Origin of the sequence: Mesorhizobium sp. M0184 (genome assembly GCF_040322215.1) — a bacterium.
Lineage (GTDB): Bacteria > Pseudomonadota > Alphaproteobacteria > Rhizobiales > Rhizobiaceae > Mesorhizobium.
Genome location: NZ_JAMYSZ010000031.1, coordinates 1 through 55,647 on the forward strand (window position 1 = coordinate 1; position 55,647 = coordinate 55,647).

Annotated in this window: 55 protein-coding genes (1 of these 55 only partly in view); 24 read left to right on the forward strand and 31 right to left on the reverse strand. The window is 62.4% G+C overall.

Annotation, left to right across the window (positions count from 1 at the left end; genetic code table 11):
- Positions 1–1,823: OmpA family protein (locus NKJ23_RS27705; protein WP_502897746.1), on the forward strand; the 1,823-nt coding region annotated here is incomplete at its 5' end.
- Between the two features lie 239 nt (positions 1,824–2,062).
- Complete coding sequence (locus NKJ23_RS27710; protein WP_352683754.1) at positions 2,063–2,578, forward strand: TIGR00645 family protein; 516 nt, start codon at positions 2,063–2,065, stop codon at positions 2,576–2,578.
- A gap of 54 nt (positions 2,579–2,632) precedes the next feature.
- Here NKJ23_RS27710 and NKJ23_RS27715 read toward each other — a convergent pair whose 3' ends face one another.
- The 3 genes from NKJ23_RS27715 to NKJ23_RS27725 all read right to left on the reverse strand — a co-directional run bounded on the left by NKJ23_RS27715 (position 2,633) and on the right by NKJ23_RS27725 (position 5,126).
- Entirely contained in the window at positions 2,633–3,499 is an 867-nt protein-coding gene (locus tag NKJ23_RS27715) for an SDR family oxidoreductase (protein ID WP_352683848.1), read from the reverse strand.
- A gap of 114 nt (positions 3,500–3,613) precedes the next feature.
- Positions 3,614–4,249, reverse strand: coding sequence for a helix-turn-helix transcriptional regulator (locus tag NKJ23_RS27720; protein WP_352623574.1), 636 nt, complete (start codon positions 4,247–4,249; stop codon positions 3,614–3,616).
- 7 nt (positions 4,250–4,256) lie between these two features.
- Positions 4,257–5,126, reverse strand: a complete 870-nt coding sequence (locus tag NKJ23_RS27725) for a S1C family serine protease (RefSeq protein WP_352683757.1) — start codon at positions 5,124–5,126, stop codon at positions 4,257–4,259.
- A gap of 169 nt (positions 5,127–5,295) precedes the next feature.
- Here NKJ23_RS27725 and NKJ23_RS27730 point away from each other — a divergent pair, with 169 nt between their 5' ends.
- Entirely contained in the window at positions 5,296–6,255 is a 960-nt protein-coding gene (locus NKJ23_RS27730) for a S1C family serine protease (protein WP_352683759.1), read from the forward strand.
- Here NKJ23_RS27730 and NKJ23_RS27735 read toward each other — a convergent pair.
- Positions 6,252–6,677, reverse strand: a complete 426-nt coding sequence (locus NKJ23_RS27735; RefSeq protein ID WP_352683760.1) for a VOC family protein — start codon at positions 6,675–6,677, stop codon at positions 6,252–6,254. The genes NKJ23_RS27730 and NKJ23_RS27735 overlap by 4 nt on opposite strands.
- A gap of 66 nt (positions 6,678–6,743) precedes the next feature.
- On the opposite strand from NKJ23_RS27735, the gene NKJ23_RS27740 reads away from it, so the two are divergent.
- Complete coding sequence (locus NKJ23_RS27740) at positions 6,744–7,370, forward strand: TetR/AcrR family transcriptional regulator (protein ID WP_352683762.1); 627 nt, start codon at positions 6,744–6,746, stop codon at positions 7,368–7,370.
- Here the strand turns inward: NKJ23_RS27740 and NKJ23_RS27745 are convergent.
- Positions 7,303–8,259 carry a LysR family transcriptional regulator gene (locus NKJ23_RS27745; RefSeq protein WP_352683764.1) on the reverse strand — a complete coding sequence of 319 codons (957 nt, stop codon included), beginning with the start codon at positions 8,257–8,259 and terminating at the stop codon, positions 7,303–7,305. The two genes, NKJ23_RS27740 and NKJ23_RS27745, sit on opposite strands and share 68 nt — an antisense overlap.
- A gap of 110 nt (positions 8,260–8,369) precedes the next feature.
- On the opposite strand from NKJ23_RS27745, the gene NKJ23_RS27750 reads away from it, so the two are divergent.
- The 3 genes from NKJ23_RS27750 to NKJ23_RS27760 all read left to right on the forward strand — a co-directional run bounded on the left by NKJ23_RS27750 (position 8,370) and on the right by NKJ23_RS27760 (position 13,101).
- The gene (locus NKJ23_RS27750) at positions 8,370–9,014 is read left to right on the forward strand and encodes an FMN-dependent NADH-azoreductase (protein ID WP_352623566.1); all 645 of its coding nucleotides are present in this window, start codon (positions 8,370–8,372) and stop codon (positions 9,012–9,014) included.
- 131 nt (positions 9,015–9,145) lie between these two features.
- On the forward strand, positions 9,146–10,528 hold the full coding sequence (locus NKJ23_RS27755; protein WP_352683766.1) for a 3' terminal RNA ribose 2'-O-methyltransferase Hen1: 1,383 nt from the start codon (positions 9,146–9,148) through the stop codon (positions 10,526–10,528).
- A complete protein-coding gene (locus NKJ23_RS27760; RefSeq protein ID WP_352683768.1) occupies positions 10,525–13,101 on the forward strand; it encodes a polynucleotide kinase-phosphatase in 2,577 nt (858 codons plus the stop codon). The genes NKJ23_RS27755 and NKJ23_RS27760 overlap by 4 nt, the downstream gene beginning before the upstream one ends.
- 8 nt (positions 13,102–13,109) lie before the next feature.
- On the opposite strand, the gene NKJ23_RS27765 is transcribed toward NKJ23_RS27760, so the two are convergent.
- Together NKJ23_RS27765 and NKJ23_RS27770 are read right to left on the reverse strand one after the other, a co-directional pair.
- Complete coding sequence (locus NKJ23_RS27765; RefSeq protein ID WP_023678291.1) at positions 13,110–13,400, reverse strand: HlyU family transcriptional regulator; 291 nt, start codon at positions 13,398–13,400, stop codon at positions 13,110–13,112.
- A gap of 113 nt (positions 13,401–13,513) precedes the next feature.
- On the reverse strand, positions 13,514–14,194 hold the full coding sequence (locus NKJ23_RS27770; protein ID WP_352683770.1) for a PadR family transcriptional regulator: 681 nt from the start codon (positions 14,192–14,194) through the stop codon (positions 13,514–13,516).
- 270 nt (positions 14,195–14,464) lie between these two features.
- On the opposite strand from NKJ23_RS27770, the gene NKJ23_RS27775 reads away from it, so the two are divergent.
- Positions 14,465–14,722 carry a DUF2798 domain-containing protein gene (locus tag NKJ23_RS27775; protein ID WP_352683771.1) on the forward strand — a complete coding sequence of 86 codons (258 nt, stop codon included), beginning with the start codon at positions 14,465–14,467 and terminating at the stop codon, positions 14,720–14,722.
- Positions 14,723–14,785: 63 nt separating this feature from the next.
- On the opposite strand, the gene NKJ23_RS27780 is transcribed toward NKJ23_RS27775, so the two are convergent.
- The 5 genes from NKJ23_RS27780 to NKJ23_RS27800 all read right to left on the reverse strand — a co-directional run bounded on the left by NKJ23_RS27780 (position 14,786) and on the right by NKJ23_RS27800 (position 20,763).
- On the reverse strand, positions 14,786–15,166 hold the full coding sequence (locus NKJ23_RS27780) for a thiol-disulfide oxidoreductase DCC family protein (RefSeq protein WP_352450721.1): 381 nt from the start codon (positions 15,164–15,166) through the stop codon (positions 14,786–14,788).
- A gap of 210 nt (positions 15,167–15,376) precedes the next feature.
- On the reverse strand, positions 15,377–15,670 hold the full coding sequence (locus NKJ23_RS27785) for a GYD domain-containing protein (RefSeq protein ID WP_352450720.1): 294 nt from the start codon (positions 15,668–15,670) through the stop codon (positions 15,377–15,379).
- 207 nt (positions 15,671–15,877) lie between these two features.
- Positions 15,878–17,899, reverse strand: coding sequence for an RNA polymerase sigma factor RpoD (gene rpoD / locus NKJ23_RS27790; protein WP_352683773.1), 2,022 nt, complete (start codon positions 17,897–17,899; stop codon positions 15,878–15,880).
- A 374-nt stretch (positions 17,900–18,273) separates the two neighbouring features.
- Complete coding sequence (dnaG, locus tag NKJ23_RS27795) at positions 18,274–20,235, reverse strand: DNA primase (RefSeq protein ID WP_352683776.1); 1,962 nt, start codon at positions 20,233–20,235, stop codon at positions 18,274–18,276.
- Positions 20,236–20,391: 156 nt separating this feature from the next.
- On the reverse strand, positions 20,392–20,763 hold the full coding sequence (locus NKJ23_RS27800; RefSeq protein WP_352450718.1) for an RcnB family protein: 372 nt from the start codon (positions 20,761–20,763) through the stop codon (positions 20,392–20,394).
- Between the two features lie 378 nt (positions 20,764–21,141).
- On the opposite strand from NKJ23_RS27800, the gene NKJ23_RS27805 reads away from it, so the two are divergent.
- From NKJ23_RS27805 to NKJ23_RS27815, 3 genes are all read left to right on the forward strand, one after another.
- Positions 21,142–22,806, forward strand: coding sequence for a Na/Pi cotransporter family protein (locus NKJ23_RS27805; protein ID WP_352683778.1), 1,665 nt, complete (start codon positions 21,142–21,144; stop codon positions 22,804–22,806).
- Positions 22,807–22,938: 132 nt separating this feature from the next.
- Positions 22,939–23,148, forward strand: a complete 210-nt coding sequence (locus NKJ23_RS27810) for a DUF2061 domain-containing protein (protein WP_023678301.1) — start codon at positions 22,939–22,941, stop codon at positions 23,146–23,148.
- A 128-nt stretch (positions 23,149–23,276) separates the two neighbouring features.
- On the forward strand, positions 23,277–24,458 hold the full coding sequence (locus tag NKJ23_RS27815) for an MFS transporter (RefSeq protein ID WP_352683780.1): 1,182 nt from the start codon (positions 23,277–23,279) through the stop codon (positions 24,456–24,458).
- 2 nt (positions 24,459–24,460) lie between these two features.
- Here the strand turns inward: NKJ23_RS27815 and NKJ23_RS27820 are convergent, their stop codons facing one another.
- Both NKJ23_RS27820 and NKJ23_RS27825 read right to left on the reverse strand, forming a co-directional pair.
- Entirely contained in the window at positions 24,461–25,018 is a 558-nt protein-coding gene (locus NKJ23_RS27820) for a GNAT family N-acetyltransferase (protein ID WP_352683782.1), read from the reverse strand.
- 56 nt (positions 25,019–25,074) lie between these two features.
- Complete coding sequence (locus NKJ23_RS27825) at positions 25,075–25,524, reverse strand: GatB/YqeY domain-containing protein (protein ID WP_352683784.1); 450 nt, start codon at positions 25,522–25,524, stop codon at positions 25,075–25,077.
- A gap of 319 nt (positions 25,525–25,843) precedes the next feature.
- On the opposite strand from NKJ23_RS27825, the gene carA reads away from it, so the two are divergent.
- Positions 25,844–27,061, forward strand: coding sequence for a glutamine-hydrolyzing carbamoyl-phosphate synthase small subunit (gene carA / locus NKJ23_RS27830; RefSeq protein ID WP_352683786.1), 1,218 nt, complete (start codon positions 25,844–25,846; stop codon positions 27,059–27,061).
- Positions 27,062–27,115: 54 nt separating this feature from the next.
- Here the strand turns inward: carA and NKJ23_RS27835 are convergent, their stop codons facing one another.
- The 3 genes from NKJ23_RS27835 to mntR all read right to left on the reverse strand — a co-directional run bounded on the left by NKJ23_RS27835 (position 27,116) and on the right by mntR (position 30,134).
- Positions 27,116–28,384 carry a TCR/Tet family MFS transporter gene (locus tag NKJ23_RS27835; protein WP_352683789.1) on the reverse strand — a complete coding sequence of 423 codons (1,269 nt, stop codon included), beginning with the start codon at positions 28,382–28,384 and terminating at the stop codon, positions 27,116–27,118.
- 153 nt (positions 28,385–28,537) lie between these two features.
- Positions 28,538–29,455, reverse strand: a complete 918-nt coding sequence (gene ypfJ / locus NKJ23_RS27840; RefSeq protein ID WP_352683791.1) for a KPN_02809 family neutral zinc metallopeptidase — start codon at positions 29,453–29,455, stop codon at positions 28,538–28,540.
- A 223-nt stretch (positions 29,456–29,678) separates the two neighbouring features.
- The gene (gene mntR / locus NKJ23_RS27845; protein WP_023678308.1) at positions 29,679–30,134 is read right to left on the reverse strand and encodes a manganese-binding transcriptional regulator MntR; all 456 of its coding nucleotides are present in this window, start codon (positions 30,132–30,134) and stop codon (positions 29,679–29,681) included.
- Positions 30,135–30,369: 235 nt separating this feature from the next.
- Here mntR and NKJ23_RS27850 point away from each other — a divergent pair, with 235 nt between their 5' ends.
- Both NKJ23_RS27850 and NKJ23_RS27855 read left to right on the forward strand, forming a co-directional pair.
- Entirely contained in the window at positions 30,370–31,737 is a 1,368-nt protein-coding gene (locus tag NKJ23_RS27850; RefSeq protein WP_352683793.1) for an Nramp family divalent metal transporter, read from the forward strand.
- A 154-nt stretch (positions 31,738–31,891) separates the two neighbouring features.
- Complete coding sequence (locus tag NKJ23_RS27855; RefSeq protein WP_352683795.1) at positions 31,892–32,545, forward strand: dihydrofolate reductase family protein; 654 nt, start codon at positions 31,892–31,894, stop codon at positions 32,543–32,545.
- A gap of 53 nt (positions 32,546–32,598) precedes the next feature.
- On the opposite strand, the gene NKJ23_RS27860 is transcribed toward NKJ23_RS27855, so the two are convergent.
- Positions 32,599–33,468, reverse strand: coding sequence for a LysR family transcriptional regulator (locus tag NKJ23_RS27860; protein ID WP_352457530.1), 870 nt, complete (start codon positions 33,466–33,468; stop codon positions 32,599–32,601).
- 92 nt (positions 33,469–33,560) lie between these two features.
- Between NKJ23_RS27860 and NKJ23_RS27865 the strand changes: the two genes are divergently transcribed.
- On the forward strand, positions 33,561–34,160 hold the full coding sequence (locus NKJ23_RS27865; protein WP_352683797.1) for a LysE family translocator: 600 nt from the start codon (positions 33,561–33,563) through the stop codon (positions 34,158–34,160).
- A gap of 18 nt (positions 34,161–34,178) precedes the next feature.
- Here the strand turns inward: NKJ23_RS27865 and NKJ23_RS27870 are convergent, their stop codons facing one another.
- A complete protein-coding gene (locus NKJ23_RS27870; RefSeq protein WP_352683799.1) occupies positions 34,179–34,349 on the reverse strand; it encodes a hypothetical protein in 171 nt (56 codons plus the stop codon).
- Between the two features lie 147 nt (positions 34,350–34,496).
- Positions 34,497–35,675 (reverse strand): MFS transporter, encoded by a 1,179-nt coding sequence (locus NKJ23_RS27875; protein ID WP_254820339.1) that lies wholly within the window; start codon positions 35,673–35,675, stop codon positions 34,497–34,499.
- Positions 35,676–35,868: 193 nt separating this feature from the next.
- Here NKJ23_RS27875 and NKJ23_RS27880 point away from each other — a divergent pair, with 193 nt between their 5' ends.
- On the forward strand, positions 35,869–36,222 hold the full coding sequence (locus NKJ23_RS27880) for an ArsR/SmtB family transcription factor (RefSeq protein WP_352457526.1): 354 nt from the start codon (positions 35,869–35,871) through the stop codon (positions 36,220–36,222).
- A 94-nt stretch (positions 36,223–36,316) separates the two neighbouring features.
- Positions 36,317–37,063, forward strand: coding sequence for a metallophosphoesterase family protein (locus NKJ23_RS27885; RefSeq protein ID WP_352683801.1), 747 nt, complete (start codon positions 36,317–36,319; stop codon positions 37,061–37,063).
- A 106-nt stretch (positions 37,064–37,169) separates the two neighbouring features.
- On the opposite strand, the gene NKJ23_RS27890 is transcribed toward NKJ23_RS27885, so the two are convergent.
- Positions 37,170–39,575, reverse strand: a complete 2,406-nt coding sequence (locus NKJ23_RS27890; RefSeq protein WP_352683803.1) for a DNA/RNA non-specific endonuclease — start codon at positions 39,573–39,575, stop codon at positions 37,170–37,172.
- Between the two features lie 281 nt (positions 39,576–39,856).
- Between NKJ23_RS27890 and NKJ23_RS27895 the strand changes: the two genes are divergently transcribed.
- On the forward strand, positions 39,857–40,729 hold the full coding sequence (locus tag NKJ23_RS27895; protein ID WP_352683805.1) for an SH3 domain-containing protein: 873 nt from the start codon (positions 39,857–39,859) through the stop codon (positions 40,727–40,729).
- A gap of 231 nt (positions 40,730–40,960) precedes the next feature.
- Positions 40,961–44,464: a carbamoyl-phosphate synthase large subunit gene (gene carB / locus NKJ23_RS27900; RefSeq protein WP_352683807.1), complete on the forward strand. Its 3,504-nt coding sequence runs from the start codon at positions 40,961–40,963 to the stop codon at positions 44,462–44,464.
- A gap of 98 nt (positions 44,465–44,562) precedes the next feature.
- Here carB and NKJ23_RS27905 read toward each other — a convergent pair whose 3' ends face one another.
- The 6 genes from NKJ23_RS27905 to NKJ23_RS27930 all read right to left on the reverse strand — a co-directional run bounded on the left by NKJ23_RS27905 (position 44,563) and on the right by NKJ23_RS27930 (position 49,635).
- Positions 44,563–46,179 (reverse strand): RNA-directed DNA polymerase, encoded by a 1,617-nt coding sequence (locus NKJ23_RS27905; RefSeq protein ID WP_352683809.1) that lies wholly within the window; start codon positions 46,177–46,179, stop codon positions 44,563–44,565.
- A 31-nt stretch (positions 46,180–46,210) separates the two neighbouring features.
- Positions 46,211–47,002, reverse strand: a complete 792-nt coding sequence (locus NKJ23_RS27910) for a hypothetical protein (protein ID WP_352683811.1) — start codon at positions 47,000–47,002, stop codon at positions 46,211–46,213.
- A 137-nt stretch (positions 47,003–47,139) separates the two neighbouring features.
- Positions 47,140–47,601 carry a DUF6644 family protein gene (locus NKJ23_RS27915; protein WP_352683812.1) on the reverse strand — a complete coding sequence of 154 codons (462 nt, stop codon included), beginning with the start codon at positions 47,599–47,601 and terminating at the stop codon, positions 47,140–47,142.
- The gene (locus tag NKJ23_RS27920) at positions 47,602–47,985 is read right to left on the reverse strand and encodes a DUF6152 family protein (protein WP_352683814.1); all 384 of its coding nucleotides are present in this window, start codon (positions 47,983–47,985) and stop codon (positions 47,602–47,604) included. It lies immediately after the preceding gene.
- Positions 47,986–48,332: 347 nt separating this feature from the next.
- A complete protein-coding gene (locus NKJ23_RS27925; RefSeq protein ID WP_352683815.1) occupies positions 48,333–48,821 on the reverse strand; it encodes a GNAT family N-acetyltransferase in 489 nt (162 codons plus the stop codon).
- A complete protein-coding gene (locus NKJ23_RS27930; protein WP_352683817.1) occupies positions 48,814–49,635 on the reverse strand; it encodes a transglycosylase SLT domain-containing protein in 822 nt (273 codons plus the stop codon). The genes NKJ23_RS27925 and NKJ23_RS27930 overlap by 8 nt, the downstream gene beginning before the upstream one ends.
- Before the next feature lie 162 nt (positions 49,636–49,797).
- On the opposite strand from NKJ23_RS27930, the gene NKJ23_RS27935 reads away from it, so the two are divergent.
- Positions 49,798–50,367, forward strand: a complete 570-nt coding sequence (locus NKJ23_RS27935) for a methylated-DNA--[protein]-cysteine S-methyltransferase (protein ID WP_352592434.1) — start codon at positions 49,798–49,800, stop codon at positions 50,365–50,367.
- Between the two features lie 53 nt (positions 50,368–50,420).
- Here the strand turns inward: NKJ23_RS27935 and NKJ23_RS27940 are convergent, their stop codons facing one another.
- Positions 50,421–50,747 (reverse strand): hypothetical protein, encoded by a 327-nt coding sequence (locus NKJ23_RS27940; protein ID WP_023678330.1) that lies wholly within the window; start codon positions 50,745–50,747, stop codon positions 50,421–50,423.
- 299 nt (positions 50,748–51,046) lie between these two features.
- Here NKJ23_RS27940 and NKJ23_RS27945 point away from each other — a divergent pair, with 299 nt between their 5' ends.
- The 3 genes from NKJ23_RS27945 to NKJ23_RS27955 all read left to right on the forward strand — a co-directional run bounded on the left by NKJ23_RS27945 (position 51,047) and on the right by NKJ23_RS27955 (position 51,987).
- The gene (locus NKJ23_RS27945; protein WP_023678332.1) at positions 51,047–51,259 is read left to right on the forward strand and encodes a cold-shock protein; all 213 of its coding nucleotides are present in this window, start codon (positions 51,047–51,049) and stop codon (positions 51,257–51,259) included.
- A 276-nt stretch (positions 51,260–51,535) separates the two neighbouring features.
- Complete coding sequence (locus tag NKJ23_RS27950; RefSeq protein ID WP_023678333.1) at positions 51,536–51,736, forward strand: hypothetical protein; 201 nt, start codon at positions 51,536–51,538, stop codon at positions 51,734–51,736.
- Positions 51,733–51,987 carry a type II toxin-antitoxin system RelE family toxin gene (locus NKJ23_RS27955; RefSeq protein WP_352683820.1) on the forward strand — a complete coding sequence of 85 codons (255 nt, stop codon included), beginning with the start codon at positions 51,733–51,735 and terminating at the stop codon, positions 51,985–51,987. Before NKJ23_RS27950 ends, NKJ23_RS27955 begins: the two co-directional genes overlap by 4 nt.
- An 86-nt stretch (positions 51,988–52,073) precedes the next feature.
- On the opposite strand, the gene NKJ23_RS27960 is transcribed toward NKJ23_RS27955, so the two are convergent.
- The 3 genes from NKJ23_RS27960 to NKJ23_RS27970 form a co-directional block, all read right to left on the reverse strand.
- The gene (locus tag NKJ23_RS27960; protein ID WP_352683822.1) at positions 52,074–52,682 is read right to left on the reverse strand and encodes a glutathione S-transferase family protein; all 609 of its coding nucleotides are present in this window, start codon (positions 52,680–52,682) and stop codon (positions 52,074–52,076) included.
- Positions 52,683–52,944: 262 nt separating this feature from the next.
- On the reverse strand, positions 52,945–53,799 hold the full coding sequence (locus NKJ23_RS27965) for an EAL domain-containing protein (protein WP_352622192.1): 855 nt from the start codon (positions 53,797–53,799) through the stop codon (positions 52,945–52,947).
- Positions 53,796–54,689 (reverse strand): EAL domain-containing protein, encoded by an 894-nt coding sequence (locus tag NKJ23_RS27970; protein WP_352458412.1) that lies wholly within the window; start codon positions 54,687–54,689, stop codon positions 53,796–53,798. The genes NKJ23_RS27965 and NKJ23_RS27970 overlap by 4 nt, the downstream gene beginning before the upstream one ends.
- A gap of 203 nt (positions 54,690–54,892) precedes the next feature.
- Here NKJ23_RS27970 and NKJ23_RS27975 point away from each other — a divergent pair, with 203 nt between their 5' ends.
- Positions 54,893–55,647, forward strand: the 5' portion of a protein-coding gene (locus NKJ23_RS27975; RefSeq protein WP_352683823.1) for a pyridoxal phosphate-dependent aminotransferase. 448 nt of this gene lie beyond the right edge of the window; only the first 755 of its 1,203 coding nucleotides appear in the window; it begins with the start codon at positions 54,893–54,895; its stop codon lies beyond the right edge, outside the window.

Here is a 55,647-nt window from a genome sequence, read left to right on the forward strand (position 1 = left end):
CTCCAGCCGAGTCCGAGCAACCCCGCAAGAAGCGGCGCAATCAGCAGCAGCAAACAGAATCCGCTCCGGCCGAGCAGATCGCTCCAGCCGAGTCCGAGCAACCCCGCAAGAAGCGGCGCAATCAGCAGCAGCAAACAGAATCCGCTCCGGCCGAGCAGATCGCTCCGGCCGAGTCCGAGCAACCCCGCAAGAAGCGGCGCAATCGGCAGCAGATCGAAGCGGCCCCATCGGAACAACCGGCCGAGCAGGCAGCGCCGGCAAACGACAACCAGCCCAACGTCAATCCGCGCAAGAAGAAGCAAAAACAGAACCAGCAGATCGAGGCTGCCCCGGCAGAACAGGCTCCGACTGTCGAGCCCGGACAAAAGCCGGGCAAGCGCAAGAAGCCTGCTGAATTGACCGGACCCGCCACGGAGGCGGAAGGCCAGCCGGCGCCGACCAATAAGGAAGCGACCCCACAGGCCCAACCGGCTCCGACCGAGCAGCAGGCCGCTCCCGTCCAGGGCGAACAGCCCCAGGACAAGATCAAGAAACGTGGCAAGAGGCCTGTCGGCGAACAGCCGGTGACAGGAGAGCAACAGCCCTCGACCGGCGAACAGCCTTCGACTGGCCAGGCCGCGCCTGTCCAGGGTGAAAATCCGGTCCAGGGTGAAGCCCAGGCCAATCCGAACGAGGCACCTGTTCTGGACAGCCAGAAGGATGTCTTGCGCAAGCGCAAGGGTGGCAAGGAGCGCGGCCAAAATGCCGGTAAGCAGCAGGGCAACCAGCCCGCCCAGCAGGGCGAGAACCAGGTGGAAGCCCCGAAGCCGGCTCCGGTCGATCAGGGGCCGCCGCCCACCGACGACCGGGCAGCCCAGCGGGAGATCAAGCCTGAAAAGATCGTTCCGGTGACCGAGGAAAAAGGCAAGCGCGTCGAGCGTGCGCCGGACATCGAGGATGTTCGTCGTCGTCCGCGCCCCCAGGGTGCCAACGTCGTCAGGGAATTCGGCGACCGCGTCATCCTCCAGTTCAACAACCAGACGTTCGTCGAAAGCAGCGATGCACCGCGCATGCACCGCGGCGCCAGGAATGTCTATTATGAGGACCTGTCGGGCGATCGCACCCGGGAAATCGTCGAGCGTGACAATGGTGTCCGGATCGTCACCATCCGCAACCGCTACGGCGACGTCATCCAGCGTTCACGCATCGCGCCCGACGGCCGCGAATATGTGCTGAGCTATGTCGACGAGCGGAACTATGACGATGATGCAGACTGGCGCGACCCGGGCGACGACCTGCCGCCGATGCGCCTTACCATCCCGCAAGAGGAATACATTCTGGATTCCGAAGAGGTCGAGGATCCGGACGACTACTACACCTTCCTCGAACGGCCGCCGGTCGAGAGGGTCCAGCGCCTCTATTCGATCGACGAGGTCAAGCGCTCGGCCCGCGTGCGCGACATCGCCCGCCGCATCGACCTCGACACGCTCAACTTCGAATTCGGTTCGGCCTCGATTTCCGACACCGAGGTCCAGAAGCTGGAGGGTGTTGCCAACGCCATGGACAAGCTGCTGAAGAAAAACCCGGCCGAGAGCTTCCTGATCGAGGGCCATACCGACGCTGTCGGCACACCGGAAGCGAACCTTGCTCTGTCCGACCGCCGCGCCGAGGCGGTCGCCGAAGCCTTGACCAACGCCTTTGGCATCCCGCCGGAGAACCTGACGACGCAGGGCTATGGCGAGGAGTATCTCAAGGTCAACACGTCGGGACCCAACCGCGAGAACCGCCGCGTCGCCATCCGCCGGATTACCCCCCTGGTAGCGCCGGTGGCCAGCGCCCAATAAACCGCAATGTGAACCGCGCGATTTGATCAACCATTGAATCGCGCGGTCATCAATCTTGAAACGCGCGGTTACCCATCCCAGATTCTGGAAAGGGCGTTCCCTGCCCTGTCCCGACTCCAGCGGGACACACGAGCCCCGCCGGTTCCCCTCCCCGGCGGGGTTTCGTTTTTTTGAAACCTTGCAAACCGCCGCAGCCTGCCCGAAATACGGCGCTCCGACAACGGAGCCCGAATCGCCGCATGAAGCGCCTCGAACTCGCCATCGAATCGATCATTCTCGCCTCGCGCTGGCTGCTGGTCGCCTTCTATCTCGGACTGGGTGCGGCACTTGCCATCTATGCCGTGTCCTTCGGCAAGAAGCTGTTCGAGTTCGTCTCCGTCGCCTTCACGCTCGATGACACCGACACCATCCTGAAAATACTCGGCCTCATCGATGCCGCGCTGGTCGCCTCACTGGTGGTGATGGTGATCATCTCGGGTTACGAAAACTTCGTCAGCCGCTTCGATGAAAATGACGGCAAGGTGCATTGGCTGGGCACGATCGATGTCGGCTCTCTGAAGGTCAAGGTCGCCTCGACAATCGTAGCGATCTCCTCGATCCACCTCTTGCAGGTGTTCCTGAACTCGGTCTCCTACACGACCGACCAGCTGATGTGGCTGACCATCATTCATCTGGCCTTCGTTCTGTCGGCACTGATGCTTGCCTATATCGACCGGCTGATGGGTCTTGGCAAAGCCAAGAAAGCCGGGGAGTGAGCACGCGTCTGTGCCGGTCTTTTGAGAGATACTTCTGTAGCGAGATACTTTCCGTCAGTAGATACCTTTGATTTTGGTATCCGACCGGCCGAACACCTCGTCCGGCACAAAAAAGTCGGCGGCGAGCGGGCCTGTCGCACCCGGCGCATAGGCCGAGAAATCGCTGACGCCCTCAGCGCGCAGCACTTCTTCGTCAATGTAGAAATTGCCGGTCGCTTCACGCGACGGCCTGACCAGGATGGCGTATGCCGCATCGGCCATGATGTCGGGCGAACGGCTCATCGCCGCCACCGTCGCCCCGCCCAGGAGGTTACGCACCGCCGCGGTGTCGATGGTCGAGATCGGCCATAGCGAATTGACCGCAATGCCATCCCTGGCGAACTCGGCGCTCATGCCCAGCGTGCACATCGACATGCCGAACTTCGCCATCGTGTAGGCGACATGGTTCTTGAACCACTTGGCCTTCATGTCGAGCGGCGGCGCCAGATTCAAGATGTGAGGATTTTCCGCCAACCTCAAGTGCGGAATGCACATTTTGGAGACGAGAAAAGTGCCGCGCGCGTTTATCTGGTGCATCAGATCGTAGCGCTTCATATCAGTCTCCAGCGTGCCGGTGAGTTGGATGGCACTGGCGTTGTTGACGCAGATATCGATGCCGCCGAACCTCTCCACGGTCTTGGCGACCGCTTCGGCGACCTGTTCTTCATCCCGAATGTCGCACAGCACCGGCAGCGCCTTGCCGCCGGCCTGCTCGATCTCGTGCGCCGCTGTGTAGATCGTCCCGGGCAGCTTCGGATGCGGCTCGGCGGTCTTGGCCGCGATCGTCACATTGGCGCCATCGCGCGCGGCGCGCAGCGCAATCGCCAGCCCGATGCCGCGCGACCCGCCGGAGATGAAAAGCGTCTTTCCCTTGAGCGACATCCTTGCGCCTTCCTGCAACATGAAAGACACGATCCTTGCGCGGCTGAGAACCGCCGCGCAAGGCCCAACACACCGCATGCGGGTTACGCTGCGTCGGCCTTGAGACAATCTGAGCTAGACCAGCACCAGGCCCTGCCGCATGGCGATGGCAATCGCATCGGTGCGGTTGGCGGCACCGAGCTTCGTCAGAATCGCTGCGACATGGAACTTCGCCGTATGCACGGAGATGTTCAGCCGCCGCGCGATGACCTTGTTGGGGGCGCCCTCGGCCAGCAGCGCCAGCACCTCGCCTTCCCGCGGCGAAAGCGTCGGCCGGACGATATGCTCGTCAGTCGGTTCCTCTTCGAACCGGTCGCTGTCATGGAAGATCAAATCGTGATGCCGATCGGATAGAGCATGGCTGTCGCGCGAAATCCGGTAGCCCGCAGCCGCGAGCCGCGCGGCGGCGGCGATCAGCAACTCGTCCGCTTGCACCGGCAGCACGGCAAACACTGTATCGGCCGGCCGTTCGCGGGCCGCTCGCGACGATAGCAGCACGCGAGGCATAGCCGCGTCGACGAGCCCGCCTTGTAGCCCATGATCACCGACGATGGCGACATCCGCCGCCTCACGCCCGTCGACTTCGCCGGCCAGAACCGGCCGCAGATCATCGGTCGCGGCGAGAGCCGCAGACAGACTTCGTGCGCGCTCGGCGTCACCGAGCGCGATCAGCACCGTCAGCCGTCTGCCAGCGACCTCACCGCTTACCATCAATCCCTCAGCTCAGTGGTTTTTCACCGATGGTCAGGGAAACCTCACGATTCTCGCCGCCGCGCACCACGCCGAGTGTCACCAAGGCACCGGCGCTGTCCGGCCCGAGCTTGCGGATCAGCTCGCGCGGCCCATGCACCGTCTCTGCGTTCCACGACACGATGATGTCGCCGAGACTGAGACCGGCTGCTTTCGCCGGCCCATTATCGTCGAGGCTCATCACCATGGCGCCCTGTGTATCACCATTGCGGACCGGATGCAGGCCGGCGCCAAGATAGCCGCGCGCCACATGACCCTTCTCGCGCAGCGTCGTGACTGCCCGCTCGATCGTTTCGTAAGGCATGACCAGCGCCCGCCGGCGTGGCCCGAACAGCAGCATGCCGATCAGTCCACCCTTGGCGTCGAGCACAGGGCCACCCTCGAAACGGCCGCCGGCATTGACGGCAAGATTGATGCGCCGGTCGATCGTGCCGCCGCGCATTGAACGCCAGGCCGGGCCGACCTCGCCGACCGTACCGAAGGTAGCGAGCGAGGTGCCGTCGCTATTGCCCGCCACGACCGCCAGGTTGCCCGGCCGCACCGCATCCGCCTTTACCAGTGACGGGGCGCCCGGCGCGCCGGCCGGTTTCAAAACGGCCGTGCCGGTGGACGGGTCGCGGCCGACCAGTTCCGCCTTGATGGCTTCGCCCGAAGAAAACGTCAGCTCGATCTCCTCGCCGGCCTCGACCGCCTCCTCGGCAGTGACGAAATAGCCGTCCCGCCAGTGGAAAGCAGTTGACGTCCGGTGGTGCGTCGCGAAGCTGGCCGTCGCTGGTGCCGCGGCTGCCGCGATGTCGGCAATGGCGTCGGAAAACGTGCTCAGATTGAAATCGCTCATGATTTATCTCCTGGGTTCTTCGTGACCCAGATATCGCCCGGCAGGGCGATGGCGGATACTCGCCTGACGGCTAGTTGGGCATTTGACTGGCCATCTGGTCAGGTCGCGGCCGGTCCGGCCGCTCCGCACATATAGGCATTGTTCATCTTGTTCCAAACGGAGCCCTCGGATGGCCCTGCCCGCCCAGCAATTGCAATATGACGATGCCCTTCTCGATGCCTATTCGGCGACGGTCGCCGATGCCGTCGACCGCATCGGGCCCGCCGTCTGCCGCATCGAGCGCATCGAGCGCATCGGTGGCCCGGGTGGCCATGGCTCCGGCTTCGTCATCGCGCAGGACGGGCTGGTCGTCACCAACTTCCACGTCGTCGGCGATGCGCGCAGCGTGCGCGTGTCAATGCCGGACGGCGCCTCCAGGGAAGGCCGCGTGCTCGGCCGCGATCCCGACACCGACATTGCGCTGGTGCGCGCCGACGGCAACTTTGCCGACGTTGCGCCGCTTGGCGATTCCAAGCGTCTGAGGCGCGGCCAGATCGCCATTGCCATCGGCAACCCGCTCGGCTTCGAATGGACCGTCACCACCGGCGTCGTCTCGGCACTCGGCCGCTCGATGCGTGCTTCCACCGGCCGGCTGATCGACGACGTCATCCAGACCGACGCCGCGCTCAACCCCGGCAATTCCGGCGGACCGCTGGTGTCCTCGGCTGGCGAGGTGATCGGCGTTAACACCGCGATGATCCACGGTGCGCAAGGCATCGCCTTCGCGGTCGCCTCCAACACCGCCAATTTCGTCATCTCGGAAATCATCCGCTTCGGCCGTGTGCGCCGTGCCTTCATCGGCGTTTCCGCCGACACCACCAACCTGCCGCGCCGCGCAGCCCTTTTGTCGCAAGTGTCGAGCAGCACGGCGGTGCGCCTGCGCACCGTCGAAAAGAACAGCCCGGCGGCCAAAGCCGGCCTCAGGGAAGGCGACATTATTGCCGCCATCGACGGCCGCCCGGTCACCGGCGTCGACAATCTGGTGCGCATGCTCGACGCCGAGCGCATCGGCAGCGAGACACTGTGCACGGTGGTGCGCCGCTCCGGCATTACTCAGGTCACCGTGATGCCGTTGGCGCGGGCGAGTTAGCGCGCCGCAGCACCCTGCGCATATTGCGCCATAAATTCTGGGCTCGGCGGGATCGGCCTGATCACGTCGATCAGCACGCCGTTGGGATCCCTGGTGATGAAATGGCGCTGGCCGAAGGGTTCGTCGCGCAGCGTTCGCAGGATCGGCAGGCCAGCGGCGGTGATCCGCTCATAGATGGCATCCGGATCCCTGACCTCGAAATTGATCAGCAGGCCAGATGTGCGGCCCCGCCCTTCCTCCGGGATCGTCTCATGATCGCCCTGGACGATGCCGAGGTTGACGCGACGGTCTTCGGCCGAGCGCAGATGCACGTACCAGTCGGCCTCAAACAGCGGCTTGAAGCCGAAATGCGCAACATAAAAGGCTGCCGTGCCGGCAACGTCGCTCGTCATCAGCACCGGATAATAGCTCGTCGTCCTCATCTTTCCTTCTCCCGGCAAATAACATACAGTCTGCATGTAAATGGCAATAACATACAGGCTGCATGTATGCAACAAGGATCCGCTCGTCGCTCCAACCGTGATCGCACCGCGGCGACACGCGCCGAGCTCATCGCCGCGGCTCGCAAACTGTTCACCGAAAAGTCCTATGCCGAGACCGGCACACCCGAGATCGTCGCCGCTGCCAGCGTCACGCGCGGCGCGCTCTATCATCACTTTGCCGACAAGCAGGCGTTGTTTGCCGCTGTGGTCGAACAGGAGGCGCAAGCCGTCTCGGAAGAGATCGAACGCGCGTCGCCGCCTTCGCTATTTGCCCGCGATGCGCTGATTGCCGGCTCGGATGCCTATCTGGCTGCCATGCGTGCCCCCGGCCGTACGCGGCTCTTGCTGCTTGATGGCCCGGCCCTGCTCGGCCGCGCCGCCATGGATGCGATCGACAATCGCCATGGCAACCGTTCGCTGCGCGAAGGCCTTGTTGCCGCGATGCGCTCGCACTCCACGACGAGACTGCCTGTGGAAGCACTGACCGCTTTGCTCGCTGCCGCCTTCGACCGCGCAGCGCTCGCCATCGAAACTGGAGCATCGATCGAGGACTATCGCGCCGTTCTCATAGCGCTGATCGACGGCCTGTCTCCGGCTCCTCCTCAGGCACCTCACCCGGTTCGAACTCGTTGAAACAGCCTAGCTGGCGCTTGAACTGGTCGATCAGCCAGGCGGCCGCCGGTTTTGGGCTGCGATCGGCGCGGTGCATGGCATAGAGCGGCGAGCGGACTTCGCTGTAAGGCTCGAGATCGAGTTCGACGAGCCGGCCGGTCGCCAGATCATCGGCAATCAGCCATCGCGGCAGCCCGCCCCAGCCCAGCCCCTCGCGCATCAGCACGTGCTTGGTGCGCACATCCGTCAGCCGCCAGGTGCGGTAGGCGAAGACGCCATAGTCACGCCCGCGCGTACGCTCGGACTGGTCCGAGACGACCAGTTGGATGTGTTCGCGGACATCCTCTAGCGCCACTGGCCTCGGCAGCAGCGCCAGAGGGTGATCAGGCGCTGCGGCTGGCACCAGGGAGAAGAAGCCGATGCGAAGCAGATTCACGTCCGTCTCACCCAGAAGCCCCCCGATGCCGAGATCGGCCTGTCCGCCGACAACATGATCGAGGATAAGGCCAAGCGAGCCGATATGGAGACGCAGCGTCACGGCCGGGAACTGCGCCTCGAATGCCTTTAGCACCCGAACCAGCACCGGCGACGGTAGCGTCACGTCGACCGACAGCGTAACTTCCGCCTCCAATCCCTGCCGGTATCCGTCGACACGCGAGCGGATGCGTTGCAGCACGCCGACCATGCGCCGCGCATCTTCCAGCGTCGCCTTGCCGACATCGGTCAGTTGCGGTTCACGCGTGCCCTCGCGCTCGAACAGCTTCAGCCCGAGCTGCGCTTCGAGGTTGGCGATGGCGTAGCTGATCACCGATTGCGCGCGATTCAATTTGCGCCCGGCGGCCGAGAAGCTGCCGGTCTCGGCCACAGCAACCAGGATCTGCAGTTGGTCAAGCGTCGGGTTCGGTTGCATCGTTCAATCCACATTTTAGATGGATAATATGCAAAATATACCAGTTTTTCAAATGGGTCTGCGCACACATATTTGCCAAGAGATTTTAATCCAACACTGGAGACCCCATTATGTCCATCCTTCTTGTCACATCGAGCCCGCGCGGCGCTGCCTCGCACTCGACCCGAATTGCTACTGAATTCGCTGAAAAGCTTGTTGCCGCCGATCCGTCGAACACGCTTGTCGTGCGCGACCTCGTCGCCAATCCGTTGCCGCACATCGATGCCGATTATGCGACCGGCATCTACACGCTGGCCGAAGCGCGGACCTCACGCCAGGCTGAAGTCGTTGGCGTCTCCGATGTCGTGCTGGATGAACTGTTCGCGGCCGATACGGTGATTCTCGCCACCGGCTTCATCAACTTCAACATCTCCTCGACGCTGAAGTCCTGGGTCGATCACATTGCCCGTTCCGGCAAGAGCTTTGCCTATGGCGAGAACGGCCCCAAGGGGCTCGTCACCGGCAAGAAGGTCTACATCGTACTGGCTTCGGGCGGCATCTATTCCGAAGGTGCGGCCGTGCAGTTCGATCACGCCATTCCCTACCTGCGCAGCGTGCTTGGCTTCCTCGGCATGACCGATGTCGAGGTCATCCGCATCGAAGGGGTCGGCATGGGCGCCGATGCGGTGGCAGCAGCGCTGGCCAAGGCCTCGACCAGGGTCGACGCCATTGTGGCCGCGACCGGAAATGCCGAGCGCGTGGCCACCGCGGCATAAAGCGTCAGCATCGTCTGAATTGTACAAGGGCAGGCGCCGGCGCCTGCCCTTGTTGTCGTTGGCGACAACCTATTGTGGTGGGCCACACAACCGCCATTGGTTATTCCGCTTGTCTGCGCTATCGGTCGCGGATGTTCCTTTCCGTTGCCACAACGCACCGTCCGGCCACCGATCTCGGTTTCTTGCTGCACAAGCATCCGGATCGCCTGCACGAGACCGACCTGTCTTTCGGCAAGGCGTGGCTGTTCTATCCCGAGGCAACCGAAGACCGTTGCGAGGCTGCACTCCTGCTCGATGTCGATCCTGTGGGACTGGTGCGGGGCAAGGGCCAGGCAGAAGGCCTGCTCGACCAATATGTGAACGACCGGCCTTACGCAGCATCATCCTTCCTGTCGGTGGCGCTGAACAAAATGCTGCGGACGGCGATGACCGGTATATTGAAGGAGCGCCAGGAACTGGCCGACAGCGAACTGCCGCTGGAAGCCGTGGTTACTCCACTGCCAATGCGCGGCGGTGAGGTTCTGGTTCGAAGTTTGTTCGAACCCATGGGCTGGACAGTCGATCTGACGCCAATCGAAGGAAACGGGGGTGCTGCAGGCGAGCCCCGATATGGCCATCTGAAGCTGACTGGCACGGGCCGACTCAGCGCCTTGTTGAACCACCTCTATGTGCTGATCCCGGTGATGGACGATGCCAAGCATTACTGGGTCGGCGAAGCAGAGATCGACAAGCTGCTGTCCAAAGGCGAAGGCTGGCTGGAAAACCATCCGGCCAAAGACCTGATCGTGCGCCGCTATCTTGGCTATCGCAGGGCCTTGACCCGCATCGCCCTGGAGCGGCTGGCTCCCGAGACGGCTGGCGAGGCACAACCTGCCGAGTTGCGCGTCACGCCCGAGGAAGCGCTTGAGACGCCTATCCGGCTCAACGATCTGCGCATGGACGCAGTTGTCCACGCCATTCGGGCGACGGGAGGAACCACGGTTGCGGACCTGGGATGCGGTGAAGGCAAGCTGCTCGACAGGCTGGTGCGCGAGCGATGGATCCATAAGCTGTTCGGTCTGGATCCGGCGGCGCGCGAACTGGAATGGGCCGCAAAGCGTCTCAAGCTGAACGAATTAGGCGGGCCGCCCGAGGGCCGGGTCACGCTGCTGCATGGATCGCTGACCTACCGGGACAGCCGTTGGGCCGCAGCCGACGTCGCCGTTCTGGTCGAGGTCATCGAGCATCTCGACGAGGACAGGCTGCCCCTGGTCGAACGCATCGTTTTCGGTGAGACGGCGCCCAAATCCGTCATCGTGACCACTCCGAATGCGGACTACAACGCTCTGTTTCCAAGACTGGTCCCTGGCGCATTTCGCCATCCCGATCACCGTTTCGAATGGAGCCGGGCTCAGTTCCAAGCCTGGGCGGCCAAAATCGGCGAGATCTATGGCTATGCAGCCACCTTCAGCGGTATCGGAGCCGAGGACCCGACCCTCGGCGCCCCCACACAGATGGCGGTGTTCACCCGATGAGAGAACCCGATAAGACCAACCTCACCATTCCTGACTTCGCCCTCGTCGTGCTGATCGGCTCGACCGGATCGGGCAAGTCGACTTTCGCCACCAAGCATTTCCTGACGACCGAGATTATCTCCTCGGACCAGTGCCGGGCGCTGATCTCCGACGACGAAACCGACCAGGACGTCTCTGCGGATGCCTTCGATCTGGTTCGCGAAATAGCCGGCAAGCGGCTCAAACACCGCAGGCTGGCCGTCATCGACGCCACCAATGTGCGAGCCGCCGACCGCAAGCCCTGGATTGAGCTGGCGCGCAAGTGGCACGCTTTGCCCGTCGCCGTGGTCCTCGATCCAGGCGTCGAGGTGTGCGTCGCACGCAATGCGGTGCGAGCCGACCGGCAGTTCGGCGCCGGGGTCGCCCAGCGCATGACAACCGAGATCCGCAAGGGTCTTGGCGGCCTCCAACGCGAGGGCTTCCGCCAAGTCTGGAAGCTTACCAGCGAGGCCAGCATCGACGCGGCCGAGGTGTCGCGACAGCCGCTGTGGACCGATAAGCGCGACGACCATGGCCCGTTCGATATCATTGGCGACATCCACGGCTGTTCGGATGAGCTTCATATCCTGCTCGCTCGATTGGGCTACTGCGTCGTCTGGTCTGAGCATCAGGGCGACCGAACGGTCACCGTGGTCCCACCAGAGGGCCGCAAGATCGTCTTTGTCGGCGACCTCGTCGATCGCGGCCCCAACTCGCCCGACGTGCTCCGCATTGCCATGAGCATGGTCGCGGCTGGAACCGCATACTGTGTCCAGGGCAACCATGAACGCAAACTCAGCCGCTGGCTAGAAGGCCGCAAGGTCACGGTCGCTCACGGCCTCCAGCAGACTGTCGATCAGCTAAGTGCACAGGACCGAGGCCTGCGCGAGGCGCTGCCGGCCTTTCTCGACGCCCTGCGCAGCCATGTCTGGCTCGATGGCGGAGGCCTCGCCGTCGCCCATGCCGGCCTCAAGGAAGAGATGATCGGACGCGGTTCCGGCGCTGTGCGCGAGTTCGCTCTGTACGGCGAGACCACAGGCGAGACCGACGAGTTCGGGCTGCCCGTCCGTGCCGACTGGGCTGCGGCCTATCGTGGCAAGACGGCCATTATCTATGGACATACGCCCACGCTATCGGCCGAATGGGTCAACAACACCCTGTGCATCGACACCGGATGCGTATTCGGCGGCAAGCTGACGGCCTTGCGCTGGCCGGAACGCGAACTGGTCGAGGTGCCGGCAATCCAGACCTGGTCGGAGCCGATACGTCCGCTGGGCGGGTCCGGTCCCGGTAAATCGGCACAGGCCGACGCCGACGGCGTGCTCGATTATCAGGATGTCTCCGGTCGCCGTTGGATCGAGACCGGACTGAGGGGCCGGATTGTCGTGGCCGAGGAGAACGCGTCGGCAGCACTGGAGGTGATGAGCCGCTTCGCGCTCTCGCCGCAATGGCTGATCTATCTGCCGCCGACCATGTCGCCGTCCGAGACCAGCAGCCAGGACGGCTGGCTGGAACGTCCGGAGGATGCCTTCGCTTACTTCCGCGAGCGCGGCGTTGCGCAGATCGTGTGCGAGGAGAAGCACATGGGTTCGCGGGCAGTGATCGCGCTCTGCCGGAACGCGCAGGCGGCACGCAGCCGCTTCGGGGTCCCTGGCGACGAAACCGGCGCAATCTGGACCCGCACCGGACGCTCCTTTTTCAACGACAGTGCCATGACGGAGGGCCTGCTCGCCCGTCTCCGCGCCGAGGTCGACACGGCGGATCTGTGGAAAGAATTGAACAGCGACTGGCTGCTGCTGGACGCCGAGATAATGCCTTGGTCGGCCAAAGCCGGCAGTCTGATCGAAAGCCAGTATGCGCCTGTGGCCACATCCTCTGCCGCCGGTCTCAAGGCCAGCAGCGAGGCGCTGGCCCGTGCGATGGCGCGAGGCGTCGATGCAGCCGGCCTGAACGCACGCCTTGAAGACCGGGCCGTCCGCGCAGCCAAATACGCCACCGCCTGGGCGCCCTACGTATGGCCGGTTTCGGGCGTCGAGGACCTTAAGGCCGCGCCTTTCCACCTGCTGGCCAGCGAGGGACGTGTTTGGTTTGACCAGGACCATGTCTGGCACATGTCGCTCGCGGACCGTCTGGCCGCCCGTGGCGGCGTGGTCACGCCGACTCGATGCCGTATGGTTGATCTGGCCGACGGCAGCGCGTGTGCCGAGGCCGTCGCCTGGTGGGAAGCGCTGACTGGCGTAGGCGGCGAAGGCATGGTGGTCAAACCACGCGACTTCGTCAGCCGTGGCAAGAAGGGGCTCATCCAGCCGGCGCTGAAGGTCCGCGGCCCGGAATATTTGCGCATCATCTATGGTCCCGAATATGACGCGCCCGACAATCTCGTCCGCCTCCGAGAACGCGGCCTGGCCGGCAAGCGCAGCCTGGCGCTCAGAGAGTTCGCGCTTGGCCACGAAGCGCTAACGCGATTTGTCGCCAAGCAGCCGCTACGCCGGGTTCACGAGTGTGTCTTCGCCGTGCTGGCGTTGGAAAGCGAGCCAATCGACCCAAGGCTGTAGTAGCCGATCTATCCGAAGATCTTCTCGCCTTGCTCGTCGACCAGCTGGATGCCCTTTTTGATCGAGATGTCGACAGCGTCATCAAGCCCGGCAAAGCGGTCGGCGCGGATGAATTTGTGCTCCTTCATCACGCCGTCGATCTCCTTCGAAACCACGCCGCAGGTCTGGTACTGGCCCTCCGCCTTGTAGGGCGTGGCGCTGATCAAAAATCCCTTGTGCTCGATCTGCTTTGCCGGCGCCGCTGTCTTTGGCTCGGCGGCTTCGTTGCCTCCGCCGAAAAGACGCTTCAGAAAAGACATGGGGTATCCTCCAACGGCAATCATCCTGCACTACATAGCGCGGTGCAGGATGATTTTCAGTACCGGTCCTTGGCCGAGCGGGCAAGGGCCGCAGCTGGCTTGGCAGCCAGAGATCAGTCGCGCGACAACGCTTCCAAGGCCTCTGCGGCAGCTTCCAATATGCTGATTGCCTCGGCCTGCTTTGCTTCAGGCGCATCGACGATCTCGCCGAGCGCGGCGCGCAGCCGGTGGCGCACGGCGCGAAACTCGTCGCGCTTTTCCGAGCGGCCGCGGCCGCGCCGGCCACCGTCGCCGTCATCGTTCCAGCCGAACCAGTCGCGCGCCTTCGCCATCTTGCGGCCGAAGCGCTCGAGATGTTCGAGCACGTGGTCGATCATCTCGCGATTTTCGTTGAGGTGCGCCTGCCCAGCCTCGGTGATTGAAAACACCTTCTTGTTGCCTTCCGCCGCAGAAACGGCGTAGCCGGCCTCTTCCAGGAAGGTCAGCGTCGGGTAGACCACGCCGGGGCTCGGGCTGTAGAAGCCGCTGGTGCGCTCCTCCAGCGCCTTGATGATGTCGTAGCCGTGCCGCGGCGCCTCGGCCAGCAGCGACAGCGTGATCAGCTTGAGGTCGCCGTCGGCCAGCATGCGCCCGGCGCGGAACATGTCGCCCGGCCCGCCGCGTCCGCCGCCTCTCATGCCATGCCCGAACGGGCCGAAGCCGCCGCGTCCGCCGAATTTGCCGGCCATATGCATGAAAACACGCTCGGCATGTTCGCCAAAACGATGACGCCCGAAATGATTGTCTTTGTGCATTGTCTGCTCCTTGAGTTATGTCTTACGATATATCTCACCTAAGTGCCCGCCACGGTTGAGTCAAGATATATCTTACGATATATCTGAAAATGGCACCAGCAGGATTGATTTCGCCAGCGAGGGCAGCTAGAGGGTGCATGAGGGCCGAAGGCCGCTCCGTAAGCGTCTGACGTGAAGCAACGCATCCACCCCGGTCGTTCCGGGCAGTTACGCCGACAATACCGGCGAATGGATGCAAGGCGACGAACCGGATGCTTCAGGGAAATCCAAATGACCATGAAAACCCCGCGCAGCAAGCTGCCTGCGCGCTATGCCGCCGTGCTCGGCCCGCTGGTGCTGTCGTTGCTGATGACGTTCATCGTGTCGTTCATCTCGACACTGAAAAGCCTTGGCTTCCAGCCTGACATGCTGGCCACCTGGCTGACGGCTTGGGGCCTGTCCTGGCTGGTGGCCTTTCCGACGCTGCTGCTGGTGCTGCCGGCGGTGCGCTGCATCATTGGCTGGCTTTGCGAGCCCGTGGCTCGATAGCAGGGCACGCGAAAGGCCTGGAAACAATCTCCGGACCTTTCGGTGCGGAGCGACTAATACCCGTTACCAGCGGCCTTTGCGCCGGTTCCAGGCATAGAGCAGATCGGCAAAGCGATCATAGCCATAGCGCGTCAACGGCAGTGCGCCGGGATTGCCGAACAGCGTTGCGAGCCAGCCTTCGCCGGGCGTCGTCCGCCATACAGCAATGGCAACATCGGCGCCGGCCAGCAATTTGCCGTCGGCGTCGATCGCATGCAGCCGGCGCCGGATGTCCTCCAGCCCGATGCCGTATCCGGCCAGCGCCGCCGGTTCGGCATTGATGTCGCGAAATTCGATCCGGCCGGCCTTGACCGCCTCGATCAGCCGCCGCTTCTGCCGGCTGATACCGGCATCACAGACCGGACAGCGCGTATTATACCAGACGGTCAGCAGAGGCTTGCTCATGTTTCGAAACGGCACCAGAGGACACGCACGGATTATCCGAGAAATGCCGTTGCGCCGCAACGTGACACGATACCGGCGGAATGGCCGGTTTCGCTGATCCAGGTCGCCCAAAGGGTACGCAGCGGTTTTGCGATAACGACATGCATAAAAAGAAGAGCTTAAAGCGCGTCGCAAAGGCCGTTCAGCGCGACGCGCTTCAGGCGCCGCGGCTCAGCCGAGCGAGGTGATGATCTCGCGATAGGCATCCTCCGGGAAAGCCTTGAGCGTCCGAGTCCTGACGTTGCCAGCCGTCGCCAGCATTAACGAGAAACGAGCCAGGACGGCATCGTCGGGCGCTTCGAGCACGGCCACCATGTCGCAATCCCCCATGGTGAGATAAAATGCCTTGAAGGACCCGCCCATGTCTCCCAACAGCTTCTTGGCGGCATCGAGCCGTTTCGGCGACTCGCGCACGTTTTTGGCGCCTTGCTCCGTCCAGTTGATCAGCACGATGTAAGTTGTCATGGCACACCTCCCTCCGGTGCCACGGAGCACGGCGTCCAACCGCCGGGGCGGGCATCCGGGTTTGTCGCCCAGAGAATGCGTCCGTCGCGGAATTATCCTCTCATAGGGCACGACCCGCAAGAGCGGCGCGTTCAATCGTGATCGCCTGTGCCCAAACGGAAAAGGGCGCCACCGGCGCCCTTGAAACTGCTCATCCGTCACCCGGCCTCAGCTGTCGAGGAAGCTTCTGAGCTTGCGCGACCGGCTCGGGTGCTTGAGCTTGCGCAGCGCCTTGGCTTCGATTTGGCGGATGCGCTCGCGGGTGACCGAGAATTGCTGGCCGACCTCTTCAAGCGTGTGGTCGGTGTTCATGCCGATACCGAAGCGCATTCTGAGCACGCGCTCTTCGCGCGGCGTCAGCGAGGCCAATACGCGCGTCGTCGTCTCGCGCAAATTGGCCTGGATCGCTGCGTCGATCGGCAGGATCGCCATCTTGTCCTCGATGAAGTCGCCAAGATGCGAATCCTCCTCGTCGCCGACCGGCGTTTCGAGCGAGATCGGCTCCTTGGCGATCTTCAGCACCTTGCGCACTTTTTCCAGCGGCATGGCGAGCTTTTCCGCCAGTTCTTCCGGCGTCGGCTCACGGCCGATCTCATGCAGCATCTGGCGCGAGGTGCGCACGATCTTGTTGATCGTCTCGATCATGTGCACCGGAATGCGGATGGTGCGCGCCTGGTCGGCGATCGAACGGGTGATCGCCTGCCGGATCCACCACGTCGCGTAGGTCGAGAACTTGTAGCCGCGGCGGTATTCGAATTTGTCGACCGCCTTCATCAGGCCGATATTGCCTTCCTGGATCAGGTCGAGGAACTGCAGGCCGCGATTGGTGTATTTCTTGGCGATGGAGATGACGAGGCGCAGATTGGCCTCGACCATTTCCTTCTTGGCGATCGCGGCTTCGCGCTCGCCCTTCTGCACCTGGTTGACGATCTTGCGGAATTCCTGGATCGAAATCGCCGTCTCGGTGGCGAGGTTCTGGATCTCGGCGCGCAGGTCGCGGATGGCGTCCTTCTCGTTCTTGGTGAATTCCTTCCAGCCGCGCGAAGTCAAATTGCCAATCGAGCGCGTCCAGTTGGGATCGAGCTCCGAGCCCTGATATTCCTTGAGGAATTCCTCGCGGCGCACGCCATAGCTTTCGGCCAGCCGCAACAGCTTGCCTTCGTTCTGCACCAGGCGCTTGTTGATGTCGTAGAGCTGCTCGACCAGCGCCTCGATGCGCGCCGTGTTCAAGGACAGCGACTTCACCGCCTTGATCAGCTGGTCCTTCAATTCCTTCAGCCGGCGGTCCTGGCTGGGCGACAGCGTGCCCGCGGCAGCCAGCCGGTTCTCGACCTGCTGGTCCTGCAGCTTGCGCAATTTCTTGTAGGTGTCGGCAATGACGTCGAGCGTCTCCATCACCTGCGGACGCAGTTCCGCTTCCATGGCCGCCAGCGACAGGCTCGCCTCGTCATCGTCTTCCTCGTCGTCGTCCACCAGGCCACGGGTGTCGCCGCCGACATTGGTGATGTCGTCCTCGTCCTCGCGCGAACGGCGCGACTTTTCCTCGATCTTGGCTTCCTCGATACGCTCGACAACCGGCGCCTGCTTGGCCTCCGGCCCGGCATAGGTCGCCTCGAGGTCGATGATCTCGCGCAGCAGGATCTTCGATTCGTTGAGCTCGTCACGCCAGATGATGATGGCCTGGAAAGTCAGCGGGCTTTCGCAAAGGCCCGCGATCATCGTCTCGCGGCCGGCCTCGATGCGCTTGGCGATCGCGATTTCGCCCTCGCGCGACAGAAGCTCGACTGAGCCCATCTCGCGCAGATACATGCGGACCGGATCGTCGGTTCGGTCGGTCGGCTCTTTCTTGGTCGTGGTGGCGGCGACGGCGGTGCCGGTCTGCTCGGCGAGCTCGTTGGCGTCTTCCTCGGCATCAGCGGCAGTGTCGGCGGCTTCGGGCTCCTCGCCCTGCTCGTCGTCCTCGACCACGTTGATGCCCATGTCGGAAAGCATGGCCATCGTGTCCTCGATCTGCTCGGAGGTCACTTCCTCCGAGGGCAGCACCGAATTCAGCTCGTCCATGGTGACATAACCGCGCTTCTTGGCGGCCTTGATCATCTTCTTGACAGCATCGTCGGAAAGGTCGAGCAGAGGGCCATCGGTCGCGGCCTCGCGTTCGGTCTCGACTTCTTCCTTTTCTTTTGTCGCCATAGTCTTTATTTTCTCCAAGCGGCTGAGTATCAAAGCCGCGTAAGCTGCCGGTCCGGTCAAATTGGATGCGCTCCTTCCAGAACGCGCTTTACCGGGCCAGTAACTGCATCTCTCGTTAAGTCCAGATTAACCCTGATATCTGTGGCAAGCTGACTGCCTGTCCAGTGATCAGTACCTTACATCGCTGCATTCCCGTCGATGCCGGGGCGGGTTAACGTTTCGAATCGACCTGATTCCGCCATTCTGGCGGAAGGTCAAGCGCCTCTCGCATGATTCGCATGAAAAAAGCGAATCAATTACCCGACTTAGAGCACCGCACGCTTGATTCAACGCGCAAGCACGTCCTTACATTTCAGTCTTCTGGAGGCTTCGATCTAAACGCGCCCAGCTCTGCCCGACGATACGCCAAACCCTTCGATCAGCGCTTCCGTTGCCTGCACATCACGAAATTGCGCCTGGATTTCGACCAGGTGCCGGTAATTTTCGTCCGTGGGATCGCTGGCGAGCGCTGCTTCCGCCTGCTTCAGCTCCTTATGTAAGGTGCGCGCGCTGCGCTGCAAGTGGAGAGCTTGGCTGAACGCATCGCGAGCATCGTCGAGTGCTGCCGTTTCCAGCGCCGGCCATTGCCGCGCACGTTTGATCAGCGCCACCGCGCGCTGCCAGATCTCACCGCAGCCGGCCCGCTCGATCGTCGCGATTACAGCCTCGCGGTTGTTGGCCATATCGTGCGCCATGGCGTCGAGGATGGCCGCATGCAGCCGCTTCAGATCGGAATTGGCGAGATCGAGGAACTCGACATGGGCGAAATTCTCGTCGATCAGCACGGGATGGTTGACGAGGGCCGCAATGATCGTCGCCTCGCGCACCGACATGCCCTCGCCGCCGCGTTTGACCAGCGCCGAGCGGCCGAGGCTTTCGGTGATCGCGGTGCGCCCACCGGCACCGCCGCCACGTGCAAACTGTCCGCCGGGTGCTGAGACCCTGCCCGGGAAGCGCTCACCGGGCCGTCCGTCCTGACGTCGCTGGCGTCCGCGCTGGGCACCGAAGAAGCTCTGCACGCGCTCGCGCATTTCCTGTTGGTAGTGATAGCGAAGGCTCTCGTCGCGGATGCGGCTGGTCAGTTCGCGTAGCGTCTTTTCGAGCTCCGCCCGCCGTTCCGGCGTGTCGAAGATGCCGCCGGCGGTCTCGCGCATCCACAAGAGGTCGGCCAGCGGCCGTGCCTCGGAAAGCACGGCGCGGAACGCATCCGGCCCGTCACCCTTGACCAGATCGTCGGGATCCTTGCCCTCCGGCAGCAGGGCGAAGCGCACGGAGCGGCCTGCCTGGACCGCCGGCAGCGCCATGTCGGCGGCGCGCCACGCTGCCTTCAACCCGGCCTGGTCGCCGTCGAAGCACAGCACCGGCTCGCCAGCCATGCGCCATAGAAGTTCGAGCTGGTTTTCAGTCAACGCGGTGCCGAGCGGCGCCACCACGTTTTCGAAGCCGGCCTGCGCCAGCGCGATCACATCCATGTAGCCTTCGACGGCAATGACGGTGCCGCTCTTGGCCAGCGCCCCCTTTCCCAGCACTTGGCGCGCACGGGCGAAATTGTAGAGCACGTTGCCCTTGTGGAAGAGCTCCGTATCGGGCGAGTTCATATATTTGGCCAGCGCATCCGGCGCCAGTGCCCGCCCGCCGAAGGCGATGATCTTGCCCCTGGAATCCGGGATCGGGAACATGATGCGGTCGCGGAACCAATCGTAGGAAACCGGGACGTCGTCGCCATGGCGCACCAGCCCGCACGCCTCGATGTCGGCCTTGGGGACACCCCTGGCGGCAAGATGCTCCTTCAGCGCATTGCGGCCGTCGGGGGCATAGCCGAGGCGGAAAGACTGCTGCGTCGCCGGTGTCAGCCCTCGGTCGCGCAGATAGGCGCGGGCCTTTGCCCCTTCCGGTCCCTGCAGCCGTTCCTGGAAGAACGCCGTCGCCATCTCCATGACGTCAGTCAGGCTGGCGCGTTCCTTTTCGCGCCGCTCCTCCTGGGCATCGCGAACCGGCATCGGCACGCCGGCCATGTCGGCGATCTTCTCGACCGCTTCAGGAAAGCTCATCCCGTCAAGTTCGGTCAGGAACTTGAAATGGTCGCCCGAAACCGAGCAGCCGAAGCAATGGTAGCGGCCCTTCTTGTCCTCGCAGTGGAAGGACGGGCTCTTCTCGCCATGGAAGGGACAGCACGCCCAATAGTCGCCGCGCGGCGCGTTAGTCTTCTTCCTGTCCCACGCGACGCGCTGGCCGATCACCGAAGAAATCGGCACGCGGTCGCGGATCTCGTCGAGGAAAGCAGGCGGAAAGCGCATGGGGGACAGCTCGTTTGGCCTCCATATAATCACACGGTCGAAGCCCGACGACTCCTAATGGCGATCATACCCGGTTTTCACAGGCCAAAAAGAGAAGGCGGCCCGCGGGCCGCCTTCTCGATCTAAACCGACGCAGCGCGGTCAGCCGTTCCGGGCTCACTGCGCGGCGATGGCGCCGAAGATCAGGCCGGAGAGAACGCTGACCAGCAGATAGTCGTTGCCGACCCGGATCCATTCCTGCCCGGGACCCGGACGGCGCAGGCCATAGTGGCGATAGTCGCGGATCGGCTGGTGACGCTTCCAGCTGGAATATCTCTGGCCGTTGCGCCAATGGCTGCGCTTCACGACGATCTTTTTCTTCACTACGACGCGCTTGTTCACGTCGACATGCCTGCCGGGCCTTTGCCAGTCGACCTGGCTGTAGTTCGACTGCGACGCGTTTGGTGTGTTCAGAGGTGCAGTCTGGCCCTGCCAGGTGGTTGCAGCCAGCATCGAGAAGGCAATGGCGGAAAGAACGATACGTTTCATGGCGGGTACTCCTTGGTTGTCGATGCCTACGGAATAGAGCCGGGAGGATGAACCGAAACTGAACACCGAGATTACGTTTTCGTAATGATTTCCTACATTTAGAACGACTAATTCAGCGTTACCTTTAAAGCGGGCGTCCGAGAATGGACGCATGACCCGCCGCAACTCCGCAGTCTATGCAACCATTTTGTCAGCCATCCATTTCCGACACGCTCCGTCGCGTGCCAACAGGCGTCGGAACCGGGCAAAATTTATTATTCGGCTAAAATAAATCGGAGTAATATCAACCTCTGCAATGTCCACGATTCGCGCCCACTTTTGCACCCTTGACGTCACGGCGCCCGCGTCGCTGGTATCTGTTGGGTTGCGGGGTCGGGCATGAGTGGCTCTGTCGTTTTGCTGCACCTTGCCGGTGCGGTCGCATTGATGCTGTTTGCCACCCGTTTGGTGAAGACCGGCGTCGAGCGCGCCTATGGCGATGTGCTGCGCCACAAACTGCGCGCGACAATGCGCAATCCGTTCATGGCGGTTCTGGCCGGCTGCGGCCTGGCTGTCGCGCTGCAAAGCTCGACCGCCGTCACCTTGCTGGTCGGCTCATTCGCCGGCTCCGGTATTGTCAGCGGCATGTCGGGCCAGCTTGCGGTGCGCGGCGCCGAGATCGGCTCGGCACTGGTGGTCAAGCTGCTCACCTTCGATCTGTCGCTGCTGGTGCCGATCTGCCTGGTCGCCGGCACTGTCATGTTCATGGCCACCGAGCGGCGCGACTGGCGCCAGTTCGGCCGCATCTTGGTCGGCATCGGCCTGCTGCTTCTGTCGCTGGAGATGATCGGCCAGGCGTCGGAGCCACTGCGCCAGAGCACGCTGATGCCGCTCATCGTCGATTACTTCTCCGGCGATCCGGTCACCGCCTATCTTCTGGCGGCGTTGGTCACCTGGCTGTTCCATTCCTCGATCGCCGCGGTGCTGCTGATGGTGACGCTGGCCGGCCGCGGCTTCATCCCGCCCGAACTCGGCATCGTGCTGGTGCTCGGTGTCAATCTCGGCTCTTCGATCATCGCGCCGCTTCTAACCCGCAACGCAGAACCCGGCGTTCGTATCGTGCCGATCGGCAATCTCCTGATGCGCGGCATGGGTTCGCTGATCATGCTGATCCTGTTCCTGACGTTCAAGCCGCCGGTCGCCTTCTTGGGCAGCGCGGTGCCCGAGCAGATCGTCAATGCCCACATTGTCTTCAACATCCTGATCCTGATCGCCGGCCTACCGCTGGCGAGCCTGGTCTATCGCGCCTCGGAAAGGATCGTGGCGTTGGGCACCAAGCCCCAGGCCGCCAACGCGCTCGACGTCGTCGAGCTTTCCGCGCTCAACGAAAGTGCGCTCGACGTGCCGAGCCAGGCATTGGCCAACGCCACCCGCGAGGTGGTGCGGGTCTGCGAAACGGTCGAGATCATGCTGAAACGGATCATCGAGCTCTATGAGAGCGCCGATGCCGAAAAGATTGGCGCGCTGGCCGCACTCGACGACCGTGTTGACAGGAAGCACGCTGCAATCAAGCTCTATCTGGCCAGGGTCACCAAGAACCCGTTGAGCGAGGACGAGGCGCTGCGTTGCCAGGAGTTGATCGGCGCCTGCGTCAAGCTGGAGCAGGTCGGTGACATCATCGTGCGCAACATGTTGGTCCACGTGAAGAAGAAATTCGAGCGCGGGCTGGAGTTCACGCCGGAAGGATGGCGTGAGCTTTGCGCCTTCCATGGCTTGGTGCTTGCCAATGCCAGGCTTGCCTTCAACGTGCTGGTATCCCGCGATCCGGAGACCGCTCGCCAGTTGGTGCTGGAAAAGGACCGGCTGCGCGACCGCGAGAAGGAGACCAGCCAGAGCCATTTCGTACGGCTGCGCGACGGCACCCCCAAGAGCGTCGAGACCAGTTCGATCCATCTCGACACCATTCGCGACCTCAAGCAGATCAACTCTCTGCTCGCCTCGATGGCCTATCCCGTACTTGAAGAGCGCGGCCTGCTCACCGGTTCGCGGCTGAAGGCCGGATAGATTGCATCCACAGGCCGGGTAGCTTCAGAACATCGCCTAGAAAATTGCTGTTGGCCAATGCGCAGAAAATTATCTTTGCGCCACCTCCTGTCTGTCGGCTAAAGATCGCCGCATCTACCGGAAGGAAAGTCGATGGACACCCATTCCCGCAGCTTCGCCAAAGCGCTTTCCTGGCGCGTCACCGGCACCATCGACACGATGATCATTTCGCTCGTCGTGACCGGAAGCATCAAGCTCGCCGCGGCCATCGGCCTGACCGAGGTCGTCACCAAGTCGCTGCTCTACTATCTTCACGAGCGAGCGTGGCTGAAAATTCCTTATGGAAGGAAGGCAGCCGCCTAGCTCTTGCCTCCGCGGCGGGCGCCTGACCGGCGATCAAGAAAAGCTAAAGCGGCGTCGACAATTTCTGGATTGCCCGCTGCCCTCATCCGTGGTTTGAGGCGACCTTATCCGAGGATCGCCTTTCCGCCATGCTCCCCCTCATTGCCCTGTTCATTGCCGCCTTCGCCTTCGGCACCACCGAATTCGTCATCGCCGGCGTGCTGCCGCAGGTGGCGGAGGGCCTTGGCGTCGCGATCCCGACCGCCGGCTATCTCGTTTCCGGCTATGCCGGCGGCATTGCAGTCGGCGGCCCGCTGCTGGCGCTCGCCACCAAAAGGTTCTCCCGCAAGGCCCTGCTGCTTGGACTGACTGCAGCCTTCACCATCGGCCAGGCCGCCTGCGCGCTGGCGCCCGACTTCGCCTCGATGCTGCTGGTGCGGATAGCGGTGGCCGTGGCGCATGGCGCCTATTTCGGCGTTGCCATGGTTGTGGCCGTCGGCCTCGTGCGCGAAGACCAGCGCGGCATGGCGGTGGCGCTGATCCTGTCCGGCCTCACCGTGTCGAACGTAATCGGCGTTCCGGCCGGCACGGCAATCGGCAACATCTGGGGATGGCGTGCGACATTCTGGGTGATGTGCGCGCTCGGTGTGGTGGCCTTCACGGCAATCGGCGCCCTGCTGCCGCGCAAGACGGGATCGTCGAGCCCGTCGGCGAGCCTTGGAAGCGAGGTCCGCGTGCTCGCACGCCAGCAGGTCTGGACCTCGCTCATTATTATGCTGATGCTGATGATCGGCCAGTTCGGCCTGTTCACCTACATCACGCCGACGCTGCTTGAGGTCACAGGCCTCGACGAGAAATGGATACCTTGGGTGCTCTTGCTCAATGGGGTCGGCGCAACGATCGGCGTCTTCGCCGGCGGGCGGCTCGCCGACTGGAAGCTGATGCCGTCGCTCATCGCCATGCTTTTCCTACAGGCGGCAATGCTCGCCTTGATCTACGCTGTCAGCCCTTACCCGCTGCCGATGGTGATAGCGATCTTCGTCTGGGGCGGCCTCAACTTTGCCATCGGCACGCCGATCCAGACCCGCATCCTGACCTGGACCGCGGACGCCTCCAACCTTGCCTCGTCGCTCATCCCGTCGGGCTTCAATGTCGGCATCGCGCTCGCCGCATCGCTCGGCGCGGCGATGCTCAATGCCGGCTATGGCTATCGCAGCCTGCCGGTGGTTGGCGCGATCGCCATGCTGGTCGCGGTCGCGGTTGCGCTTGCCTCGCATGTCTGGGAATGGCGAAGCCGGGCTGCGCCGCCGCTGCCGGCTGCCGCCGAATAGGGCTACAGATCGATCCGGTAGCGCAGGCTTTCCGCGCCGCCATAGGCGGCGTCCTCGAAGAAACGCCCGACGAGCAGGCCGCCATTGGCCAGAACGACCTTCTGCGAGGGCACATTGTGAGGCTTGCAGGTGATTTCGACGAAGGGCAGGCCAACCGCCCTCGCCTCCACCAGCATCAGCCGCAGCGCCTCGGTCGCATAGCCGCGTCCCCGTTTCCACGGCACTACCGCATAGCCGATGTGGCCGAGCACATGCGACGGCAGCGCCGCGGTGCCGTGCTGCCAGCGCAGGCCGATTGAGCCTGCGACTTCCCCGTCCCAGATCCAGCGCCGGAATCCGGGCAGCCGCGGCACCGTCGAACCGTCGGGCAAGGTGATCGGCGGTCCCTTGCCATCGGAATCGTCGAGATCGCCAAGGAAAGTCGCTGGATCCTTTTCGATAGCCGCAAGCTGCTCGCGCGTCGCGTCGAGCAGCCGCACATTGTCCGGCGACCAGCCGCGCTCGAGGGCCGCCTTGTAGGACGGCAGGTGTTCAAGCGCCGGTTTGACGAGTTCGATCACGGGCGCGAGCTTTTGGCTGTCGGATTGCGGGCGCGACGGCAAGGGCCTTCGGCAGCTTACTGAAGCAGGCTCTTGACGATGCCGCTCGCCTTAGAAAAATTCATCTGACCGGCGTATTTCTCCTTGAGCGCCGCCATCACCTTGCCAATATCCTTGACGCCGCTAGCGCCGGTCTCGGCGATGGCGGAACGGACGGCGCTTTCCGTCTCGGCCTGACCCAGTTGCGTCGGCAGGAAGTCGCGGATGATGGCCATCTCGTCGCGCTCCTGCGCTGCAAGCTCCGGCCGCTTGCCCTCATCGAACGCCTTGGCCGATTCTTCGCGCTGCTTCACCATCTTGGCCAGGATCTGCAGGATTTCGTCGTCGCTGGCCGGCTCCTTGCCGGCGCCGCGATTGGCGATGTCGCGATCATGAATGGCCGCCTGGATCAGCCGCAATGTCGGCAGCCGGCGCTTGTCCTGCGCCTTCATCGCACTCTTCAGGGATTCGGCGATTTTGCCTCGCATGGTGCTTTCTCCTTCGAATGCCGCGGACAATAGTCGTGCCGATAGCTCAAGGCAAATTCGATAGCGTCCGGCAAACCGCTGATATTGTTCGACGAAATAAATCCAGGCACGCACGGAACGGCATCATTGACCGCCTTGGCGCCTTCCCCTATGTACTGGGCCTTGCATGAATTGAATTCTAGTGCACGTCGCCCAAAAATGCGTAGCGGTTTTGGGCAACGACAGGCACAAGTGAAAACTTAGCGCGCCGAGGCTGTGAGATCGCCGCTTCGCGCCTTTTGTTGCGCCGACTGAGGGCGCAACCTTTAGGAGTGCCGCCATGGCAACGATGACAGCCGCGTCGACCCCCCCTTGGGCCAGCGAGAGGCCGACAGCCCTGCTGGTGCTGGCCGACGGCACTGTCATAGAGGGCCGCGGTCTGGGCGCCACCGGCTCCGCCGTCGCCGAGGTCTGCTTCAACACCGCGCTGACCGGCTACCAGGAGATACTCACCGACCCATCCTATGCCGGCCAGATCGTCACTTTCACCTTTCCGCATATCGGCAATATCGGCACCAATGACGAAGACATCGAGGACCTCAGCCCGCTGGCCCGCGCCGGAGCCGTCGGCGCCGTGTTCAAGGCCGATGTCACCAACCCGTCGAATTACCGGGCCGGAACCGGTCTCGACCAGTGGCTGAAGAAGCGCGGCATCGTCGCACTTTCAGGCATCGACACGCGGGCGCTGACCGCGCTGATCCGCGAAAAGGGCATGCCCAATGCCGTCATCGCGCACGCGCCCGACGGTATCTTCGACGTCGATGACCTCAAGCGCCGCGCCGCCGCATGGTCAGGGCTTATCGGGCTTGATCTCGCCAAGGAGGTGACCTCCGGCCAGTCATCGGTCTGGCGCGAGACGCCCTGGGTCTGGAACGAGGGCTTTGGCGAACAGGCTGATCCGTCGATGCACGTCGTTGCCGTCGACTACGGCGTCAAGCGCAACATATTGCGCCTGCTGGCCGGCCTCGGCGCCAAGGTCACTGTGGTGCCGGCAAAAACCGGCGCCGAGGAGATCCTGGCGATGCGGCCCGACGGCATTTTTCTATCCAACGGCCCTGGCGATCCGGAAGCCACCGGCGACTACGCCGTTCCGGTCATCCAGGATCTGTTGAAGACCGAAATCCCGCTTTTCGGCATCTGCCTCGGCCACCAGATGCTGGCGCTGGCGCTGGGCGGCAAGACCGCAAAAATGCATCAGGGCCACCACGGCGCCAATCATCCCGTCAAGGACCACACCACCGGCAAGGTCGAGATCGTCTCGATGAACCATGGCTTTGCCGTCGACGCCGACTCATTGCCGAGCGGCGTCGAGGAAACGCATGTCTCGCTGTTCGACGGTTCGAATTGCGGCATTGCGCTCACCGGCAGGCCGGTCTTCTCGGTCCAGCATCATCCCGAAGCCTCGCCCGGCCCGCAGGATTCGCACTATCTGTTTCGCCGCTTCGTCAATCTCATCCGCGAAAAGCGCGGCGAGCCGGCACTGGCCGAGCGTGTTTAGCGCATGCGCAAAAACGGATTTGATTGACGGCGCCGGCCGGGCTCCCGGCGCCGATCAAGCCCCGTCCGTCACCGCTTCCTGCGCGTGCATGCGTTTGACTTCCTTCGGCGTCGGCTTGGCCACCCTGGTGACGAAGACGACGAGCGCCAGCGTGAGGAAAATCGCGCCGAGCAGATACGGGGCACCGCCGAAAGCTACGGGCGCGCTCGGCCCCGTGAACCAGGAAAAGATCGCCGTATAAAGCAGCGGTGTGATGATCGAGGTGATCGAGAAGATCGAGGTCATTGCGCCCTGGAGTTCGCCCTGGGCGGAAGGTGGCACCTTGGCGGCCGCAAGGCTTCTGAGCGGCGGGTCGGCCAACGCCTCGAGACATCCGACGACGATCACTGCATAGATCATCCAGCCTTGTGACGCGAAGGCGTAGCCGAAGGCGCTGAGTGCGGTAAATGCCAGACCGATTACCGCCGTCTTCCACTCGCCAAGCTTAGGGATCACGCGCGGCAGGACTGTCGCCATGACGATCGCCCCGCACAGGCCGAAGGCGCCGAGCGAGAAGCCGATCTGTTGTTCGCTCCAGCCATAGCGATAACTGGAGACGAACGACCAGACCGCAGGATACATCATGTGCCCCAGCGTCATCAGAAAGAAGACAAGTCCGATCCAGCCGATACCTTCGTAGTTGCGCATCTGGACGAGCGTGCCGACCGGGTTCGCGCGTTTCCACTCGAAGCGGCGACGGTGCTTGTTATCAAGTGTTTCCGGCAACAGAAACAGCGCGATCAGAAAGTTTGTGAAAGCAAGCCCGGCAGCGAAATAGAACGGCACACGCGGCCCGAACGTGCCGAGCAACCCGCCCAGAACCGGCCCTATGACGAAGCCGACGCCGAAAGCAATGCCGAGCAGCCCGAAATTCTTCGCACGATTTTCGTCGGTCGAGATGTCGGCAATGAACGCCGATGTCGTGGAATAACTGGCGCCGGAAATGCCGGCCAGCACGCGGCCGATGAACAGCATCGGATAGGACCAGGCGATAGCGCAGATCAGATTGTCGATAGCGAACGTCAGCACCGAGGCGAGCAGAATTGGCCGCCGCCCGAACCGGTCGCTCAACCCGCCCATCACTGGTGCGAAAACGAACTGCATCGCCGCATAGACGAAGAACAGCCAGCCGCCCTCGATAGCCGCCTCACTGATGCCGACGCCGGTCAATTCCCTGAGATAGGCCGGCAGCACCGGCATGATGATGCCGAAGCCGATGATGTCGAGCAGCAGGGTGGTGAAAACAAGCGCAAGGCCCCGCCTGGCGGTTTTGGGGTCTATCATGATGGTATATCTCCTCGGGCCGCCCGAGCGAACGGGAACACACCTTATAGGCGAGCACATCGCTGGGAACAATGAGGGAACGGGCCGAGTGCTTTCATCCTGACATCCCCTGACTGCGATCCAGTCTCTCGGATTAGCGAGAAAACCGGCGGTTCAGATCGGGTTGTTGAACGTGTCGCAGTCCGAAAGCTTGCCGTTCTGGAAGCCGCGCGCCAGCCAGGTCTGCCGCTGCTGCGACGTTCCGTGGTTGAAGCTTTCCGGCACGACGTAGCCCTGCATCTTCTTCTGCAGCGTGTCGTCGCCGATCTGCTTGGCGGCGTTCAGTGCCTCCGCCATGTCGCCCTGCTCCAAAATGCCCTTCTGGCCGGTGAAATGTGCCCAAATGCCGGCAAAGCAGTCGGCCTGGAGCTCGACCTGCACCGACATGTGGTTGGCGTCCGCTTCGCCCATGCTCTGCCGCATCTGGTTGAATTTGGGCAGGATGCCGACCAGGTTCTGCACGTGATGGCCGACCTCATGCGCAATCACATAGGCCTGTGCGAAATCGCCTGAGGCACCGAACTGCTGATCGAGTTGCTGGAAGAAGGTGGTGTCGAGATAGACCTTGCGATCGTTGGGACAGTAGAATGGTCCGGCCGCTGACGAGGCAGAACCGCAGGCGGAGCGAATCTGGCCGCTGAACAGGACCAGTTTTGGATCTTGATAGGTCAGGCCCTCGGACTGGAAAATACCAGTCCAGGTATCCTCGGTCTCGGCCAGCACGGTCGACACGAACTGCTTCATCTCGTCGGATGCCGGCGCACCGGTGCCGCCGTCTTGCTCGCCGCTATTGTCGGTGATCTGGCCGCCGCCGGGCTGCAAGCCGCTGTTATCGAGGATCTGACTCGGGTCGAAGCCGAAATACCACCCTGCCAGGAAAATCAACCCTACGATGATAATGCCTGACATGCCGCCGCCGCCGGCGCGACCGCCGATCGGGATGCGAAACTGCCCCGGCCCGCCGCCAAGCCCGCCGCTCTGGCCGCGCTCGTCCTCGACATTGTCACTCTGACGACGGCCCTTCCAGAGCATGGCAACCCCCGTGATGCAATTTTCCGGCCGATCGGGCCGTGTCCCGGTTCGATCGGACACGACAACAATTATCTCAACGGTTACGCCAAGTCACAGTATTTTTCGTGCGAACAAGCAATGCTTGCTGACGCTTGCCTGCTCTGGCCGAGACATCGCAAGGTCTGTGCCGTTCACCCTGCTCGTGGGAAACGAGTCGCGCGAAGAGATACGCTGGCCGTGCTTTTCAGCGGGCGGCGATTATTGCCTTGCGAAAGGCTTCGAGCGTCTCGGCGCTGACATGATGCTCGATGCCTTCGGCGTCGATGCGCGCCGTCTCGGCACTGACGCCGAGCGAGCGCAGGAAGGCCTCGACCGTCTGGTGGCGAATGCGGCTCTCTTCCGCAACCTTGCGGCCGGCATCGGTCAGGAACACGCCGCGATAAGGCTTCCGGGAGACCAGCCCGTCGGCGCACAGCCGCGTCAGCATTTTCGCCACCGTCGGCTGAGCGACGCCGAGCCGTGCCGCGATATCGACCTGGCGCGCCTCGTTGCCATCCTCGATCAGGTCGGCGATGAGCTCGACATAATCCTCGACCAGCGCGCTGCGGCGCGCTTCACGCGTCTGCCTGAAGCCTTCCGAGTGGATTTCTGCGTCAGGCAGCGGCTTTTCGCGAGGAACCGGTCTTTTCTTCAGCGCCAATACGCGCTCCTCCCGGCAGTTTGAATCGACATTGCGGTCATAACACGGAACCCTATTGGTTCTGGCCGTTTATTTCCATTCGGTGGCCGGCGCAACCGGCGTTCACTGCCGTTCCGGCCGCACGGCCAAGCGGCCACAAGAAAAGCTCAGACAATGAAATATAGCATATTGCATAATGTTCAGCCGTGGCATAGATAAGGAGACAACATCGATCGTCCCAGTGGAAAGCCATTTCATGTCGGAAGCCGAAGCCACCTCAGCCCCCCGGTCCATGTGGCGATTTGCCCGCCCGGAGGACGACGAGCAGCCCAGCCTTCGCGAAGTCAACGCAACGATCACGGTGCCGCACTCGGGGATCTGGCTTCGCCGGCTGTTCGCCTTCATGGGGCCGGGCTACATGGTTTCGGTCGGCTATATGGATCCGGGCAATTGGGCGACCGACCTCGCCGGCGGGGCCCAATTCGGCTACACGCTGCTTTTCATCATCATGTTGTCGAACCTGATGGCGATCCTGCTGCAGGCACTCGCCGCCCGGCTCGGCATCGCCACCGGCCGCGACCTTGCGCAGGCGTGCCGCGCCTATTATCCGCGACCGGTCAATTTCATGCTTTGGGTCGCTTGCGAATTGGCCATCATCGCCTGCGACCTGGCCGAGGTCATTGGCACGGCGATCGCCTTGCAACTGCTGTTCGGGATTCCGCTGATCGGCGGCGCCATTATCACCGCGCTCGATGCCTTCCTGCTGCTGCTGCTGATGAACAAGGGCTTCCGTTTCCTCGAGGCCTTCATCATAGCGCTTTTGATTATCATCTTCGGCTGCTTCGCCATTCAGATCTTTGCCGCCGCCCCGCCGGTCGGCTCCATCCTGCACGCGATGTTCGTGCCGTCGTCCGAGATCGTCACCAATCCGGCCATGCTCTACATCGCCATCGGCATCATCGGCGCCACGGTGATGCCGCACAATCTCTATCTGCACTCCTCGATCGTGCAGACCCGGGCCTACGAGCGCACCGATCGCGGCAAGCGCGATGCCATCAAATGGGCGACGACCGACTCGACCATCGCGCTGATACTGGCGTTGTTCGTCAATGCTTCCATCCTGATCGTGTCGGCGGTGGCGTTCCACGGCACCGGTCATCATGACGTTGCCGAGATCGGCCAGGCCTTCGAGCTTCTGTCGCCGCTGCTTGGCCTCGGCATCGCTTCCATCCTGTTTGCCGTAGCGCTGCTCGCCTCCGGCCTGAACTCGACGGTGACGGCGACGCTCGCCGGCCAGATCGTAATGGAAGGGTTCTTGCGGCTGCGCATCCCGCAATGGGCGCGCCGCCTGCTGACGCGCGGCATCGCCATCATTCCGGTGGTGGTGGTCACCGCGCTCTATGGCGAGAAGGGAACCGGCCAGTTGCTGGTCTTCAGCCAGGTAATCCTGTCGATGCAGCTCCCCTTCGCTGTCGTACCGCTGGTGCAGTTCGTCTCGGACAAGCGCAAGATGGGCAATTTCGCCATTTCCCGCGCTGTTGCCGTGCTGGCCTGGGTGGTCGCCGGGCTCATCCTGGTGCTCAACTTTAAGCTGCTCTACGATACGGTCGTCGGTCTGGGCTGAGCGTTTCTCTTCTCCAAGCCGACGCAACCATGTCGGCAGTCATCCGCCCTTCCAACCCTGGAAATTTGCCGGCCGCTGTCGGATAAATGTCCGTTCGCCCGTCCTTGGCTCGAACTCCGGCCATGACGGCACGGATCAGGGAAAGGGAGCTCCAATGAGGAAGATCATCGCCGCAACATTCGTCAGCCTCGACGGCGTCATGCAAGCGCCCGGCGGCCCGCAAGAGGACCCTGTCGGCGGCTTCAAATTCGGCGGCTGGACGTTTCACTACTGGGACGATGTGATGGGCGCCGCGATGGGCGAGACGTTTTCAAAACCGTTCGCGCTGCTTCTCGGCCGCAAGACTTACGACATCTTCGCCGCCCACTGGCCTTATCAGAAGAATGATCCGATCGCCGAGAGCTTCAACGCCGTCACCAAATATGTGGCGACGCACAGGCCGGATTCGCTGTCCTGGCAAAACAGCCAGCCGCTCGGCAGCGATGTCGTGGCGACGTTGCGCCGGATGAAGCAGGAGGACGGCCCCGACCTGCTCATTCAGGGATCGAGCGAGCTGATCCAGACCTTGCTCGCCAATGACCTGATCGACGAGATCAGCCTGCTGATCTTCCCGCTGGTGCTGGGCAAGGGCAAAAAACTGTTCGGCAGCGGCACGATACCTGCCGCCTTCAAGCTGACCCGTTCGCAGGCATCGACCACCGGCGTCCTCATGGCGAGCTATGAACGCTCCGGCGAGATCAAGACCGGGTCATTTGCCACGGAGCAGCCGTCCGAAGCCGAGATCGAGCGGCGCAAGAACTGGAAGTAGATGCCGCGGGGCGATCAAGGACGGCTGAACACTGGCCGTCCTTATTGCTGTTTTTAAGCCGCCTCTCGTCGCCCTGCCAACCCATCGCGGAGGTGGCCCGCGAATGCCAGTGCAGCCGGCGCGACGTCGTGCTTCGGCAAATGCAGATTGATCGAAAAATTCGGCAATGACGGCAGCTCCGGATCGTTGGCCAAAATGTCGAGGTCGACAGGCACGGTCGACGCCAACCAGGTGGTGACGGCCAAGTCCGAACGCACCGTCGCCGTCGTCGCGTCGATGCTGCCGTTTTCGAATACGGTGCGCCATTCCAGCCCATGCTCGTTAAGCGCCTCCAGCACCACCGGGCGGAACGCACAGGTCTCGGCGACCATCGAAACCGGCAAGGGCCGCTTGCCGCGGGCGGCGCCGCCTTTGGCGCCGACCCAGACCAGCCGATCAACAACAAGGCATTCACCGGCCGACCGACCGATCGGCTCCTCGATCACCGCGAGCTCTATCGTGCCGGTCGCCAAGGCTGCGGCCAACTCTGGCGACGAAGCACAGACAAGCGAGATCTCGACCTGCGGATAGGCTTCGGCATAGGCCTTCAGCACCGGCGCAAGCAAGGTGCCGACAAGGTCGTACGGCACGCCGAGCCGCACCTGACCGGCAACCGCATCGCCCGCCATCTCCGCCAGGATCTCGTCATTGAGGGAAAGCAGGCGCTTGCCCTTGCCGAACAATCGCTCGCCGGAGCGGGTCAATCGCAATCCGCGCCGATCGCGATCGAACAGGCTGCAGCCGAGAACCTCTTCCAAACGCTTGATCTGCTGGCTGACGGCACCTTGCGTCAAATGCAGCGCGTTGGCCGCCGCCGTCATGCTGGCCTTGTCGGCAACGGTGACGAAGGTTCGGATCAGGGCAGTGTCGAGGTTGCGGAGCATCCGGCTATTATATTTGCTAATGCATGTCATAGCAAACATTGCATTTACTGATGAGCCGAACAGCCTACCGTGCAGGCTTCAAAGGAAGCAGCATGTTTGAAACCGTCCTTCCCCTCGTCCTGTTCGCGCTGGTCTCAACCTCAACGCCCGGCATGGCCACGACCTTATCGACGGCGTCCGGCGCGCAGTTCGGCTTTCGCCGCTCTATCCCGCTGATGGCCGGGAGTGCGGCCGGCCTGGCCACGGTGGCTGCGGCAGGTGCTGCCGGGCTCGCAGGTCTGCTGGCCGCCGCTCCTTCGCTGCAACTGGCAATGAAAATGGCCGGTACCCTCTATCTGACGTGGCTTGCCCTCAAGATCGGCCGCAGCGGTCCGCCCAATCTGGACGTGGCCATGGCAAAGCCGAACAGCTTTTTGGGCGGCGCCGGCCTGCAATGGATGAACCCAAAGGGCTGGGCCATGGGGCTGGGAGCGGCGGCATCCTTTGCCGCGCTCGCCAACGGGCCGCTGCAGCTCGCCATACTGCTCGGCACGGTCTTCGGTCTTGCAGCGGCCCTATCGCTGGCGGCGTGGTGCGTGGCGGGCACGCTGCTCGCCCGGTTGCTGCGAACCGAGCGGCAGTGGCGCATGCTCAACGCCGTGCTTGGCCTGCTGCTGGCCGCCTCGATCATTCCGATGTGGTGGACAGCGTAAGGTCAGTCTTTAGCCATGTCAGGCAGCGTAACGCGCCGCCGGCTTGCCGGCCAGCAGGCTGCCGAAGAAACCTTGCCGCGCACCAAGATAGGTTTCCAACCCAGCCGGATCGGAGAGCCCGGGCGCGGTGACGGTTTCGCCCTTGGCCAGGCCGACAAGCGCTGCATCGACCAGATCGTCGGCAGTCATAGCGATTTCTTGCGGAACGTCGGCGAGGTTGCTTCCGGCAACTTCCCAGAATTCGGCACTGGACGAAATCGCCGCGCTGGATTTTGACGCACCGCCCGCCGCGACGTGAATTATCGGCGGCCGGCAGCCAAGCTTTGCTAACAAGCCTTATTCGGCCGGCATCGCCACCGGACGAGCCGCCAGATGGCCCGCCAGCACCACGCCCAGACCAATGATCGGGAATGCCGCCGCGACCACGCCGAGGTCGGCCGGTGCGCCATAGCGCAGCACCGCGGCGCCGACCACGGCACCCAGTGCCACGCCGAGATAGAGCGCCGAAGCGTTCAGCGACAGCACGATTGGCGCGGCATCGGGCGCCAGCTTGATGATGCGGCTGGCCTGCGCCGGCGGGAATGCCCAGCCGACGATGCCCCACGGCACCATCATGGCCATGAGCGCCGGCCCGGCGATCTCGCGCGGCAGGAACATCGGGATCAGCGAAAACGTGACCAGCATCGCGGCACTCAGCGCCAGCGACCAGCAGACGGTGCGCGTCGCGCCGAAACGGTCGGCGGCCTGACCGCCGCCGATATTGCCGATGACCGCGCCAACGCCGAAAGCGAGCAGCATTCCGGGAAGCGCGATCGGGTTCAGTCCGCCGCCTTCGATCGCGAGCGGCGCGACAAAGGCAAAGACGGTGAAGGCGCCGATCAGGGCCAGGATGGTCGTCACCAGGATAGGCATGACGCCGGGGCGAAGTGCCGCTGCCAGCCGCATCCGGAGCGGCAGCCTGGTGCCGACGATGCCGCGCGGCAGCCGGTACCACAGGATCGCGCCGGCGAGCGCACCAAGGCCGGCGATGGCAAAGAAGGTGCCGCGCCAGCCGGCAACCGTCGCAACGAGCGCGCCGAGCGGTGCTCCGACCGCGACCGCAACCGTAGTGCCGCCGACGACCACGGCAATGGCGCGGGCGCGGTGATGATCGTCGACAAGCGCAACGGCCGTTCCCTGTGCGGTCGCCGCAAACAAGCCTGACGACAGCGCCATGACGATGCGCGCGATCAACAGCAATTCGAAGGAGGAGCTTAGCGCCGCGGCGACGTTGCCCAACACGAAGAACACCAGCGTCCACAGGATGACGCGGCGCCGGTCCCATTCGCCGGTCAGCGTTGCCAGGATCGGCGTGCCGATCGCATAGGCGAGCGCAAACGCGGTGATCAGCGTGCCGGCGAGCGGAACGGAGATGGCGGCATCCTTTGCAATGTCGGGCAAAAGGCTGGAGATGACGAAACCTTCGGTCGAAATCGTGAACGATCCGAGCGCAAGCCAGATGAGGCGCTTATCCATGGCAATTTCCTTAGTTCAAAGGTTGTTGAACAATTGGACATAACAGGGCATGATGTCAATAAAGCCGCTGCAAAATAGCCGAACCATCCTGACAGCCCGGTGTCAGGACGGGGCGACGGAACGAAACTATGTGTCCATTAGCCACGAGAGGAGATGCGTTGAAATCGGCGCCGAATATGCTTAATTCCTGGGCATGACCTTGCCCCATCCCACCGCCGACCAGATCAGCCTGCCGAACGTGCTTGCCGTGCTCGGCGACCCGACGCGACTGGCCATCGTGCGCTATCTCGCCAGCAAAGAGGGCGTCCCGCTGAATTGCAGCCGGTTCCTCGATCTCTGCTCGAAGACCAATCTGAGCTACCATTTGGCCAAGCTGCGTGAGGCCGGCGTCACCCGCACCGAGGCGGTTGGAACCAGCCGGCTGATCACGCTGCGCCGTGACGATCTCGACCGCCGCTTCCCGGGCCTGCTCGACAGTGTTATTGCCGCGGCCGGCGACGCATCGTTGCCGGCGGTCGGCGGCCACGAGATCGAAGTCCGCGCCTGAACGACCCGAAGCTGGGTTCCGCTCTCGCCCGCCTCGCGAGGCGAGCAAAGTAGCTTCACCCGCCCTCCAGCCATTCCAATTAACGGAGCCTGCCATGCGCATTGCCGTCCTCGCCGACATCCACGGCAACGTCCTGGCGCTCGACGCCGTGCTCAATGATCTGCGGCAGCGCGGCGGCGCCGACCTCATCGTCAATCTCGGCGATTGCGTTTCCGGCCCGCTCTGGCCGCGCGAGACCATGGAGCGGCTCGAGACGCTCGACCTGCCGACGGTGCGCGGCAACCACGACCGCCGCGTTGCCCGCGACACCGCCGACGAGACCATGTGGCCGTCCGACCGCTACGCGCAGGAACGGCTGACCGCAGGCCAACGCGAGGCGCTATTTGCGCTGCCCGTCACGCTGGAGGTGGCGCCCGGCATACTCGCCTTCCACGCCCGGCCCGACCACGACGAAAAATACCTGACTGACGCGATCGTCGACGGCCGGCTGGTGCGCGCGCCGCTGGTCGCAATCGAGCGGCGCCTCGGAGCGATCGATCCCGCCTGCCGCATCATGCTTTGCGGCCACAGCCATCGCAGCGAGCTGGTCCGCATTCCCGGCGGTCCGGTCATCTTCAACCCGGGCAGCATCGGCTGCCCCGCCTATGACGATTCAACCCCGCCGGCGCATGTCTCCGAGCAGGGCTCGCCGCACGCCCGCTATGGCATCGTCGACTTGCATCCCGATCGTTTCGAAGCCATCGCCGTCGATTATGACCACGAGGCGGCGGCGTATCAGGCCGAGCAGGCGGGACGGCCCGAATGGGCTCACGCGCTGCGCACCGGCTTTATGTCGGGCTGAGCTTGCTCATCCCAGGTTGAGCTTGCTCATCCCAGGCTGAGCTTGCTCATGCCTAGCTGAACGGATGACCGCCTTCGAGCGGCAGAAGTCGCGACCGGTCCAATCTTCAGTCGTCAGACGCCGATCGCTTCGATCGCTTGGCAGGACGTCGGGCGCTGGCCGCCGAAGTCTTGGACGTCGAAGTCTTGGTCCCCGAAGCCTTTGGCCGTGACGTCTTGGGCGCTAGTTGCGTTGGGTTGAAAGTCTGTGCTGGGGCGGATTCGGAACCGGCCCGAATGTCGGCGTCCCGCACCTGCTGGCCAAAGTTCAGGCCGGTCAGCTCTTCAATCTCGGCCACCGTCGAAAGGAACTCCGATACCCTGGCAATTTCAAGCGGGTCATCGAATGCCTCGGCACGCTCGCCGAACGCTTCGGGCATCACTTCCAAAACCGGCTTCTGGTCCGCCAGCAGCGCGATGGCGCGCAGGCCAGCCTGATCGGACCACAGCGCGATCTTCCAGAACTTCAGCGGAACATGGCTGTCGAAGCGGTAGGGAGGATCGTCCTCGCCGAACACTGGCCCGGCAAACACCGTGACACGGCCTCGCGTCGTATAGGCGTTGCGCAGCACATAGGTTTCTACCGCGCGCCATCTCAACTTCCCTTTGGAGCCGGGATGGTCAAGCGAGCTTCCTTGATTGAAGAAGCCGACTTGCGGCGCAGCATTGGTATAAAAGAACGTGTCGCGTTCTGCCGCGACCGCCTCCTGATCGACGCCCCAAGCGGGGTCGCCGCGAAGTGTAATATGTCCCTTCTGGAACATTCGAGCTATTCGTTCCTTGGATTTTGGCTCGGGAAATCCTGGCACATTCTGGCTCGAATAGAATTCCTGGTTCATCTGCTCGCCAAGGTCGATGCGCCGATCCGGCCGGAAAGCATCGCTGGCTTCCGAACCGGAAATCGACTCCACCCCCAATTCGACAAGCGACGGGTTGTCGATGACCGTCTTGTCCTCACGATTGACCGCCTTGGTGCGGGATCCATCGATATTGCAGGCGGTGACGAAGGCAAGCCTGCGATCGGCGTTCATCAAGATCGAAAAATGATGGTAGCGCAATTCGTGTGGGTCCTCTCCCGGTTTGGCAAGAAGGTTTTTGGCCAACCGGTAGGGTGAATTGGCAGCCGTCGGCATTGCCAGGACAAAGCCCGGTATGAAGCCGGGCTCATACCCTCCACGATCGTCGAAATCCTCTGTTTTCCAACCCGCGGCCTCGGCGATGGCCACCTTCCCGGGTTCGCTTGCCGGGCCTTTGCCGTCGTTTCGTCTCGCATCGCCTCCGTCGATCAGCGGCGCCCGGACATTTATCTCGACGGGAAAAGTCCAGGTGACCGAGCCATCGGCATTGTGTCTCGTCGCCGGCGGATTGCGATCCGGTTCCGGCCGCTGCACCGGCTTGTCCGGCACATCTTCGCGAATATCGGCGTTCAGCCGAACTGTCTCGTCCATCATGCGCGGCATGCCGGCCCAAATCGCCAGAGCTTGCGAAACCGCCGATGCCGAGGAGCCCGGCAGCTTGGACTTTCTAGCACCCAGATCGTCAACGATGGCGCTGATCCGTATGCCTTCGTTGATCTCGCGCGCAAGCGCATAGCCACCTATGCCCGTCACCTCGTGGAACGGGCCGGCCCAATGGTGCAGGGCGATAGGTTCCCATTCATTGTTGAAGACCGGGGAGCCGGACGAACCCTGTTCGGTGTCGGCGACATAGTGCAGCACTTGCACCGTTTCGTCGCGGGCCACCAGCCGGTTTTCACGCAACACCAGTTCCTTGAAGCGGCCATCGGGATGCTGAACGATGTTGGCGATTTCGCCGAGCATATGCTTGTCGCGCGCATCCGACAGCGAGATAAAACCGAACTCCCCCAATTCCTTTGGACCGGAACGCCGCTCGCCAACTCCGATCAGCGTATAGTCCAGACCCTCTATGCTATCGGTCACGAAACAGGATTCAGGATCGAACAGGAACGTCGTCGGCGTACGCACGGCATTCGCACCGTCCTGCTCATAATCGAACTGGACCTGGAAGCGCCGGGAATCCGCCGGCGACGAAATCACATGGTTGTTTGTGAGGAACAGCCTTGGCCCGACCAGAAAACCCGATCCTTGTGGATTGCCGTTGAGAAAGGCAACGCGGCCAACCGCATCGGCAGCACGGCGCCCACGCTCGAGGAATGCGATCCCGATGAAATCGAGCGTTGGGCCGAGAATTGCCTCCGGCCCTGGCTGCTTGGCGGCGGCCTTTCTTTCCCCGGCAGACCTCATGTCGATCGCTGCCGATATCATCTCCGCTTCGGTGCGGCTGAGCGACGCCTTTACCTGCAACCTGTCGAGGCGCCTGGAGAGGGTCTGTTCGGCGGCCAGCGGATTGCCGTTGGCGATGTGACCAAGTGAAGCCTCAATCTCGGCGCGCGTTTTCTTGATACGCTGGCGAACTATGTTTTCCACCTGCGCAAATATTTCAAGGTCGACCATATTGCCCTCCTCAACCTTACTTGAGAGAGTGCATATTTACATGAAATGTGCAATATTTTGCCGGCTGATAGTTCACGGAAGTGGCTTGGTCGCGATTCAACACGCGGCACCTTTTCGGGCTTACACAGCGCCGTCTCGTCGCCTATAAAAACCGGCTGGCGTGCGATGGCGCTTTCGTGCCTGGCCGCGCCTTCGGCAATTGAACCTACCGCCCATGGCAGATGATTAGGCGCACAGTAACACTCCCAACGACGCTGCTTGCGATGGTTGCCGCTCCGCTGATGCTGGCGGAGTTGCCGGCCAACGGCCAGGAGCCGGAGCCCATTATCTCGATTGTGACGGGTCTTGCTCCGGATGATCTCCTGAACGTGCGCGCCACGGCGTCGGCCATGGGCAAGATCGAGGCGCGGCTGCCGAGCGGTTCGAGCGTGAAAAATCTCGGCTGCGGCGACATCAGCGGTTACAAATGGTGCAAGGTTGAAGACATTGACGACCCCAAACTGAGCGGATGGGCGCCGGCGCGCTACCTCGATCCTATCAATCCCCAGCAAGTGACACCCCAGGCGGCGGCCAATACGGAGAGCCCTGCCTCTCAACCACTGCCCGATCTGACAACGCGCCTCGGCGCGACCGCTCCCGAAACGGTGCTGAACTCCGCTGACGCAATCGGCAAGGTGGCGATCGAGGATGCTTACCGCCTGGCCCTGGCCGCTGGAAACCCCTCGACTGGACCGGTTGATGGATCGCCGCCCGCGGCGGGGGATTCCGTCCAGAATTTCGGCGCCGTCAATGCGGCGCCTCCGGCCGACGCAAAGACCGTTGCGCGGCTGCAGCCGCCGGGGACACCGGTACCCGGTGCCGGCAACGCCATCCCCTGCGCGCGCTATCTCGGTCAGCCGATGACCAACTGCAAGGCCGACGTCGTGCGCACCGGCGACAAGATCGACGTGACCGTGACATGGCCCGATGGCGGCACGCGCATCATCAGCTTCCAGGCCGGCAAGCCGGCCGGTGCGGACGCGCCCGGCGAATTCCGCTTCACCCGCGAGGGCAGCCTGAACATGATCCGCGTCGGTGCTTCCGAACGCTTCGAGATCACGGACCAGTTTGCGCTGGGGGATAGTGGTAAGGGGAATAAGGCAGTAGGGCAGTAGGGCAATATGCTTAAGGGCGCTCGAACCTCTGCCCTACTGCCCTACTGCCCTACTGCCCTACTGCCCTACTGCCCTACTGCCCTACTGCCCTACCCGCATTTTAGGGGCTTACATCCGGCAAAACTCTTCCCTATAAGGCCCTCCTAGCCTGATACCAGAATCGCGCGCACAACCGGCCGGGTCATCCCGTCCGGCTTTTTGTGCAAGCCGCCCGCCGAACGGACCCTCGACATGCCAAGACGCACCGACATCAAGTCGATCCTGATCATCGGGGCCGGCCCCATTGTCATCGGCCAGGCCTGCGAGTTCGACTATTCCGGCACCCAGGCCTGCAAGGCGCTGAAGGAAGAGGGTTTTCGCGTCATCCTGGTCAACTCCAATCCGGCCACCATCATGACCGATCCGGAGCTGGCCGACGCCACGTACATCGAGCCGATCACGCCCGAAGTGGTGGCCAAGATCATCGCCAAGGAGCGGCCCGACGCGCTGCTGCCGACCATGGGCGGCCAGACCGCGCTCAACACCGCTTTGTCGCTGCGCCGCATGGGCGTGCTCGACCGCTATCAGGTCGAGATGATCGGCGCCGACGCCACCGCAATCGACAAGGCTGAGGACCGCGCGCTGTTTCGCGAGGCGATGAACAAGATCGGCCTGGAAACGCCGAAGTCGATGCTGGCCAACGCCACCGACGTCAAGAATGCCGACCGCAAGACGCACGAGGCCGAGCGCGCCGAGTTGAAGGCCGAGAAGCCCGAAAATCTCGACGCCGCGCTCGATGCTCTGGAAACGCGCTGGAACCTCGGCGAAGGCGACCGCAAGCAACGCTATATCAGCCATGCCATGGCGATTGCAGCACAAGCGCTCGACCATGTCGGCCTGCCCGCAATTATCCGCCCCTCCTTCACCATGGGCGGCACCGGCGGCGGCATCGCCTACAACCGCGCCGAATTCTTCGAGATCGTCCAGTCCGGCCTCGACGCCTCGCCGACCACCGAAGTGCTGATCGAGGAGAGCGTGCTCGGCTGGAAGGAGTATGAGATGGAGGTTGTCCGCGACAAGGCCGACAACTGCATCATCGTCTGCTCGATCGAGAACATCGACCCGATGGGCGTGCATACGGGCGATTCGATCACCGTCGCCCCAGCACTCACGCTGACCGACAAGGAATACCAGATGATGCGCAACGCCTCGATCGCGGTGCTGCGCGAGATCGGCGTCGAGACCGGCGGCTCCAACGTCCAGTTCGCCGTCAACCCGGCCGACGGCCGTCTGGTGGTGATCGAGATGAACCCGCGCGTCTCGCGCAGCTCCGCGCTCGCCTCCAAGGCGACCGGTTTCCCGATCGCCAAGATCGCGGCAAAACTCGCCGTCGGCTATACGCTGGACGAGTTGGAGAACGACATCACAGGCGGAGCAACGCCGGCCTCGTTCGAGCCGAGCATCGACTATGTCGTGACGAAAATCCCGCGCTTTGCCTTCGAGAAGTTCCCCGGCGCCGAGCCGGTGCTGACCACATCGATGAAGTCGGTCGGCGAGGTCATGGCCATCGGCCGCACCTTCCAGGAATCGCTGCAGAAAGCGCTGCGCGGGCTGGAGACCGGCCTGACTGGTCTGGACGAAATCGAGATCCCCGGCATCGGCCATGGGACGACAGCTGCCAGCCACGTCGACGACCGCAACGCCGTTCGCGCCGCACTCGGCACGCCGACGCCGGACCGGCTGCGCATGGTGGCGCAGGCGATCCGCATGGGCACCTCGCTGGAAGACGTGCACGCAATGTGCAAGATCGACCCGTGGTTCCTCGAACAGATCGCCGGCATTCTCGACATGGAAGCCCGCATTCGCGAGCACGGCATCCCCGAGGACGCCGCCAATCTGCGCATGCTGAAGGCGATGGGTTTCTCCGATGCCCGCCTCGCATCCCTGGTCAGGAAGGACGTCGAAGATATCCAAAAAATTCGCGAAAAACTCGACGTTCATCCGGTTTACAAGCGCATCGACACCTGCGCCGCCGAGTTCGCTTCGCCCACCGCCTACATGTATTCGACCTATGAGGTTCCGTTTGCCGGCGCACTCGCCAACGAGGCGCAGGTCTCGTCGCGCAAAAAAGTCGTCATCCTCGGCGGCGGCCCCAACCGCATCGGCCAGGGCATCGAGTTCGACTATTGCTGCTGCCATGCCGCCTTTGCGCTGCGCGACGCCGGCTTCGAGGCGATCATGATCAACTGCAACCCCGAGACCGTGTCGACCGACTACGACACCTCCGACCGGCTCTATTTCGAGCCGCTGACGCCGGAGGACGTGCTGGAGATATTGCGCGCCGAACAGGCGTCGGGCGAGCTGGTCGGTGTCATCGTCCAGTTCGGCGGCCAGACGCCGCTGAAGCTGGCGGATGCGCTGGAGAAGGCCGGCATCCCGATCCTCGGCACCTCGCCCGACATGATCGATCTCGCCGAAGACCGCGACCGTTTCCAGAAGCTGTTGCACAAGCTTGGCCTCAGTCAGCCGAAGAACGGCATTGCCTATTCGGTCGAGCAGGCCCGCCTCGTCGCCGGCGAGCTCGGTTTCCCGTTGGTCGTGCGTCCGTCCTATGTGCTCGGCGGCCGCGCCATGCAGATCATCCACGATGAGAGCATGCTGCAATCCTATCTGCTCGACACCGTGCCCGGCCTGGTGCCGGAGGACATCAAGCAGAAATATCCCAACGACAAGACCGGCCAGATCAACACGCTGCTCGGCAAGAACCCGCTTTTGTTCGACACCTATCTCTCGGGCGCCATCGAGGTCGACGTCGATTGCCTCTGCGACGGCAAGTCGACCTACGTCTCCGGCATATTGGAGCATATCGAGGAGGCCGGCATCCATTCCGGCGACTCGGCCTGCTCGCTGCCGGTGCACTCGCTGCCATCGGAACTCGTCGATGAGCTGGAGCGCCAGACGGCAGCCCTCGCCCGCGCGCTCAATGTCGGCGGCCTGATGAACGTGCAATATGCGATCAAGGACGGCACCGTCTATGTGCTGGAGGTCAACCCGCGCGCGTCGCGCACCGTGCCCTTCGTCGCCAAGACCATCGGGCGGCCGATCGCGAAGATTGCCGCCCGCATCATGGCCGGCGAAAGCCTGGAAGACGCCTTCGCCCATTACGGCGCCATGCCCGACCCACGCAATCCCGGCCACATCGCCGTCAAGGAAGCGGTGTTCCCGTTCGCCCGCTTCCCCGGCGTCGACATATTGCTCGGCCCGGAAATGCGCTCGACCGGCGAGGTCATGGGCCTCGACCGCGACTTCGCGCTCGCCTTCGCCAAGAGCCAGCTCGGGGCGGGTGTTGATCTCCCCCGCGCGGGCACGCTGTTCGTCTCGGTGCGCGACGAGGACAAGAAAGGCATACTGCCGGCGGTCAAGCGCTTGGCCGGCCAGGGTTTTAAAGTGCTCGCCACCTCCGGCACCGCCCGCTTCCTCGCCGAGAATGGCGTCGTCGCCGAGAAAATAAACAAGGTGCTGGAAGGCCGCCCGCACATCGAGGACGCCATCCGCAACCGCCAGGTCCAGATCGTCTTCAACACCACGGACGGCCAGAAGGCGGTATCGGACTCAAAATCGCTACGCCGGGCGACGCTGATGCAGAAAGTGCCGTATTACACAACGCTGTCGGGCGCGGCTGCGGTGGCCGAGGCTATTGCGGCGCTGAAGGCGGGGAGTTTGGAAGTCAGGCCGCTGCAGGAGTATTTTGCTTAGACTAGGGAGTAGTTGCCGAAGCCTTCCAACGCAGCATCCCTGCTTATCAGGCTTCCTTGGCAGCCAACTGCCATGCGCGGACATCAAGTAACAGTGCGTTAAAAATATTCATTCCACTTACTAGTAATAAGCTTAATTTTCCAAAGTTGATCTGCAGCCTTCTTCTGCTCAGAAGCCGTTGATTTGACGTTTTTACCCTCGTCATAAAAGTAAACGGACTTCGAAAGAAGCCTACCAAAATTCGCATCGTTCTTGACATAATCTTTCGAAACTGCGGGAAGCCATCCTTTTTGCGCGATCTCATAAGCAAACAACCACATATCCGACCGTAAGCCATCTGTGCTTGCGAAGGATCGCCAATATTTGAAATTCAGTCCTTTCGAGAGAAATCCAAGATTCTGCAGGTCGATCGCAATAAGCGCACACGTGGGACTTGTCATACTCAAAACTGGGCCTATCTCCTCATTACTTAGAGAAATTTTTAGCGCTTTACACAAAAACAACGCCCAGCTGACTTCGTAGTCAAAGCCAAGCGGCGAATATTGCCTCAATATGTCAGTAACTAAAGCTCTGGCCTTCGACATGTCGACAGATGCGCCTTTGATGGCCATCTTATGATTTCTCTCTATCAGTATCTGCGCCACAGCCGCAATAGAATTAGTGTTATATCGCGCGCACCTGTATAGATAATTCTCGTAGTGCTTCCAATCGTTGTCGTCTATAGTAAATGATCTGGATCGTTTTACAGCATACGTTAACACGTTATCTCTCTCGTTATCTGACGAAAGGTGGAATGCGTTTTTAAAATAGTCCTCTAGTACCTCAATTTTTCTCTTCGTTCCGATCGATATGCGATAGTTGCGAAGCAAGGAAACCCATTCCGGATGAAATCGCTCCCCTTTCCCGATGACTTTCGTCTTGTCAATATTTATTTCAAGTCCGAACTCAGAGAATGCGGAAGCGACATTGGAAACAAATTGCTCTGGACTATCGTCTATACCTAGGCCAACGACTATGTCATCCACATAACGAACTGATCTTTTCGAAAAAGATCCGATTTTTTCAGCGATACATTTTTCAATCGCGACGCAGATGATTTCTGAAAGAATTCTAGAAGTATCCGGGCCAATCGGCAACCCAATTGACTGGTTTTCTTGACAATATCTTACAAGCCTATCAAGGCGATCCCCCAAGCTCCCCTTGTAGACCTTATGTAGGTTCGCCTTTACGAACTTCTTTGTATATAGGGCCCATCCCAAAGAGTGAGTATAAACAGTTGGGTAGAAACGAGAGATGTCAACTTTTACACACTTGTTATGAAGGGCTTGGAGCTTAGACACTTCTGTTTCCACGTGGTCAAAATCGATTCCAAATAGTGCTCTCGGACCAGAAATGTCAAATATAGGTTTAAACTCTGAAATTGACGACTGCCGCAGGAACTTTCGAATCTCGATCCACTGATCGCTTAACTCCTTAGCCAGAAAGAAGAAGTTGATGGCGTTTGGTATGCCAAGCGTTCGCCGGGCCGAATTGTGACGCGGAACCGAATATCGAACATGTGCGGAATGCTGCACCTTTGGGTCGAGAACTTTCCCAAAGTGGGATCGGAATTTAGCGAATTCCGAACTCACGAATGGTGGCGGCAACTCTTCAGGAAAATACCCCGCCTCTAGCAAACGCTTTAAGCGAGTATCTTTGTTGGGTAGCTTTGGCATACGAACTCGTTGAAAATAGCGAAAAGGGAGATCAGCTCACAATCACGGGGGCTGCTTTTGCAGCCTCGGCCTTGGCCTTTGCCTTTTCGAGTTTATTCATAGCCTTTCGCATTCTGGCGACCGCTTCCTTCGCCTTGTCGCCTTCGATCGTATCCCGCTTGATCACTTCATTTTCGACCAGCTGTGACAGGTTTTCGTTGCCGATCTTGATGTCGGAAAAAAGCCTTCGAAATTCCCGACGCACGACCGAAATCACCGGCTCCGACCGGATGATCGCTGAAACCGTAAACTTATTGAACAACTGCGCCTGCTGGTGAAAAGCGTCCATCGCGTCGGTTGTCAGCCCTTCCTTGGCAAACAGGAACAGGCACTGCAAATGATCCTCATTCTTCGGATTAATGTCGGCGAGGATGATGCGGCACACCTCTTCGTGACTGATCTGATTTGCCACGTAAATCCTCACCAGCCGCCATTCGATTGCGTTGGTGAGGATCACCCAATGAATGCCTTGATGAGCCCCATAGTCGATGACTTGTCTCAAATGATTGTCGGCAAGACCGCTGCCGGCTGACTTCACCTCGACAAGCAACCGCAGCTTTCCCCCGATCTTTATCGCGAGATCGCAGTATGTGGACTTGATCTGATGTTCCGATGTTAGCTCGTCATATTTGTCGTAGCCAAACACTTCAGCCAATATGTCCTTGATCAAGGTAACCGTATCGGCCTCAGCTACATCGGATTTTTGCTGGGACAGCGCAATCCGCTGATATTTCTTGAGATTCGATTCAATCCGCTCGACGAATTTTTTCGGTAGCTTATTCAAAGACTCGCCCTCCCTATCCCCAGTGGGATTTGAGGCCGAGTTTATTTGAAAGACAAGCGGAAATTGTCGCCTTTCCTACCTGCCGTGCGATCCTACCTCTATACGAGGGATGCGGGGGAAGACAGCGTCCGCTCGCCTTAGAGAAAACCAATAAACCGCCCGGCGAAAAGCACCGACACCCACAGCACCAACGAAAGCCCCGCCAGCATGGCAGCGGTCCCGCCGGCCGGCTCCTCACCGCCGCTTGCGCAGCGCACGAAGGCCAGGAAGTTGGCGCCGGCAAGCAGGATGAGTGTCATCTTGGCGAGGAAGATCGGCATCGCCGCATATTCGCTCGCCCTGACCGAAAACAGCAGCGACCCCGTGACAAGCGCACCGGCGAACGCGGCAAACGCGGTGCGGCGCAGCAGCGCCACGAACGCTGCCTGCGGCAGCGAGCGGAAGGCGCCCAGGATCCTGAGGTCCATGAGCCAGACGCTGGTCAGCAGCGCGCCGATCGACATGATGTGGAGCGCATTGACGATGGGGTAGGCGACGAAGGAGGCCTTCAGTCCCCGCACCAAAGCGAGTTGCTCGATGCCGGCGAAGAGCCCGTCCATTCAGGCCGGCGGCACGCGGTCGGGATAGACATCATAGGTCTTGCCGCCGACGATGACGCGCACTGCCTTCATGCGCTTTTCCTTCTCGTCGAGCGAGCGGTTGCCGATCGCGGTCACCTCGTCGCCGACCTTGGCAACCTCCTCGGTAAAGCCGGCGGCGATCGTGCGGGACGGCGTCGCCATCTCCACCCGCCAGACCTCGCCCTCGGCATCGACGTCCAGGGTTGCGTGCGGATTGCCGATATAGATGGCCGTTATCTTGCCCCGGAGTTCGAAAAACCCGTCCTGCGTCCACGACCAGCCGTGATGGGCATAGGCTGCGGTGGCGGCGGCCAGGATCACCGCCGCCGCCAGCGTGACGCTCCGGTTGAAAGGTGACAGCATCGCTCGTCTCCTCGGTTCCGGCACTAGAGGGTAGGTCAGCGCGCCGCAGCGTCAAATCACATGAGGGCCTTTTGCGTCCCTGCGCTCCACAGCCATGCTCACGGCATGGATCCCAGGGTCTGCGCTCCCGCTTCGCGTTCGCTCCGCCCTAGGATGACGAAGCGCGGGTAGGTTTCCAGCCAATCTCCAACGCCCGCGATTTTATGCCACTGTGCCCTTCGTCATCCTAGGGCGGAGCAGGAGCGAAGCGACGTCGCGGAGACCCTAGGATCCATGCCGTTACCTTTGAGCGTCGCAGCCTCAGCTGAATATCAACACACTTACCCGAAGCCAGCTTTGCCCCGCCTTCACCCCGCCCAATCGACTTCGAACATCCCCAGCCGTTCGTAGAGCCTGACCGCAGCCGCGTTCTCCACCGTATTGGTCTTGAGATCGACATGCGCCGCGCCCCTTGCCTGAAACACCGCAAACGCGTGGCGCATCAGCGCCTCGGCGATGCCCTTGCCGCGTGCCTCGGGGTGGACGGCAAGGTCCTTGACGAAAGCCCGCGTCCAGCAGAGCGCCGCGCCCGCCAGCCGGCCCTTGCCGTCGATGACCAGGAAACACAAAGCTGGGTCGAATTCCGCGTCAGCCGAAATGCGCGGCCACCATTCGTCGAACGGCCCGTCTGCGCCGTCGTCGAACACCGCGGTCAACAGCGTATGCAAAGCGAGTGCATCGGCGGCTTCGAAGGCGCGCATGAAAAAACCTTCCGGCCAGCGCGCAGCGAGAAGCGTGTCGTCCAAAATCTTGCGCAGGCGGATGTCGTTTGGCGCCGGCGGGCGCGGCTCAGGCATCGGGCTGCATGCGGCGGCGCAGGCTATCGCTGCCGAGGCCGGTTTCGCCCAGCATCCCCTTGCGCTTGGCGTCGTAATAATAGCCGCTCTGGTAGAGCCGGTCGGCGCGCTTGAGGTTGCCGCCTGAGACCAGCCAGGCGCCGCGCAGATATTTCACCGCATATTTCAAATTGGTCTCGGCGTCGAACAGGCCGCTCGCCGGCCCGTCATAGCCCATGCCGCGCGCCGTCGCGTGCTTGATCTGCATCAGCCCCCAATGGCCGTGATTGTAGGCTTTCGGGTTGAAGGTGCTCTCGCGGTTGACGACGCTGCGCACCAGATCGACCGGCACCTGGTAAAGCGCGGAATATTTCTCGATCAGCCGCTCGATCTCGCTGCGGCCGCCGGCGTTCGACTGGCCTTCAGTGGGGTCGGTCGCGGCCAGAGCGGCCGGGTTCTGCGGCACCGTGTAGGAAACCGGCTGAACGCCGGGCATGGCCGCGGTCTGTTCGGTGACCGGCATGGCGACGGCTGGCGTCGCGGTAACAGGCAGGGCATTGGCGGTCATGACGGCGGGGGCAGTTGCCGCCAGCGGCGTCGGCCCGGCAAAGGCGGCGGCCGGCTCGATCGGCAGCGCCGCTGTCTGGGCGACGCCGGACGGCTCCGGCAGCACCGAAACCGTGTCGGGCAGCGCCAACGTAAAGCCGGCATCGGTATTGGCCGTATTTTCGGTGAAGGCCGGCGTCGGGGTCACCTGCGAAGTAGAGGTGCAACCGCTGAGAGCGGCCACGGCCAACACCGCCGCAAGGACGGGAAAGAGGAATTTTGCTGGCAAGCGGCGCTCGGGTCCGGTTCGTCGGGTATTAAGAAGTCCTTACACCAGCATCTTTCCCCGGGCAATCCGCGGTACCCGGCGGTTTTCGGGTGGCGAGCCGGGCCGCGAAATGCGATATTGTTCTGGATTTGTACTTCGAAGGATTCCGGAAAGGAGCACGCCATGGACGCCTCTCATGCCACCGCCGGCCACGCGGTCTTCGAAACCGTGCTCGGCTTCATGGGCATCGCCTGGAGCGATGCCGGACTGACCCGGCTCTGCCTGCCGCAGCGCAATCGCGACGCAGTCGAACGTCGGCTGCTGCGCCATACCGCCGCCGAGCAGCCTGCGAAGCCCGAGCCGCAATGGGTTGCCGAGCTGATCGCGTCGATCAAGGCCTATGCCGCCGGCGAGGATATCGATTTCTCCAACGTGCCGGTCGATCTCAGCGGCGTCGACGAGTTCCGCCTGGCGATCTATGACGCGGCGCGAAAGCTCGCCTTTGGCGAAACCACCACCTATGGCGAACTGGCCAAGCGCGCCGGCCATGCCGGGCTGGCGCGTGAGACGGGCGCGGCTCTCGGCGCCAACCCGGTGCCGCTGGTCATCCCCTGTCACCGTATCCTTGCCGCCGGCGGCAAGATCGGCGGATTTTCCGCGCCCGGCGGCTCGGCCACCAAGGAAAAGATGCTGGCCATGGAAGGCGTGCGCGTCGGTCCGCCGCCGCCGGCGCAGGTGTCGTTCGGGTTTTAGGTGTGCTGATATTCAGGTGATGCCGGTATCCCGGCGCACCCATCTCGACCAGCCTAGTCCGGAAGCAGGCGCCGGCGGAAGCGCCGATCGAATTCCACCCGCTTGCATTTATAGACGGTGCACGAATTCGTATCGGCACTCGGCACGGAGGCCCGCGCCCTGACCTCGCCGATGTCGCAGAATTGCTGGCTGCGCACGTAGCGGTCGTAGAGCGCCAGCCCCGGCACGCGCGCCGATCTGTAACGCAGGATGACCGCGCCCTCGCGCGCGATCGTCGCCTGCACCTTGCCGCAGCTCATGCGGGTCGGGTCGTAGCGCGAGCCCGCCTGCGCCTCGGCGGCCACCAGCGTCAGGCAAGCGGCAAGCAGAACGATTTTCATGTCCCTCTCCCCAAAACCCGGTCGCGCCCGAAGCCGACGCGATCCTCCCGGGTCAGGCGCGCAGCGACGACGCTCTCACGCGATTGGGGCGGCCGTTGGGCAGCGTTGCCGCGGCGCCATTTTCCGCCCCGTCTTGTTTTTTGCGCGAAAGCATATTATATGCCGTCCATTGATATTTCGGCCGATCGATCCGGGCCTCGCGATCTTCGCGTTTGCTGACGTTCTATCTCCAAAATCTCGATACAAACCGGCTGGGTTTCGGTCCAGTCAAACTAAAGCAAACGTAAAGGACTATCGAAATGGCAACAGGTACGGTCAAGTGGTTTAATTCCACCAAGGGTTTCGGCTTCATTCAGCCTGACAGCGGCGGCGCGGACGTTTTCGTCCACATCTCCGCAGTCGAGCGTGCTGGACTGTCGACCCTGGTCGAAGGCCAGAAGATCAACTTCGAGATCGAGCAGGACCGCCGCACTGGCAAGTCGTCCGCTGGATCTCTGAGCAAGGCAGCCTGATTTTGCGAATGGCGCGCGCCGGGCGATCGCCCGGGGCGCGCGGCAAGTCACGGATGTACTGGCGGTCGCGCGAGAAGCGCGCCGGAGCGAAAGACCCCGACAAGCCGAAGCAGCAGATTGCTGCCGGCCCGGCCAAAACGCTCCCGATCAGGCTACCAAGCATGGGAAGGCGGGATTTTGTCCCGCCTTTTTGCTGTCTGGATCCGATGAACCGCCGCCTTGGTGCTATGGGACCACTTTGTGGTGTTTTTGCCCCGGTCATGGTACCATCGACCCATGAGCAAGCTTGAACAGATTGAGAAATCCGTCGCCGAACTAAGCCCCGAAGAGCTCAAGGCGTTTGCCGCATGGTTCGAGGCGCTGCAGGCCGACATGTGGGACCGTCAGTTCGAAGCCGACGCCGAGGGCGGCAGGCTGGACAAGCTTGCCGAGCAGGCATTGGCTGATCATCGCGCCGGCCGGACCCGGCCTCTGTGAATCATTTTGCCACTCCCTCGTTTTGGGAGGCCTACGCAAAACTGCCCTCGTTAATCAGAGCAAAGGCGAACAGACGTTTCGCCAAACTGAATTCTGAGCCGTTCCACCCATCGTTGCATTTCAAACAGGTCGGGCGCTACTGGTCGGCGCGGGTTGATATCAACTACCGCGCCGTAGCTGTTCGCGACCACGATGACGTGGTCTGGTTCTGGATAGGCACCCATTCCGAATATGATCGCCTGCTGAAGTAGCCGCGCGACCATTCACGCCACCGCCGAAAGCCGCGAGCTCGACGTCCGGAGCGAGCCGCGAAGCGGCGACAAGCGTGAGGACAGAACTACCCCACCCACTCCAGCGGCACATGCCCCGGGTCGGCCTCGACCCGTCGCAGCCAGGCGGCCACCGCCGGATAGGCGTCGAGCTGAAACCCGCCCGTCTCGGCCGTGTGCGTATAGGCATAGAGCGCGATGTCGGCGACGCTGAGCGCATTGCCAGCGAAGAAGCTGCTCCCGGCCAGGTGCTTGTCCATGACGCCGAGCGCCTTTTTGCCGCGCTCCAGCGTCAGCGCCAGCCGCTCGGGCGTTGCGTCCTTGGCTCTTTCAGGGAAGGTCAGCAGCGCCCTGCGCACGGCGATATAAGGCTCGTGGCTGTATTGCTCGAAGAACAGCCACTGGTAGGCCAGCGCGCGTTCGTATCTGTCCGCCGGCAGGAACCGCGTGCCTTCGGCGAGATGGAGCAGGATGGCATTGGATTCGGCCAGCCGGCGGCCGTCGTCGAGTTCGAGCAGCGGCACCATGGCGTTCGGGTTTTTCGCGACATAGTCGGGCTTGCGCGTGTCGCCGGTGTGCGAGCTAACCTCGACATTGGTGAAAGCGATGCCGAGCTTGGCCATCAACAGGCGCGGCTTGTAGCAATTGCCGCTGTCGATCATTCCATAGAGTATCATCGGTGCTCCCCCTTGCTCGCAACCACCCGTCTCAGGGCTTGATTCAGCCTCTATCGCGGCAGCGGCGGCTTCATCCAGTGATTTGTTTTGGCGTAACCATCAGCGCCGCTGATGCATTTCAGGATATATCGAGATTCAAGTCAGGCCGAGCCGAGAAGGGTGGGTTCCGAGAACCGGAGCGGAGCGTACTTTGGGTACGTGAGCACCGGAAGCGCAGGAAACCGCCGTTCGCAGGCCGGCATCACTTGAATCTCGACATATCCTAGCCGAATAGGGGGATGACGTTGTTGTCCCTGCCAAGCAGCCTGTCGATCGACAGAGGCTCCTCGTCGAACAGCGTACCGGCCAGCGCCGGCCGGGCAAGGTAAAAGCCCTGCAGCAGGTCGACGCCGCCATCCAGCGCGACACGCAGATGCGTGGCGTTCTCGACGCCTTCGACCAGCACCTTGGCGCCACGGTCGTGCAGCGTCGAAACCAGCGGCCGGAAAAACCGCTCGGCGGCGGCATGGCGGCAGAATTCTGCGAACCAGGTGCCGTCGATCTTGACGATGTCGGGCTGCACCAGCGCTACCCTTTCTTCGGTCGAATGCCCGGTGCCGAAATCGTCGATGGCGATGCGGACGCCGTCGCGCCGCATCTCGCGCGCCAGGCTGACAAGCACCTTGTCGCCGGCCGCCTGCTCGGTAATCTCGCAGACCAGCATGCCGGGATGCAGGCCGAAATCCGTCAGATGCCTGGTCATCAGCCTGATTTCGGCCAGCGCCCGTGCGGGGTCATCGTTGATCAGCGGATTGTAGTTGAAGAAGAGGTCGAGCCCGTCGACGCCGATGTTGCGGAAGTTGCGCAAATGCAGCACCCGGCACATGGTTTCGACAAACAGCCGATCCGCTGCCGGCACACCTTCGAAGAAGATTTGCGGTGCCACCGGCCTGCCTGCACGATGCGGCTCGATCAGTCCCTCGACCGCGACGGCGGCGAGAAACCTGCCGCGCGGCGCGAAGACCGGCTGGTAGGCGCTCCTCAGCCGGAATGCGCCGTAGACGCCATATTCAATGCCGACCTCGTCGGCAAAGATCGCTTCGCCGACCTTGCGCCGCATGTCGGCCCGCCCGGTCACGATGCCACCCTGCGGCCAAAGGCCCGCATCGGCCGCCGCGATGGCGAAACGGCCGCGGGAACTTTGTCCTTATCGGGCGACACCGCTGATGCTTGCCCGGCCTTGTCGAAGACGTGAAAGCTGGTCGGTGCAAGCTCCGGGCGTGCCAGCACGAAGCCTTGCACCATCGAGGCGCCCGACTTTTCGGCAAGCTCGAGCTGCCAGCCCGTCTCGATGCCCTCGAATACCGTACGGATGCCTTGCTCTTCGAAGCTTGTCACCATAGCGGTCAGCAAGGCAAAGCCGGCACCGGATTCCATCAGCGTCATGATCCAGTCGGCGTCGAACTTGACGATGTCTGGCCTGAGTTCCTTGATGCGATTGATGTCGGATTCGTCCGCGCCGTAATCGTCGACGGCAATGCGCAAACCATTGCCCCTGAGCGCCTCGACGAAATTGTAGAGCGTTTCCTGCGACGCCGATTTCTGCTCGGTGACCTCGCAGACGACGCGGCGCGGATCGATGTCGGCCTCGTGCAGCACCAGCCGCATGTCGCGCAGCGCCTTGTCGGCGATGCTGCGGTCGGTGAACACCGATGGATCGAAATTGATGAAGATGGAGGCGTCTCGCGGCAGGCAGGCGCCGGCGTTCAGAAGGTGCAGCGTCCGTGTCAGCGCCTCGATATGCAGGCGGTCGACCGCCGGACAGCTGTTGAAGAAACTCATTGGCGGCTGCGGCTCGCCTTCGCGGAACGGCCGGATCAGCCCCTCGAACGCGACGACGGAAAGCTTGCCCTTGTTGAAGGCGAAGATCGGCTGGAACGCGCTTTGCAGCGTATAGACCCCCCAGACACCGCTGGCGGTGCCGTCATCATGGCGGATGATATGGGCAAGCCCGATGCTGCGCGTCACGGTTCCTCGCTGTGCGAGACTGGCGGACCGGCTACGGTCCTGCCGTTCAAGCTTTTACCGATCGTTGGTGAATTTATTGTTGCCAGCATTGCGCGCTGGCTCATCTGACAATGCCTGCGCTGGGCTTGCGCTTGACCAGATGATGCGACATGAGAGGCGCCGCGGCGCCTTCGCCGCGCCGGTCTTTTCTGGAGATATCTGTCATGGCCTTTCTTGCCGACGTCCTTTCCCGCGTAAAGCCTTCCGCGACCATCGCGGTGACGCAGAAGGCGCGCGAGCTGAAAAACGCTGGCCGCGACGTGATCGGGCTGGGCGCCGGCGAACCGGACTTCGACACCCCCGACAACATCAAGAACGCCGCGATCGAGGCCATCCGCCGCGGCGAGACGAAGTATCCGCCGGTATCCGGCATCGTGCCGCTGCGCGATGCGATCGCGAAAAAATTCAAGTGCGAGAACAATCTCGACTACCGGCCGGAGCAGACCATCGTCGGCACCGGCGGCAAGCAGATCCTGTTCAACGCCTTCATGGCGACGCTGAACCCCGGCGACGAAGTGATCATCCCGCGGCCCTACTGGGTCAGTTATCCCGAAATGGTGGCGATCTGCGGCGGCACCTCGGCCTTTGCCGACACCTCCATCGACAACGGCTTCAAGCTGACGGCGGCCGTGCTGGAAAAGGCGATCACGCCGCGCACCAAATGGCTGTTGATGAACTCGCCGTCCAACCCCTCGGGCGCCGCCTATACCGAGGCGGAGCTCAAGGGCCTGGCCGACGTGCTGTTGAAGCACCCGCATGTCTGGGTGCTGACCGACGACATGTACGAGCACCTGACTTATGGCGACTTCGTCTTCAAGACCATCGCCGAGGTCGAGCCGAAGCTCTATGAGCGCACGCTGACGATGAACGGCGTGTCGAAGGCCTATGCCATGACCGGCTGGCGCATCGGCTATGCGGC

Coding starts and splice junctions, on each gene's coding strand:
- NKJ23_RS27805 (WP_352683778.1), top strand. CDS start 21,142: ATGAGTGGCTCTGTCGTTTTGCTGCACCTTGCCGGTGCGGTCGCATTG.
- NKJ23_RS27810 (WP_023678301.1), top strand. CDS start 22,939: ATGGACACCCATTCCCGCAGCTTCGCCAAAGCGCTTTCCTGGCGCGTC.
- dnaG (WP_352683776.1), bottom strand. CDS start 20,235: ATGCGCTTTCCGCCTGCTTTCCTCGACGAGATCCGCGACCGCGTGCCG.
- carB (WP_352683807.1), top strand. CDS start 40,961: ATGCCAAGACGCACCGACATCAAGTCGATCCTGATCATCGGGGCCGGC.
- NKJ23_RS27720 (WP_352623574.1), bottom strand. CDS start 4,249: ATGGTAAGCGGTGAGGTCGCTGGCAGACGGCTGACGGTGCTGATCGCG.
- NKJ23_RS27730 (WP_352683759.1), top strand. CDS start 5,296: ATGGCCCTGCCCGCCCAGCAATTGCAATATGACGATGCCCTTCTCGAT.
- NKJ23_RS27770 (WP_352683770.1), bottom strand. CDS start 14,194: ATGCACAAAGACAATCATTTCGGGCGTCATCGTTTTGGCGAACATGCC.
- carA (WP_352683786.1), top strand. CDS start 25,844: ATGGCAACGATGACAGCCGCGTCGACCCCCCCTTGGGCCAGCGAGAGG.
- NKJ23_RS27740 (WP_352683762.1), top strand. CDS start 6,744: ATGCAACAAGGATCCGCTCGTCGCTCCAACCGTGATCGCACCGCGGCG.
- NKJ23_RS27960 (WP_352683822.1), bottom strand. CDS start 52,682: ATGATACTCTATGGAATGATCGACAGCGGCAATTGCTACAAGCCGCGC.
- NKJ23_RS27715 (WP_352683848.1), bottom strand. CDS start 3,499: ATGTCGCTCAAGGGAAAGACGCTTTTCATCTCCGGCGGGTCGCGCGGC.
- NKJ23_RS27920 (WP_352683814.1), bottom strand. CDS start 47,985: ATGCTGTCACCTTTCAACCGGAGCGTCACGCTGGCGGCGGCGGTGATC.
- NKJ23_RS27935 (WP_352592434.1), top strand. CDS start 49,798: ATGGACGCCTCTCATGCCACCGCCGGCCACGCGGTCTTCGAAACCGTG.
- NKJ23_RS27895 (WP_352683805.1), top strand. CDS start 39,857: ATGCTGGCGGAGTTGCCGGCCAACGGCCAGGAGCCGGAGCCCATTATC.
- NKJ23_RS27940 (WP_023678330.1), bottom strand. CDS start 50,747: ATGAAAATCGTTCTGCTTGCCGCTTGCCTGACGCTGGTGGCCGCCGAG.
- NKJ23_RS27735 (WP_352683760.1), bottom strand. CDS start 6,677: ATGAGGACGACGAGCTATTATCCGGTGCTGATGACGAGCGACGTTGCC.
- NKJ23_RS27760 (WP_352683768.1), top strand. CDS start 10,525: ATGAGAGAACCCGATAAGACCAACCTCACCATTCCTGACTTCGCCCTC.
- NKJ23_RS27865 (WP_352683797.1), top strand. CDS start 33,561: ATGTTTGAAACCGTCCTTCCCCTCGTCCTGTTCGCGCTGGTCTCAACC.
- NKJ23_RS27915 (WP_352683812.1), bottom strand. CDS start 47,601: ATGGACGGGCTCTTCGCCGGCATCGAGCAACTCGCTTTGGTGCGGGGA.
- NKJ23_RS27945 (WP_023678332.1), top strand. CDS start 51,047: ATGGCAACAGGTACGGTCAAGTGGTTTAATTCCACCAAGGGTTTCGGC.
- NKJ23_RS27880 (WP_352457526.1), top strand. CDS start 35,869: ATGACCTTGCCCCATCCCACCGCCGACCAGATCAGCCTGCCGAACGTG.
- NKJ23_RS27825 (WP_352683784.1), bottom strand. CDS start 25,524: ATGCGAGGCAAAATCGCCGAATCCCTGAAGAGTGCGATGAAGGCGCAG.
- NKJ23_RS27800 (WP_352450718.1), bottom strand. CDS start 20,763: ATGAAACGTATCGTTCTTTCCGCCATTGCCTTCTCGATGCTGGCTGCA.
- NKJ23_RS27780 (WP_352450721.1), bottom strand. CDS start 15,166: ATGAGCAAGCCTCTGCTGACCGTCTGGTATAATACGCGCTGTCCGGTC.
- NKJ23_RS27860 (WP_352457530.1), bottom strand. CDS start 33,468: ATGCTCCGCAACCTCGACACTGCCCTGATCCGAACCTTCGTCACCGTT.
- ypfJ (WP_352683791.1), bottom strand. CDS start 29,455: ATGCTCTGGAAGGGCCGTCGTCAGAGTGACAATGTCGAGGACGAGCGC.
- rpoD (WP_352683773.1), bottom strand. CDS start 17,899: ATGGCGACAAAAGAAAAGGAAGAAGTCGAGACCGAACGCGAGGCCGCG.
- NKJ23_RS27815 (WP_352683780.1), top strand. CDS start 23,277: ATGCTCCCCCTCATTGCCCTGTTCATTGCCGCCTTCGCCTTCGGCACC.
- NKJ23_RS27925 (WP_352683815.1), bottom strand. CDS start 48,821: ATGCCTGAGCCGCGCCCGCCGGCGCCAAACGACATCCGCCTGCGCAAG.
- NKJ23_RS27950 (WP_023678333.1), top strand. CDS start 51,536: ATGAGCAAGCTTGAACAGATTGAGAAATCCGTCGCCGAACTAAGCCCC.
- NKJ23_RS27750 (WP_352623566.1), top strand. CDS start 8,370: ATGTCCATCCTTCTTGTCACATCGAGCCCGCGCGGCGCTGCCTCGCAC.
- NKJ23_RS27725 (WP_352683757.1), bottom strand. CDS start 5,126: ATGAGCGATTTCAATCTGAGCACGTTTTCCGACGCCATTGCCGACATC.
- NKJ23_RS27890 (WP_352683803.1), bottom strand. CDS start 39,575: ATGGTCGACCTTGAAATATTTGCGCAGGTGGAAAACATAGTTCGCCAG.
- NKJ23_RS27885 (WP_352683801.1), top strand. CDS start 36,317: ATGCGCATTGCCGTCCTCGCCGACATCCACGGCAACGTCCTGGCGCTC.
- NKJ23_RS27875 (WP_254820339.1), bottom strand. CDS start 35,675: ATGGATAAGCGCCTCATCTGGCTTGCGCTCGGATCGTTCACGATTTCG.
- NKJ23_RS27755 (WP_352683766.1), top strand. CDS start 9,146: ATGTTCCTTTCCGTTGCCACAACGCACCGTCCGGCCACCGATCTCGGT.
- NKJ23_RS27855 (WP_352683795.1), top strand. CDS start 31,892: ATGAGGAAGATCATCGCCGCAACATTCGTCAGCCTCGACGGCGTCATG.
- NKJ23_RS27850 (WP_352683793.1), top strand. CDS start 30,370: ATGTCGGAAGCCGAAGCCACCTCAGCCCCCCGGTCCATGTGGCGATTT.
- NKJ23_RS27775 (WP_352683771.1), top strand. CDS start 14,465: ATGACCATGAAAACCCCGCGCAGCAAGCTGCCTGCGCGCTATGCCGCC.
- NKJ23_RS27870 (WP_352683799.1), bottom strand. CDS start 34,349: ATGACTGCCGACGATCTGGTCGATGCAGCGCTTGTCGGCCTGGCCAAG.
- NKJ23_RS27835 (WP_352683789.1), bottom strand. CDS start 28,384: ATGATAGACCCCAAAACCGCCAGGCGGGGCCTTGCGCTTGTTTTCACC.
- NKJ23_RS27785 (WP_352450720.1), bottom strand. CDS start 15,670: ATGACAACTTACATCGTGCTGATCAACTGGACGGAGCAAGGCGCCAAA.
- NKJ23_RS27905 (WP_352683809.1), bottom strand. CDS start 46,179: ATGCCAAAGCTACCCAACAAAGATACTCGCTTAAAGCGTTTGCTAGAG.
- NKJ23_RS27710 (WP_352683754.1), top strand. CDS start 2,063: ATGAAGCGCCTCGAACTCGCCATCGAATCGATCATTCTCGCCTCGCGC.
- NKJ23_RS27765 (WP_023678291.1), bottom strand. CDS start 13,400: ATGTCTTTTCTGAAGCGTCTTTTCGGCGGAGGCAACGAAGCCGCCGAG.
- NKJ23_RS27745 (WP_352683764.1), bottom strand. CDS start 8,259: ATGCAACCGAACCCGACGCTTGACCAACTGCAGATCCTGGTTGCTGTG.